Source organism: Mesorhizobium sp. M0478, assembly GCF_040321305.1.
Lineage (GTDB): Bacteria > Pseudomonadota > Alphaproteobacteria > Rhizobiales > Rhizobiaceae > Mesorhizobium.
The window spans coordinates 812,683-867,400 of the sequence record NZ_JAMYRH010000001.1 but is presented as its reverse complement, the minus strand read 5'-3'; the positions used below and the strand labels follow the sequence as shown (position 1 = coordinate 867,400).

57 protein-coding genes (2 of these 57 running past the window's edge) are annotated in these 54,718 nt (G+C 63.1%); 28 read left to right on the top strand and 29 right to left on the bottom strand.

Annotation, left to right across the window (positions count from 1 at the left end; all coding sequences use genetic code 11):
* The 4 genes from ffh to NKI64_RS04240 form a co-directional block, all read right to left on the bottom strand.
* Positions 1 to 1,148 carry the 5' portion of a signal recognition particle protein gene (ffh, locus tag NKI64_RS04255; protein ID WP_023706766.1) on the bottom strand. 439 nt of this gene lie to the left of the window's left edge, so 1,148 of the gene's 1,587 nt are visible here — the first part of the coding sequence; its start codon is at positions 1,146 to 1,148; the stop codon falls past the left edge of the window.
* A 383-nt stretch (positions 1,149 to 1,531) separates the two neighbouring features.
* Complete coding sequence (locus NKI64_RS04250) at positions 1,532 to 2,482, bottom strand: CPBP family intramembrane glutamic endopeptidase (RefSeq protein ID WP_023738027.1); 951 nt, start codon at positions 2,480 to 2,482, stop codon at positions 1,532 to 1,534.
* A 147-nt stretch (positions 2,483 to 2,629) separates the two neighbouring features.
* The gene (locus tag NKI64_RS04245) at positions 2,630 to 3,229 is read right to left on the bottom strand and encodes a DUF1236 domain-containing protein (RefSeq protein ID WP_352666589.1); all 600 of its coding nucleotides are present in this window, start codon (positions 3,227 to 3,229) and stop codon (positions 2,630 to 2,632) included.
* A 62-nt stretch (positions 3,230 to 3,291) separates the two neighbouring features.
* On the bottom strand, positions 3,292 to 4,389 hold the full coding sequence (locus tag NKI64_RS04240; protein ID WP_352666588.1) for a zinc-binding metallopeptidase family protein: 1,098 nt from the start codon (positions 4,387 to 4,389) through the stop codon (positions 3,292 to 3,294).
* A gap of 294 nt (positions 4,390 to 4,683) precedes the next feature.
* Between NKI64_RS04240 and NKI64_RS04235 the strand changes: the two genes are divergently transcribed.
* Positions 4,684 to 5,481: a lytic murein transglycosylase gene (locus NKI64_RS04235; RefSeq protein ID WP_023671711.1), complete on the top strand. Its 798-nt coding sequence runs from the start codon at positions 4,684 to 4,686 to the stop codon at positions 5,479 to 5,481.
* A 100-nt stretch (positions 5,482 to 5,581) separates the two neighbouring features.
* On the opposite strand, the gene NKI64_RS04230 is transcribed toward NKI64_RS04235, so the two are convergent.
* The 3 genes from NKI64_RS04230 to NKI64_RS04220 form a co-directional block, all read right to left on the bottom strand.
* Entirely contained in the window at positions 5,582 to 5,890 is a 309-nt protein-coding gene (locus NKI64_RS04230; protein ID WP_023726018.1) for a hypothetical protein, read from the bottom strand.
* A gap of 185 nt (positions 5,891 to 6,075) precedes the next feature.
* Positions 6,076 to 6,498 (bottom strand): hypothetical protein, encoded by a 423-nt coding sequence (locus NKI64_RS04225; protein WP_023710248.1) that lies wholly within the window; start codon positions 6,496 to 6,498, stop codon positions 6,076 to 6,078.
* Positions 6,499 to 6,638: 140 nt separating this feature from the next.
* Positions 6,639 to 7,871, bottom strand: coding sequence for an argininosuccinate synthase (locus NKI64_RS04220; protein ID WP_023698861.1), 1,233 nt, complete (start codon positions 7,869 to 7,871; stop codon positions 6,639 to 6,641).
* A 189-nt stretch (positions 7,872 to 8,060) separates the two neighbouring features.
* Between NKI64_RS04220 and NKI64_RS04215 the strand changes: the two genes are divergently transcribed.
* Positions 8,061 to 8,702 carry a LysE family translocator gene (locus tag NKI64_RS04215; protein WP_352666585.1) on the top strand — a complete coding sequence of 214 codons (642 nt, stop codon included), beginning with the start codon at positions 8,061 to 8,063 and terminating at the stop codon, positions 8,700 to 8,702.
* Here NKI64_RS04215 and NKI64_RS04210 read toward each other — a convergent pair.
* The 5 genes from NKI64_RS04210 to NKI64_RS04190 all read right to left on the bottom strand — a co-directional run bounded on the left by NKI64_RS04210 (position 8,674) and on the right by NKI64_RS04190 (position 12,076).
* A complete protein-coding gene (locus tag NKI64_RS04210; RefSeq protein ID WP_352666583.1) occupies positions 8,674 to 9,141 on the bottom strand; it encodes a hypothetical protein in 468 nt (155 codons plus the stop codon). The genes NKI64_RS04215 and NKI64_RS04210 overlap by 29 nt on opposite strands.
* The gene (gene rlmN, locus NKI64_RS04205; protein ID WP_352666581.1) at positions 9,138 to 10,370 is read right to left on the bottom strand and encodes a dual-specificity RNA methyltransferase RlmN; all 1,233 of its coding nucleotides are present in this window, start codon (positions 10,368 to 10,370) and stop codon (positions 9,138 to 9,140) included. The genes NKI64_RS04210 and rlmN overlap by 4 nt, the downstream gene beginning before the upstream one ends.
* A 109-nt stretch (positions 10,371 to 10,479) precedes the next feature.
* The gene (locus tag NKI64_RS04200; protein WP_023671718.1) at positions 10,480 to 10,983 is read right to left on the bottom strand and encodes an invasion associated locus B family protein; all 504 of its coding nucleotides are present in this window, start codon (positions 10,981 to 10,983) and stop codon (positions 10,480 to 10,482) included.
* A 314-nt stretch (positions 10,984 to 11,297) separates the two neighbouring features.
* Positions 11,298 to 11,660 (bottom strand): YkvA family protein, encoded by a 363-nt coding sequence (locus tag NKI64_RS04195; protein ID WP_023687669.1) that lies wholly within the window; start codon positions 11,658 to 11,660, stop codon positions 11,298 to 11,300.
* A gap of 119 nt (positions 11,661 to 11,779) precedes the next feature.
* Positions 11,780 to 12,076 carry a 4a-hydroxytetrahydrobiopterin dehydratase gene (locus tag NKI64_RS04190; RefSeq protein WP_023706758.1) on the bottom strand — a complete coding sequence of 99 codons (297 nt, stop codon included), beginning with the start codon at positions 12,074 to 12,076 and terminating at the stop codon, positions 11,780 to 11,782.
* 104 nt (positions 12,077 to 12,180) lie between these two features.
* On the opposite strand from NKI64_RS04190, the gene NKI64_RS04185 reads away from it, so the two are divergent.
* Positions 12,181 to 12,708, top strand: coding sequence for a low molecular weight protein-tyrosine-phosphatase (locus tag NKI64_RS04185; RefSeq protein ID WP_023671721.1), 528 nt, complete (start codon positions 12,181 to 12,183; stop codon positions 12,706 to 12,708).
* Here the strand turns inward: NKI64_RS04185 and thpR are convergent.
* Together thpR and NKI64_RS04175 are read right to left on the bottom strand one after the other, a co-directional pair.
* Positions 12,612 to 13,208, bottom strand: coding sequence for an RNA 2',3'-cyclic phosphodiesterase (gene thpR, locus NKI64_RS04180; protein WP_023671722.1), 597 nt, complete (start codon positions 13,206 to 13,208; stop codon positions 12,612 to 12,614). The genes NKI64_RS04185 and thpR overlap by 97 nt on opposite strands.
* A gap of 273 nt (positions 13,209 to 13,481) precedes the next feature.
* The gene (locus NKI64_RS04175) at positions 13,482 to 14,144 is read right to left on the bottom strand and encodes an arylesterase (RefSeq protein WP_488505155.1); all 663 of its coding nucleotides are present in this window, start codon (positions 14,142 to 14,144) and stop codon (positions 13,482 to 13,484) included.
* An 86-nt stretch (positions 14,145 to 14,230) separates the two neighbouring features.
* On the opposite strand from NKI64_RS04175, the gene NKI64_RS04170 reads away from it, so the two are divergent.
* The 4 genes from NKI64_RS04170 (at position 14,231) to NKI64_RS04155 (ending at position 19,169) form a co-directional block, all read left to right on the top strand.
* Positions 14,231 to 14,932 (top strand): ABC transporter ATP-binding protein, encoded by a 702-nt coding sequence (locus NKI64_RS04170; protein ID WP_352666579.1) that lies wholly within the window; start codon positions 14,231 to 14,233, stop codon positions 14,930 to 14,932.
* Positions 14,932 to 17,481, top strand: coding sequence for an ABC transporter permease (locus tag NKI64_RS04165; protein ID WP_352666577.1), 2,550 nt, complete (start codon positions 14,932 to 14,934; stop codon positions 17,479 to 17,481). The genes NKI64_RS04170 and NKI64_RS04165 overlap by 1 nt, the downstream gene beginning before the upstream one ends.
* 239 nt (positions 17,482 to 17,720) lie before the next feature.
* A complete protein-coding gene (locus NKI64_RS04160; protein ID WP_023742100.1) occupies positions 17,721 to 18,461 on the top strand; it encodes a Bax inhibitor-1/YccA family protein in 741 nt (246 codons plus the stop codon).
* 117 nt (positions 18,462 to 18,578) lie between these two features.
* Entirely contained in the window at positions 18,579 to 19,169 is a 591-nt protein-coding gene (locus NKI64_RS04155) for a GNAT family N-acetyltransferase (protein ID WP_352666574.1), read from the top strand.
* Between the two features lie 110 nt (positions 19,170 to 19,279).
* Here the strand turns inward: NKI64_RS04155 and NKI64_RS04150 are convergent, their stop codons facing one another.
* The 3 genes from NKI64_RS04150 to acnA form a co-directional block, all read right to left on the bottom strand.
* The gene (locus tag NKI64_RS04150) at positions 19,280 to 19,666 is read right to left on the bottom strand and encodes a DUF2794 domain-containing protein (protein WP_023683844.1); all 387 of its coding nucleotides are present in this window, start codon (positions 19,664 to 19,666) and stop codon (positions 19,280 to 19,282) included.
* A 584-nt stretch (positions 19,667 to 20,250) separates the two neighbouring features.
* Positions 20,251 to 21,030, bottom strand: coding sequence for a DUF1223 domain-containing protein (locus tag NKI64_RS04145; RefSeq protein WP_023671730.1), 780 nt, complete (start codon positions 21,028 to 21,030; stop codon positions 20,251 to 20,253).
* A 376-nt stretch (positions 21,031 to 21,406) separates the two neighbouring features.
* Positions 21,407 to 24,097, bottom strand: coding sequence for an aconitate hydratase AcnA (gene acnA / locus NKI64_RS04140; RefSeq protein WP_352666572.1), 2,691 nt, complete (start codon positions 24,095 to 24,097; stop codon positions 21,407 to 21,409).
* Positions 24,098 to 24,382: 285 nt separating this feature from the next.
* Between acnA and ccmA the strand changes: the two genes are divergently transcribed.
* The 4 genes from ccmA (at position 24,383) to NKI64_RS04120 (ending at position 26,775) form a co-directional block, all read left to right on the top strand.
* Positions 24,383 to 24,988 carry a heme ABC exporter ATP-binding protein CcmA gene (gene ccmA / locus NKI64_RS04135; protein WP_023671732.1) on the top strand — a complete coding sequence of 202 codons (606 nt, stop codon included), beginning with the start codon at positions 24,383 to 24,385 and terminating at the stop codon, positions 24,986 to 24,988.
* A 229-nt stretch (positions 24,989 to 25,217) separates the two neighbouring features.
* Complete coding sequence (gene ccmB / locus NKI64_RS04130) at positions 25,218 to 25,883, top strand: heme exporter protein CcmB (RefSeq protein WP_023698868.1); 666 nt, start codon at positions 25,218 to 25,220, stop codon at positions 25,881 to 25,883.
* Between the two features lie 122 nt (positions 25,884 to 26,005).
* Complete coding sequence (ccmD, locus tag NKI64_RS04125) at positions 26,006 to 26,197, top strand: heme exporter protein CcmD (protein WP_023671735.1); 192 nt, start codon at positions 26,006 to 26,008, stop codon at positions 26,195 to 26,197.
* Positions 26,194 to 26,775, top strand: coding sequence for a DsbE family thiol:disulfide interchange protein (locus tag NKI64_RS04120; RefSeq protein ID WP_023671736.1), 582 nt, complete (start codon positions 26,194 to 26,196; stop codon positions 26,773 to 26,775). Before ccmD ends, NKI64_RS04120 begins: the two co-directional genes overlap by 4 nt.
* A 185-nt stretch (positions 26,776 to 26,960) precedes the next feature.
* Here the strand turns inward: NKI64_RS04120 and NKI64_RS04115 are convergent, their stop codons facing one another.
* The gene (locus NKI64_RS04115) at positions 26,961 to 27,128 is read right to left on the bottom strand and encodes a hypothetical protein (protein WP_023671737.1); all 168 of its coding nucleotides are present in this window, start codon (positions 27,126 to 27,128) and stop codon (positions 26,961 to 26,963) included.
* Between the two features lie 286 nt (positions 27,129 to 27,414).
* Between NKI64_RS04115 and NKI64_RS04110 the strand changes: the two genes are divergently transcribed.
* Both NKI64_RS04110 and NKI64_RS04105 read left to right on the top strand, forming a co-directional pair.
* Positions 27,415 to 28,335, top strand: coding sequence for an SMP-30/gluconolactonase/LRE family protein (locus tag NKI64_RS04110; RefSeq protein WP_023671738.1), 921 nt, complete (start codon positions 27,415 to 27,417; stop codon positions 28,333 to 28,335).
* Between the two features lie 164 nt (positions 28,336 to 28,499).
* Positions 28,500 to 28,706: a tautomerase family protein gene (locus NKI64_RS04105; protein ID WP_023683852.1), complete on the top strand. Its 207-nt coding sequence runs from the start codon at positions 28,500 to 28,502 to the stop codon at positions 28,704 to 28,706.
* Positions 28,707 to 28,789: 83 nt separating this feature from the next.
* On the opposite strand, the gene NKI64_RS04100 is transcribed toward NKI64_RS04105, so the two are convergent.
* The 8 genes from NKI64_RS04100 to NKI64_RS04065 form a co-directional block, all read right to left on the bottom strand.
* Entirely contained in the window at positions 28,790 to 29,338 is a 549-nt protein-coding gene (locus NKI64_RS04100) for an NADPH-dependent FMN reductase (protein WP_352666569.1), read from the bottom strand.
* 59 nt (positions 29,339 to 29,397) lie between these two features.
* A complete protein-coding gene (locus NKI64_RS04095) occupies positions 29,398 to 30,018 on the bottom strand; it encodes a pyridoxamine 5'-phosphate oxidase family protein (RefSeq protein WP_023683854.1) in 621 nt (206 codons plus the stop codon).
* A gap of 60 nt (positions 30,019 to 30,078) precedes the next feature.
* Positions 30,079 to 30,750 carry a septation protein A gene (locus tag NKI64_RS04090; RefSeq protein ID WP_023687683.1) on the bottom strand — a complete coding sequence of 224 codons (672 nt, stop codon included), beginning with the start codon at positions 30,748 to 30,750 and terminating at the stop codon, positions 30,079 to 30,081.
* Between the two features lie 61 nt (positions 30,751 to 30,811).
* Positions 30,812 to 32,803 (bottom strand): signal recognition particle-docking protein FtsY, encoded by a 1,992-nt coding sequence (ftsY, locus tag NKI64_RS04085; RefSeq protein WP_352666567.1) that lies wholly within the window; start codon positions 32,801 to 32,803, stop codon positions 30,812 to 30,814.
* Positions 32,804 to 32,815: 12 nt separating this feature from the next.
* Complete coding sequence (mtaB, locus tag NKI64_RS04080) at positions 32,816 to 34,135, bottom strand: tRNA (N(6)-L-threonylcarbamoyladenosine(37)-C(2))-methylthiotransferase MtaB (RefSeq protein WP_352666565.1); 1,320 nt, start codon at positions 34,133 to 34,135, stop codon at positions 32,816 to 32,818.
* Entirely contained in the window at positions 34,135 to 35,019 is an 885-nt protein-coding gene (gene dapF, locus NKI64_RS04075) for a diaminopimelate epimerase (RefSeq protein ID WP_023694521.1), read from the bottom strand. Before dapF ends, mtaB begins: the two co-directional genes overlap by 1 nt.
* Before the next feature lie 73 nt (positions 35,020 to 35,092).
* A complete protein-coding gene (locus NKI64_RS04070; RefSeq protein WP_023671746.1) occupies positions 35,093 to 35,254 on the bottom strand; it encodes a DUF1328 family protein in 162 nt (53 codons plus the stop codon).
* Positions 35,255 to 35,352: 98 nt separating this feature from the next.
* A complete protein-coding gene (locus NKI64_RS04065) occupies positions 35,353 to 35,976 on the bottom strand; it encodes a hypothetical protein (protein ID WP_352666563.1) in 624 nt (207 codons plus the stop codon).
* Between the two features lie 378 nt (positions 35,977 to 36,354).
* Between NKI64_RS04065 and NKI64_RS04060 the strand changes: the two genes are divergently transcribed.
* Together NKI64_RS04060 and zapE are read left to right on the top strand one after the other, a co-directional pair.
* A complete protein-coding gene (locus tag NKI64_RS04060) occupies positions 36,355 to 36,894 on the top strand; it encodes a protease inhibitor Inh/omp19 family protein (RefSeq protein WP_023687689.1) in 540 nt (179 codons plus the stop codon).
* A gap of 184 nt (positions 36,895 to 37,078) precedes the next feature.
* On the top strand, positions 37,079 to 38,263 hold the full coding sequence (gene zapE, locus NKI64_RS04055) for a cell division protein ZapE (RefSeq protein ID WP_023821958.1): 1,185 nt from the start codon (positions 37,079 to 37,081) through the stop codon (positions 38,261 to 38,263).
* 266 nt (positions 38,264 to 38,529) lie between these two features.
* On the opposite strand, the gene NKI64_RS04050 is transcribed toward zapE, so the two are convergent.
* Entirely contained in the window at positions 38,530 to 38,898 is a 369-nt protein-coding gene (locus NKI64_RS04050) for a GNAT family N-acetyltransferase (RefSeq protein ID WP_352666560.1), read from the bottom strand.
* Positions 38,899 to 39,132: 234 nt separating this feature from the next.
* On the opposite strand from NKI64_RS04050, the gene mdh reads away from it, so the two are divergent.
* The 11 genes from mdh to lpdA all read left to right on the top strand — a co-directional run bounded on the left by mdh (position 39,133) and on the right by lpdA (position 51,000).
* Positions 39,133 to 40,101, top strand: coding sequence for a malate dehydrogenase (gene mdh / locus NKI64_RS04045; protein WP_352666558.1), 969 nt, complete (start codon positions 39,133 to 39,135; stop codon positions 40,099 to 40,101).
* Positions 40,102 to 40,120: 19 nt separating this feature from the next.
* The gene (gene sucC, locus NKI64_RS04040; RefSeq protein ID WP_023726041.1) at positions 40,121 to 41,314 is read left to right on the top strand and encodes an ADP-forming succinate--CoA ligase subunit beta; all 1,194 of its coding nucleotides are present in this window, start codon (positions 40,121 to 40,123) and stop codon (positions 41,312 to 41,314) included.
* A gap of 6 nt (positions 41,315 to 41,320) precedes the next feature.
* On the top strand, positions 41,321 to 41,692 hold the full coding sequence (locus NKI64_RS04035; RefSeq protein ID WP_023706740.1) for a cupin domain-containing protein: 372 nt from the start codon (positions 41,321 to 41,323) through the stop codon (positions 41,690 to 41,692).
* Positions 41,693 to 41,695: 3 nt separating this feature from the next.
* Positions 41,696 to 42,187, top strand: coding sequence for a DUF1579 family protein (locus NKI64_RS04030; protein WP_023699238.1), 492 nt, complete (start codon positions 41,696 to 41,698; stop codon positions 42,185 to 42,187).
* Between the two features lie 12 nt (positions 42,188 to 42,199).
* Positions 42,200 to 43,105, top strand: coding sequence for a succinate--CoA ligase subunit alpha (gene sucD, locus NKI64_RS04025; RefSeq protein WP_023699237.1), 906 nt, complete (start codon positions 42,200 to 42,202; stop codon positions 43,103 to 43,105).
* Positions 43,106 to 43,233: 128 nt separating this feature from the next.
* The gene (locus NKI64_RS04020) at positions 43,234 to 46,221 is read left to right on the top strand and encodes a 2-oxoglutarate dehydrogenase E1 component (RefSeq protein WP_352666555.1); all 2,988 of its coding nucleotides are present in this window, start codon (positions 43,234 to 43,236) and stop codon (positions 46,219 to 46,221) included.
* Between the two features lie 47 nt (positions 46,222 to 46,268).
* Positions 46,269 to 47,561, top strand: a complete 1,293-nt coding sequence (gene odhB, locus NKI64_RS04015; RefSeq protein WP_352500504.1) for a 2-oxoglutarate dehydrogenase complex dihydrolipoyllysine-residue succinyltransferase — start codon at positions 46,269 to 46,271, stop codon at positions 47,559 to 47,561.
* A 16-nt stretch (positions 47,562 to 47,577) separates the two neighbouring features.
* On the top strand, positions 47,578 to 48,315 hold the full coding sequence (locus NKI64_RS04010; protein WP_031195599.1) for a DUF4241 domain-containing protein: 738 nt from the start codon (positions 47,578 to 47,580) through the stop codon (positions 48,313 to 48,315).
* Positions 48,312 to 48,818 (top strand): hypothetical protein, encoded by a 507-nt coding sequence (locus NKI64_RS04005; protein ID WP_352666553.1) that lies wholly within the window; start codon positions 48,312 to 48,314, stop codon positions 48,816 to 48,818. The genes NKI64_RS04010 and NKI64_RS04005 overlap by 4 nt, the downstream gene beginning before the upstream one ends.
* Positions 48,815 to 49,570: an SDR family oxidoreductase gene (locus NKI64_RS04000; RefSeq protein WP_023826883.1), complete on the top strand. Its 756-nt coding sequence runs from the start codon at positions 48,815 to 48,817 to the stop codon at positions 49,568 to 49,570. Before NKI64_RS04005 ends, NKI64_RS04000 begins: the two co-directional genes overlap by 4 nt.
* A gap of 23 nt (positions 49,571 to 49,593) precedes the next feature.
* Complete coding sequence (lpdA, locus tag NKI64_RS03995; protein ID WP_352666551.1) at positions 49,594 to 51,000, top strand: dihydrolipoyl dehydrogenase; 1,407 nt, start codon at positions 49,594 to 49,596, stop codon at positions 50,998 to 51,000.
* Between the two features lie 848 nt (positions 51,001 to 51,848).
* Here lpdA and NKI64_RS03990 read toward each other — a convergent pair.
* Positions 51,849 to 52,913, bottom strand: a complete 1,065-nt coding sequence (locus tag NKI64_RS03990; protein WP_352666550.1) for a TraB/GumN family protein — start codon at positions 52,911 to 52,913, stop codon at positions 51,849 to 51,851.
* 73 nt (positions 52,914 to 52,986) lie between these two features.
* Positions 52,987 to 53,925 carry a tyrosine recombinase XerC gene (locus tag NKI64_RS03985; RefSeq protein ID WP_023670529.1) on the bottom strand — a complete coding sequence of 313 codons (939 nt, stop codon included), beginning with the start codon at positions 53,923 to 53,925 and terminating at the stop codon, positions 52,987 to 52,989.
* Between the two features lie 118 nt (positions 53,926 to 54,043).
* Here NKI64_RS03985 and rimM point away from each other — a divergent pair, with 118 nt between their 5' ends.
* Together rimM and trmD are read left to right on the top strand one after the other, a co-directional pair.
* A complete protein-coding gene (gene rimM / locus NKI64_RS03980; RefSeq protein ID WP_023814767.1) occupies positions 54,044 to 54,643 on the top strand; it encodes a ribosome maturation factor RimM in 600 nt (199 codons plus the stop codon).
* Positions 54,640 to 54,718, top strand: the 5' end (the start) of a protein-coding gene (trmD, locus tag NKI64_RS03975) for a tRNA (guanosine(37)-N1)-methyltransferase TrmD (RefSeq protein WP_023670527.1). It continues 620 nt past the right edge of the window; 79 of the gene's 699 nt are visible here — the first part of the coding sequence; its start codon is at positions 54,640 to 54,642; the stop codon falls past the right edge of the window. Before rimM ends, trmD begins: the two co-directional genes overlap by 4 nt.

Genomic DNA, 54,718 nt, shown 5'->3' with positions numbered 1-54,718 from the left:
ATCGACGAGATGATGGCGAGCTGGCGGCCGAACATCTTGTCGTCGAGGCCGGCGGCGGCCATCTGGTCCTTCATTTTGCCCATGCCGGGCATCATGCCCATGATGCCGCCCATGCCGCCCATTTTCGACATTTGCTGAAGCTGGCCGGCAAGGTCGTTCAGGTCGAACTTGCCCGACTGCATCTTCTTGGCCATCGCCGCCGCCTGCTCGGCGTCGATGTGTTCGGCGGCCTTTTCGACCAGCGAGACGATGTCGCCCATGCCGAGGATGCGGTCTGCAATACGCTTGGGGTGGAATTCCTCCAGCCCGTCCATCTTTTCGCCGGTGCCGATCAGCTTGATCGGCTTGCCGGTGACGGCGCGCATCGAAAGCGCGGCACCGCCACGGCCGTCGCCGTCCATGCGAGTCAGCACCAGGCCGGTGATGCCGACGCGCTCATCGAAGCTTTTGGCAAGGTTGACGGCGTCCTGGCCGGTCAGCGAATCCGCGACCAGCAGGATTTCGTGCGGGCTCGACATCTTCTTGATGTCGGCCATCTCCACCATCAGCGGCTCATCGATATGGGTGCGGCCGGCGGTGTCGAGGATGACGACGTCATGACCGCCGAGCTTGGCTGCCTGGACGGCGCGCCTGGCGATGTCGACCGGGTTCTGGCCGGCAATGACAGGCAGCGTCGCGACTTTGACCTGCTCGCCGAGCTGGCGCAGCTGCTCTTGTGCCGCGGGCCGCCGCGTGTCGAGCGAGGCCATCAGAACCTTCTTGTTCTGGCGCTCGGTCAGGCGCTTGGCGATCTTGGCGGAGGTCGTCGTCTTGCCGGAGCCCTGCAGGCCGACCATCATGATGACGACCGGCGCCGGCGCATTGAGGTCGATGGCGACGCCCTCGGCGCCGAGCATGTCGACCAACTCGTCATGGACGATCTTGACGACCATCTGTCCGGGCTTGATCGACTTGACGACAGCCGCGCCGACGGCCTTCTCGCGCACCTTGTCGGTGAAGGAACGCACCACTTCCAGCGCAACGTCGGCTTCGAGCAGCGCACGGCGCACCTCGCGCAACGCCGCCGAGACATCAGCCTCCGACAGCGCGCCGCGGCCTGTCAGGCCGTTCAGGATGGAGCCAAGGCGCTCCTGAAGTGATTCAAACATTGGTCAACCCGCCGCGCGAGAGCGCCTTGGATTCATGGTGATCCCTGTCGGGCCGATGGCCCTCCACGCCTCTTGTGCGCTCCTGCAGCGATTCAAACATTCCGTTTCCTTTTTCTCAGGCACCCCGATGGTGCCCGAGAGGTAGTGCGTTCGCGCCGCTCATCCAAGCAAAGCTCAAAACCAAAAAGCACCCGGGGGCGCTCAGCGCTGCCGGGTGTTGGCCTCCAGGATCTGTTTACAGCACCCACCTCAAAAGGTTTTGGCGTCCTGGTCGGCTTGCTCGGAGGGATACTCGTCGCGGATTTCGGGGCTGTAGACAGGAAATCGGCCGAAGAGTCAAGACAAGGGCGGCTTCCCGGTCTCTGGATCGGTCCCTGTTTAGTTCACCCTGCATCCCGAGGGTCGGCCGTAACCTTCAGCGGCGAGCGCGGGTGCAGAAGCAGCAGGATCGTCAGCAAGGTGCAGACGATACCGATGGCGGCGATGATGACGGCATCCGTCGTCGTCCAGTCCGGACCTTCCAGCGGCTTGGCGTTGAACAGGGCGAAGGAATTGTAGTTCTCCTGATGCGAGATCAGCAGGAAGCCGGTGAGATTGTTGCCGAGATGGGCGCCGAAGGCGGCGCCGAGATTGCCGGTGACATAAACCACCAGCGTCAACAGCAAGGCGAAGGCGGCGATCGAGGCCAGCACGCAGGCGTTGATGGCGGGGCTCGAGCCCGGGCTCCAATGCAAGGAGGTGAACAGCAAAGCGGGCAATAGCGCCCACACGTAAGGGCTCTCGAAGCGCTTGGCCAGGCCGCGCAGCAGATAGCCGCGAAACAGCATCTCCTCGGACGAGGTCTGCAGCAGGGTCAGCGCCACGATCGGGAGCAGGAACAGCAGCCAGGTCGACAGGTTGATCGTGCCGCGGGCGATTTCGGGCTGTAGCCAGTAGAGCAGGATTTCGGAAAGCGCCGATGTGATCAGCACCGCAACTAGGCCCTTGAGGAAGCCCGACAAGGACACGCGGCGACTGGCGCCGAAAAGCGCCGAGAGCGGCTCGCCATGGACGAAACGCATGGCAAGCCAGAGGCCGAGCCAGATGCCGGTAAACGAGGTGAGTGCGGTGAGTATGCCGATGGGCGAGGCCAGAAAGCCCTGAAGCGGCCCGCGCGGATCGTCCGGCAATACATGCCAGACGATCGCGACATAGGTGCCGCCAAGCACCACAACCAGGGTGATCGCCACCCAGAACAGGACGACGACCGCCGTTCCAATTATCAGCCGCGGCAGGTTCGTCTTTTCGGTGGCCGTGTTGCTATAGCGCTCGAAGGCGGCTGGATCTGATATCACGCGAGTTCCTCTGCCGAACGCATCGGGTCGCATGATCTAGGGGATCGCCGGCTCTCGCGCAATTGCTGCTGTTCAGCGACCCTTTTGCCGCCCTCAGCCTCCGCAGGAGGGCGGCACGAGTTCACTTGTCATTCTTTCCAGGCAAAATCAGCGCACGACGTACATGATGCGCCGTGTCTGCGGGTCGACCAGCGCCTGCTGGCCATTCACATAGACGTAGCGGTAGCGGTAGTCGGGGATTTCGCGCAGTTCGACCGTGTCGGGCAAGGTGGCACCGGTCACCACCTCGCCCTCGAGATAGACAGGATCGAGCCGGTGCGTGCTGACATAGGTGCCGACTTCCGCCGGTGGCCTGTCGATGGCGTCGACGGGGCCGTCGTCGGACAGAATCGCACCGGTATAGGCATCGGGATAATCATCCTGCGGCGGTGTAACCACGGTGATGGCGGCGTCGGCGGGGCGGCGTGTCAGAACGACCCGGTTGCCGCCGAAATCGGCCGTGACATAGTCGGAATAGACCCAGCCCTGGCCTCCGGCTTCGGCAATGGTGCACCATTTGCTGTTTTCGATGCAGCCATTGAGCGTCGCCGACTGGCCGGCGGCGAGCACGCCGATCACAGGATATTGCGGGCCGGGGCCGGCGCGCACATTAAGATCGGTGACGGCCGAGACGGCGGTATCGGCGAGTGCCACACCCGACATCGCGACAAGCGCCCCGGCGACGGCCGGAAACAATATGCGTCTCATGGTTTCTCTCCCTTTCATGGTCCCTCGCGACACCAAACGAAACCAGAACGCATGCGTTCCGGCTAAAATACCGACGCCAGCTCACGATTTGTTCCGGTTTCTTTCGGCAAACCGGTCAAAAGCTCATGCACGAAGCTGAGTTTCTGCGCCGTCACGTCCGAAATGACGAAGGGATAAAGGTCGGGCAGGCCCATGCAGCGGTTGATCGAGTTGGAGGCTTCCGAGAGTACCAGCCAGCGGGCGAGAATCTTTTCGAACGGCTCGGGCACGGCGTCAGGTTCCGCGGGCGCCGCCTGCAACCGGCCGCCGGTGTCGCCTTGCGGCAGCACATTGGTCTCCATCGTCTCAAGCTGGCCGAGTGGAAAATTCAGCGCGTGCACCATCTCCAGCGTGTCGGTGATGTGGAGATGGTGCGCCCAGGTCTCGGCCCAGTCTTCCCATGGATGCGACGTCGCATAGGCGGAGATATGGTTCTGCTGCCAGTCGGGCGCAGCGCCATTGGCGTAATAGGCCTTCAGCGCCTGCTCGTAGTCGGGGCGTTCGTCGCCGAACAGCGCCCGGAAGGCATCGAGCCGTTGCGGCTCGTCGCGGATCAGCCGGTCCCAGTAGTAATGGCCAAGCTCATGACGGAAATGACCGAGCAGCGTGCGGTAATTTTCGCCCATCTCGACGCGACGCCGCTCGCGCTCGGCCGAGTCCGCCTCGGCGACGTTGAGCGTGATCAGGCCGTTGTCGTGGCCGGTAAGGATGCGTTCGCCGCCGGGACCGCCGCCGATCGGATCGGCAATGAAGTCGAAGGCGAGGCCGATTTCGTCGCCGTGCCTGTGCTTGGGCGCGACCGGAAGGCCGAAGGCGAGCAGCGAATAGACGGCGCGCTTCTTGGCCGCCTCGACGCGAATCCAGCGGCGGCGGTTGCCGTCGACGGAGAGGTCGGGGATCAGCTGGTTCAGCAAGCAGGCGCGGCAGTAGGTATGGCCCGGTTCGGCCATCCAGTTGCAGGCGCATTCATCCGCATTGGTGCAGTGGAAGATGCCGTCGACGTCAGACAAGGCAAAGCGCGCATGCTCGGGATCGTAAAGCACGAGACTCCCGCAATTCAGGCACTGCGCATTCTCGAAGTAGAGGCGGTGGCCGCAATGCGGGCAGTCGAACAGTTTCATGTCGATCTCGATGCGTCAGGCGTTGGCGTATGGCGTCAGAGGAGGAATATGGTGCGGAGCGGCGCCTCGCCCAAACGCCCGCCACGGGCCGCCGTTCCATGCCCCCGTCACCTCTTTTTACCCGAGCAGCGAATTCGCCTGCCCGGCGCCCGGGCTTTTCGGCCACAATAAGCACTTGATCGTAAGCAAATTCCGCTGCATTGGCCAGGGTAGCGCCGGGGGTACGGTGACAATGGCGCGTTTCGCTGGCAAGTTCGCAACCGGGACGTGATTCAGGCAATCAGGAGAAAAAGCATGGCATTGCTTGCCAAGGGAAAGATTATTGCTGCCGCGGTGGTCGCGGTACTTGCGCTGGCGACGGGCGCGCAGGCGGCGGCCAGCTGCGGCAAGACCGGCGCGGGCTTCGAAGCGTGGAAGCAGGACTTTGCCGCGCAGGCCAGGTCCGAAGGTGTCGGCGGGAAGGGTCTGGCTGCTCTGGCCGGTGCCAGCTACGCGACAAAGACAATCTCCGTCGACCGCGCCATCCACAAGGCGTTCAGCGGTTCGGTGGACGCCTTCATGAAGCGCCGTGGCGGAGCTGCGATCATTTCCAGGGGCCGTGCGCTGAAGAAGTCGAATGCGGCGATGTTCGACAGGATCGAGAGCAATTACGGCGTGTCGCCGGGCGTGTTGCTGGCCATCTGGGGCATGGAAACCGGCTTCGGAGCCTCCCTGGGCAACCAGAACACGGTCTCCGCCATTCTGACGCTTGCCTATGATTGCCGTCGCCCGGGGTTCTTTTACCCGCATGCCATTGCGGCGCTGAAGCTGGTCGATCGCGGCGCGCTGAGCGCCTCGTCGGTTGGGGCTGCGCATGGCGAGATCGGCCATACGCAGTTCCTGCCCGGCAATGTCCTGAAGTATGGCGTCGGCAACGGAAATCTGCGCGACAAGGCGACGGCCTTGGCTTCGACCGCCAACTTCCTCAAGGCTCATGGCTGGCGGGCGGGTGCGAGCGCGAGTGCGAATATGGGGGCCATCGCCGGCTGGAATTCCGCCAGCGTCTACCAGCAGGCCATCGCCCAGATCGCCGACGCGATCGACGGCGGCTGACAGAAATATCCAGATCGAAGAACGGAAAGCCCGGCCATGCGCCGGGCTTTTCTGCAAGGACTGGAGCTTTTGGCGGTCAAACCGTTCAGCAGCCAAGCGGCTACCCGCCTTTTATGACCTTCCAGATGTCCGTGGACTGGTCGAACTGGAGGCGGTTTATGTCGGAGAAGGTCAGCCGGCCGGTCTTCATGGCATCGACAAGGCGGCGGCACAGCAGTGGCGGCATGCGCTCCAGGGAAACGTCCATAAAAGCGGCGATCTCGTGTTTGGCCGATATATTCGATATGGCCACCTTGCTGACGCAGCGATCGAATGCCGCCTCGGGATCCTGACTCACTTGCTCCTGCCCAGTCTGGCAACCGGCCAGCATGACGACCATTGCAGGCAGGGCCACAAACCACGGCTTCATTGTCAGCTGCCCCCATCGATTGTGAGGAGGCTAGATAAGGGCCCGAAAAGATCAAGCAGGAAAAGCACTGAGTTCTTTGCCGCCGCTCTATTTCTTTGTTTTTACGCAGTTACGGACAAAGTCGGGCATGCTCTTTCTCGAATTGCTCGATCGTTGGCGCAAATGCCGGCTGAGCGCCTGGGCTCTCAATAATGTGCGTAGCCGCTCAACGGGCACTTCTGGGAAATAGGAACCTCGAAGGCGCCTTCAGTACCTTTGCAGCTCCGGAATTTGGAGTTGCGCAGCACCGGCGCGGCCCTGGCAGCCGCCTTTGACTTGCCCTTGATGACCAGCCATATCTCGGTCGGCAGGTCTAGCTGCACTCTGTTCAAATCGGAGTAGCTGATCCGCCCGCTGCGTACTCCTTCGGTGATGCGCTGGCAGAACAGGGCCGGCATGCGCTCCTGCGAGACGCCCATGAAAGAGGCGATTTCGTGCTTGAACGTGATGCTCCATAGATGGACGGCGGAGATGCACCCGTCCTGCTCGCGTTTTGCGGCCGCCTGCGAGGACTGGCATCCGGTAAAGACGATGGCCGCCGCAAGCATGAGAAAAATGGCGTTTTTCACGATCAGAATCCCTCCGTCCCGAGAAGGAATTTAGATGAGGCTTTTAAAAGGTCAAACGGAAACCATGTCAGCCAGCTTGGTCTCTTATATTAGAGGTACCAAATAAAAACCCTGCGTGACCGCCGGGTTTTCCTGGAATACTAGTTTGGTTCACCCTTGCGGCTCCTTGCCGCCAGCGTCCTCAGCCGCAGCGCATTGAGGCGGATGAAGCCGGCGGCGTCCTTCTGGTCGTAGGCGCCGCGGTCATCCTCGAAGGTGACCAGCGCGTCGGAATAGAGCGTCTTCTTGGATTTGCGGCCGGTGACCATGACATTGCCCTTGTAGAGTTTCAGGCGCACCGTGCCTTCGACGTCTTCCTGGCTCTTGTCGATCATCGCCTGGAGCATCAGCCGCTCGGGCGAGAACCAGAAGCCGTTGTAGATCAGCTCGGCGTAGCGCGGCATGAACTCGTCCTTGAGGTGGCCGGCGCCGCGGTCGAGCGTGATCGATTCGATGGCGCGGTGGGCGACGATCAGGATGGTGCCGCCGGGGGTCTCGTAGACGCCGCGCGATTTCATGCCGACGAAGCGGTTCTCGACCAGGTCTAACCGGCCGATGCCATTGTCGCGGCCAAGATCGTTAAGCGCCGTCAGCATGGCGGCCGGCGACAGCTTCTTGCCGTTCAGTGCAATCGGATCGCCCTTCAAAAATTCGATCTCGATCTCGGTGACCTTGTCCGGCGCCTCCATCGGCGAGACGGTGCGCTGATGGACGAATTCCGGCGGCTCGCTCCACGGGTCTTCCAGCACCTTGCCCTCGGAAGAGGAGTGCAGAAGGTTGGCGTCGACCGAGAACGGCGCCTCCCCCCGCTTGTCCTTGGCCACCGGGATCTGGTGCTGCTCGGCGAAGTTGATCAGGTCGGTGCGCGACTTGAACGACCAGTCGCGCCACGGCGCGATGACCTTGATGTCGGGATTCAGCGCATAGGCCGACAGCTCGAAACGCACCTGGTCGTTGCCCTTGCCGGTGGCGCCGTGCGCAATGGCATCGGCGCCGACCTCCTGGGCGATCTCGACCAGGTGCTTGGAAATCAACGGGCGGGCGATCGAGGTGCCGAGCAGGTAGGTGCCTTCATAGACGGCGTTGGCGCGAAACATCGGGAAGACGAAGTCGGCGACGAATTCCTCGCGGACATCGACGACGCGGATATCCTTGATGCCCATCATCTCGGCCTTCTTGCGCGCGGGCTCCAGCTCGCCGCCCTGGCCGAGATCGGCGGTGAAGGTGACGACTTCGGCGCCGAGCTCGGTCTGCAGCCATTTCAGGATGATGGAGGTGTCGAGACCGCCGGAATAGGCGAGCACGACCTTCTTGACGTCTTTTGTCTTGGGCATTGCTGGGGACATTTTGGCGGTTCCGCGCGATGAGTTTCGCGGGCGAGGTATCACGGCATTTCCGGCCAGCGCAAGGGATGAACGGGCTCCGGCTGCCGCAGCCACTGGACCAGATGCCACGCCAGTCAGTTGCTGGCGTGAGCGGGGAGGCTGCGTTATAGACCGACGATCATTCGCCAGGGGCCACCCATGTCCTTCATTCCCGACACCACGACGCTGATCCAGTTCGCCATCGCCACCATGATCCTGGCGATCACGCCGGGGCCGGATATGACGCTGTTCGTCTCGCGCACGCTGAGCCAGGGCCGCGCCACCGGCTTTGCCTCGATGGCGGGTGCTCTGTGCGGAACGCTGGTCCACACCACTTTGGTGGTGGTCGGCGTCTCGGCGCTGATCGTCGCCTCGCCGATGGCCTTCTTCGTGCTGAAGGTCCTTGGCGCCGCCTATCTCGTCTTCCTCGCCTGGCAAGCGATCGTCAAAGGCTCGGCGTTCTCGCCGGAGAAGAAGAGCGGCCCGCAGATTTCGCTGTTTCGCAGCTGGCTGGCCGGGCTCGGTGTCAACCTGCTCAACCCGAAGATCATCCTGTTCTTCATGACCTTCCTGCCGCAGTTCGTCTCCGCGCATGACCCCAACGCGCCGGGAAAATTGTTCTTCCTCGGCGTCATGTTCATCGTGCTGTCGATCCCGGTGACGGCGCCGATGGTGTTTGCGGCGGAAAAGTTTTCGGCGGCGATGAAGGCCAGCCCGCGGGTGACGCGGGTGGTAGACTATCTCTTTGCCGGTGTGTTTTCGGCCTTCGCGCTCAAGATCCTGACCGCTCAGGCGAAGTAGCGGCCTGCCACCAGCTTCCGGCCCAGCGGCCGGCGCTTAGCCAGTAGAAGATGCCGCCGACCATGCCGCAGCCGATCACCGCGGCGATGGCGCGCGGTTCGGTGACGTCGAAATCCACGTTCTGATGAACGAAGCCGAGGAAGGCCGCGGCCACGACGCCGCCCGCGAGTGCATAGAACAGCCAGTCGCGGCGGCTGAGGACCTCGGAGATCAGGATTGCGACCACCGCCGGTATGAAAGCGAAATAGGCGACAAACAGCGCCACGAACGGAATCGAAAAATGGAGCGCCGTGGCCATCATCGGGTGCGCATCGTCCGGCTTATAACCGACGGAAGCCAGGAACAGCACGTTGAGAAAGGCGCTCGCCGCCAATGAGGCGACGACATAGCCGAACAGGATGACAGCGAAACGGAGGATATAGGCGAAGAGGCGGCTCACGCCTCGCCGTGCCCTGCAATCATCATGGCTTCCAGCGCCAGGCGGTCGACCTTGCGCATGCGTTCGGAGTCGGATTTGAGCTGGCCGCAGGCGGCCAGGATGTCGCGGCCGCGCGGCGTGCGGATCGGCGAGGCATAGCCGGCATTGTTGATGTAGTCGGCAAACTTCTCGATCGTCTCCCAGTCCGAGCACTGATAGTTGGTGCCCGGCCACGGGTTGAACGGGATCAGATTGATCTTGGCTGGAATGCCTTTGAGCAGCTTGATCAGCCCCTTGGCGTCCTCGATGGAATCGTTGACGTCCTTCAGCATCACATATTCGAAGGTGATGCGCTTGGCGTTGGACAGGCCGGGATAGGCGCGGCAGGCCTCGATCAGTTCCTTCAGCGGATACTTCTTGTTGATCGGCACAAGCAGGTCGCGCAAATCGTCATTGGTGGCGTGCAGCGAAATCGCCAGCATGACCCCGATCTCCTCGCCGGTGCGGAAGATCTCGGGGACCACGCCGGAGGTAGAGAGCGTGATGCGGCGCTTCGACAGCGACAGTCCGTCACCGTCGGAGGCAATCAGCAGCGCCTTCTTCACCGCCTCGAAATTGTAGAGCGGCTCGCCCATGCCCATCATGACGACGTTGGAGACTTTTCTGCCCTCGGCAGGGACGATGGCGCCGTCGGGTGTGTCGCGGTCGGGGAAATCGCCGAGCCGGTCGCGGGCGGTGAGCAATTGCGCCAGGATCTCTTCCGCCGTCAAATTGCGCACCAGCTTCTGCGTGCCGGTGTGGCAGAACGAGCAGGTCAGCGTGCAGCCGACCTGCGATGAGATGCATAGCGTGCCGCGGCCTTCCTCGGGGATGTAGACGGTCTCGATCTCGACGGGACGGCCGGCGCCGCGCGGCGGAAAGCGGAACAGCCATTTGCGCGTGCCGTCGGAGGAAATCTGCTCCTCGACGATTTCGGGCCGGGCGACGGTAAAATGCTTGTCGAGTTCGGCGCGCAGATCCTTGGAGATGTTGAACATGCCGGCAAAATCGGAGACGCCGCGCACATACATCCAGTGCCAGAGCTGTTGGGCGCGCATTTTCGCCTGGCGCTCGGGCACGATGCCGGCACTGATGAGGGCCTCGCCGAGCTCGGTCCGGGTCAGGCCGATCAGCGACGGCTTCTCGGGCGTGGCGCGAGTGCGCAACGCGTCGCGTGCGCCCTCATTGGTGAGATCGAAGGAAAGGGTCATATCAGCGCCAATATAAGCGAATTGCGGCCGATTTCATCCATCGTGCCGAAAGAAGCGCGGCGCATAGCACAGGTTGCGGCGAGAGTCATGCGGCGGGAACCGCGCTAGCCTACTTGCACTTGGCGATCGACGTCAGCGCGGCCGAGATGCCTTTCAGCGAAAACACATAGGTCGTCGGATTGCCGCGGCCAGACTTCGCCGAGACCTTCATGTCGGTGCCAGTCTTCATGGCGGCGATCAGCACAGGCTCTTCGGCGGCGTTCTCGACCCAGGCCGACTTGCCGCGGGTGAACATCGAGAACGTCTTCTTGTCGATGGTGACGGTGGCCTTGGAGCCTTCCTGGAATGTGTAGCCGGCGATGAATTGCGGCTCATAGGACACTTGCTGGCCCGGGCGCTGGCTGACGAAGAAGAACATGTCGCCGTGATCGAGCGTCGGCGGCTGCTTGTCGGTCGGCACGGTGAGCACATAGCAGACCTTGCCGCCCTGCGCCTGGTAGCTGTAGGTGCCCCAGGCATTGTGCTGGCCGATCTTGGTCGCCTGCTGCGCCAGCGCCGGCGCGGCAAAGGCCACCAGGACCAGGCTCGAGACTAGTGCAATCAATCCGCGCATCGCTTTTCCCGTATTCCAAATGGTGCGGGGCAGGCCGGCTTGGCGTCCTGCCCGTCGCTTCATTTTGATTTAATCTGGGTTACCAAACGGTGAATTTCCCTTGGAAAAGGACATTCACCCATGGAAACCACCGCCATTTCCGCGCCGCTTCTTGAAAAAACGGCTTTCGCAATGTCCCTGCGGCGACTTGGAGGCCACGAAAGCGGCAAGAGTTTGACTTTTCGAACGGCCGCAGCGGAACCCGAAGCCAAGCCGCTATCGTCCTGTTTGAGCGGAGGATTTCTTCTGAACCCAGTTGCCAACGCGACGCCGATTCAGCTCTTGTCGGCGATCGCCTCCTTGGCGGCCTTGCGGTGCGCAGGGGTGATATGGGCGCTTACCGCGGAGATCGCGGCGGTCAGCACGGCGATGTCGTCGGTGAAGCCGAGGCCGAAGACGAAATCGGGTATGACATCGACCGGCAGCACGAAATAGCCAAGCGCTGCCAGCAATATGCCCTTGGCACGCAAAGGCGTCTTCCTGTCGAGCGCGCAATAATAGCCGGCGACGACCTCTTCCATGAACGGAATCTGCCGGGCGGCCTTCTTGGCCGTGCGCCAGAATTTGGCGCGCACTTCACTCTCGTCGCCGAGCTTGCTGCCGAAGCCGAAGAAATCAAAACCGGGCTGCTGCGCCATCAATCCTCTCCTTGCCGGCCGTCGCGCTACGCGTTGCGCGCGGCCGCCACGGAAAATGTGGTGAAAGTCCCGGTCCACTGCAAGAGGATGGCGCCGATTTGGCGTTGCCGCCCCAGCGTTCAGCCGCCTGCATACCCATTCATCTTCTTGGCCAGCGCGATGTCGAGCGCGGTGACACCGCCGGCATCATGGGTGTTGAGCGTCACGTCGACAGTCTTGTAGACGTTCGACCAGTCGGGATGATGGTCCATCTTCTCGGCGGCCAGCGCGACGCGGGTCATGAAGGCGAAGGCTTCGGAAAAATTCTTAAAGACAAAGCTGCGCTTGATGGAGGCGCCATCGGCTGCCTGCGACCAGCCAGGCAGTTCGGCCAGTGCGGCGGCGATGGCGTCCTTGCTGAGTTTCTCTCTCTTCATGATGATTTCCCGTGCTATCCCAGATATCGACCCTCACCATAATGCAAGTCCCCCAAAAGTCCTTTGCGTTTTGGGCTTCCAAATGCACGAACGGCGCATATCGAATGAGCGTAAAGCCGATAAATTCCATACTCTTCGTCTGCCTCGGCAACATCTGCCGTTCACCCCTGGCCGAAGGCGTGTTTCGCGCCGTGCTGGCGGAGCGCGGCCGCGACATGGTGCTGGACGATATCGTGCTGGACTCTGCGGCGACCGGCGGCTGGAACCTCGGCGAAGCGCCCGACCCGCGCTCGATCGCGATTGCGGCCCGCCACGGCATCGACATATCAGGGCAGCGGGCACGCAAGGTCAGGCCGGGGGATTTTTCGCGCTTCGACCTGATCCTCGGCATGGATCGGCAGAATGTCCGCGACCTCAAGGCGTTGGCGCCGGCCGGTGCGCGCGAACGTATTCATCTCTTGGCAGAGTTTGCGCAGGGCAAAACCCGCGACGTGCCGGATCCCTATTATGACGGGGCCGAAGCGTTCGCTTCGGTCTACCGCATGATCCGCGAAGCGTCGGAGGCGCTGGCGACGAGATTGGTGGCGCGGGCGTCGACGCCGGAGAGCGGCCACGCCTCCTCGACAATGTAGGGACCGCCGCCGACCGAATCGCGCGACGACATCAGCACGAAGCGGCCGACGCGAAACGGTAGCGTCGCAAAATTGCCGCGCGCCGACAGGTACTGGGCGACGTCGAGCGGGCTCGAATTGCGCAAGCGTGCCAGCGTAACATGCGGGGTGAACTTGCGCGGGTCGGCGGGCAGGCCGAGCCGCTGGCAGATGCGGTCGATTTCGCTCTGCAGCGCCGAAAGGTCGGGCGAGGCGAAGACGCCGGCCCAGACGGCGTGCGGCTTCTTCTGGCCGAAAGCGCCAACTCCGGACAGGGTGAGCGAGAAGGATGGGCGGTGCACCCGGTCGAGCGCGTTGGCGATTTCGTCGGCGATATGGCCTTCGACGTCGCCGATGAAGCGCAGCGTCAGATGGTAGTTTTCGACATCGATCCAGCGGGCTCCGGGCAGGCCGCCCCTGAGCAGGGACAGCGAAAGAGCGGCGTCACGGGGTATTTCGAGGGCGGTGAAAAGACGCGGCATGGTGAGCCTCCCTTCCTCGAATCGAACTGTGCCCCTAGCGAATCATCGATAGTCAAACGGGGCAAGTGGTTTGTTGGTTGCAGGCATTTTTACGAACAGGCGCCTCCAAGCGATGAATAAGCACTATTGCCGTGCCGCTTCGGCGCTTGCATTACCCAGATGCTGCATATGCTCTTGGAGCGCAGCATGAATGACTCGGGTCATCGGCAGCCCGGTCTTTTGTTTCAAAGTTCGCGCGAGGCGAACGCCGCGCTATTCTCGTCTGGCCGGCGTTCAACCGCCACCCTGAACTGCCGCAACAGCCTTCTCCACGGCGGGCAGGATGCGCTCGACCATCACTGCGACGCCCTTCGGATTGGGATGCAGGCCGTCCTCCAACTGCAGGCCGGACTGTCCGGCGACGCCATCGAGAAAAAACGGATAGAGCGGCACATCGTATTTCGCGGCCAGCTTTGGATAGATCGCATCGAAGGCGTTCTGGTAGTCGGCGCCGAGATTGGGAGCGGCGCGCATGCCGGCCAAAAGCACCGCGATCTTGCGCGCTTTCAGCTTCGCCAGCATGTCGTCCAGGTTCTTTTCCGTAATGCTAGGCGAGACGCCGCGCAGCATGTCGTTGGCGCCGAGTTCGAGGATAACCAGCCTTGTCCCATCCGGCACCGACCAGTCAAGCCGCGCCAAGCCGCCGCTCGAGGTGTCGCCTGAAACGCCGGCGTTGGCTACTGTGACGTCATGGCCTTTGGCGCGCAGCGCAGCTTGCAATTTGTCGGTAAAGCCATCGCCAGGCCCGAGGCCGAAACCGGCCATCAGGCTGTCGCCGAAGCCGACGATGGTGAACGTCTCGGCGCGCACGGACGAAATGGCGCCGCAAAGGGTGACGAAAAGGACGAGCCCTGCGGCATTCAAGCGTTTGAAAGATATCTTGCGTTTGAAAGACATGTGGCAGGCCCCATATACCCGAGGAATTCTTCCGGCGACGGCTTCCGGCAAGCAGAGCCTTCATCCTGATATAGGACGCTTTAATTGTGACAGAAGCCGTCATCGCGCTGAAAGACATATCCCTGACCCTGGGCCAAGGGGCTTCGTCCGTGCATGTGCTGAAAGGCGTCAGCCTTGACGTGACGCGCGGCGAGGCGACCGGCATTGTCGGCCCTTCGGGGTCCGGCAAGTCGACCTTGCTGATGGTGCTTGCCGGGCTGGAGCAGGTCGATTCGGGGACGGTGCGGATCGCCGGCGAATTGCTGAACGGCAAAAGCGAGGACGAGATCGCATCGTTTCGGGGCCGAAACATCGGCATCGTCTTCCAGTCGTTCCATCTCATTCCCAACATGACGGCGCTCGAAAATGTCGCGGTGCCGCTGGAACTGGCCGGCCATGCCGATCCGTTCGGTGTCGCGGCGCGCGAGCTGGCAGCGGTGGGCTTGAGCGACCGCGTCATCCACTATCCGGGCGAGCTGTCCGGCGGCGAACAGCAGCGCGTGGCGATCGCCCGCGCGCTGGCGCCGTCGCCGCGCATTCTCATCGCCGACGAGCCGACCGGCAATCTCGACCAGGCGACGGGGCGGCAGGTTGCCGACCTTTTGTTCGCCAAGGCGGCCGAGCGCGGCATGACCTTGGTGCTGGTCACGCACGATCCGGCCCTTGCGGCGCGCTGCTCGCGCCAGGTGTCGATGCGCTCGGGCCGGATCGAGGATGCGCCGGTAGCGCAGGTCAAGGTGCCGGCCTGATGCCACTGTCGCAGACGCTGAAGCTCGCGTTCCGCTTCTCGCTGCGCGAGATGCGCGGCGGGTTGTCGGGTTTCCTGATCTTCCTTGCCTGCATTGCGCTCGGCGTCGCTGCAATCGGCGGGGTCAATTCGGTGGCGCAGGCGATCACCGCAGGCGTTGCAGACCAGGGCCAGACGCTGCTTGGCGGCGACTTGCGCTTCCAGCTCAACCAGCGCGATGCGACGCCAGCCGAAAGCACCTTCCTCGACCGCCTCGGCACTGTGTCGCATAGCGCCAATATGCGCTCGATGGCGCGGCTGGATGACGGCTCCGACCAGGCGTTGGTTGAGGCCAAGGCCGTCGACGACGCCTATCCGCTCTATGGCGCGCTCGAGACCGCGCCGCAGCTTGGCAGAGAGGATTTGTTCGGCGAGAAATCAGGCGTCTTTGGCGCCGCCGCGCCCGACCTGTTGTTCGACCGGCTGAATGTGGAGATCGGTGACCGGCTGAAGGTCGGCAGCGCGACATTCGAATTGCGGGCCAGGCTGGTGAGCGAACCGGATGCGGTGTCGGACGGTTTCGGCTTCGCGCCGCGGCTGATGGTTTCGATGCAAGGGCTCGCCGCCTCTGGTCTGATCCAGCCAGGCAGCCTGGTCGAGAATGCCTACAAGGTTCGGCTGCCGGCCGGCGCCAGCGAGGCCGATCTCAAGGCCATCCAGGATCGGGCGGCGAGCGATTTCCCCGAAGCCGGCTGGTCGATCCGCACCCGCTCGAACGCCGCGCCGGCGCTGTCCTCCAACATCGAGCGCTTCTCGCAATTCCTGACGCTGGTCGGGCTGACGGCGCTGGTCGTCGGTGGCGTCGGCGTTGCCAATGCGGTGCGCGCCTATCTCGACGGCAAGCGCGGCGTCATCGCCACCTTCAAGAGCCTTGGCGCCTCGGGCGGCTTCGTCTTCACCGTCTATCTCGTGCAAATCCTGATGATCGCCGGCCTCGGCATCGCGCTTGGCCTCATCCTCGGCGCCGCCATGCCGTTTGCGGCGAGTGCGGCGCTTCAGTCGGTCATTCCGGTGCCGGCTAAAGGCGGCTTCTATCCCGGTGCGCTGGCTCTTGCCGCGCTGTTCGGGCTGCTGGTGACGCTTGCCTTCGCGCTGTTGCCGCTCGGCCGCGCCCGCGATGTGCCGGCGACCGCGCTGTTTCGCGAAATGGGTTTTGAGGGCCGCGGCTTTCCACGCCTGCCCTATCTTGCCACGGCGGTCGGCATCGCGCTCGCTTTGGCGGCGCTCGCCATCCTGTTTTCCGGCGACCGGCGCATCGCCTTGATCTTCGTCGGCGCGACGGTCTTTGCCTTTCTGGTGTTGCGCCTGGTCGGTGCGTTGGTGCAGTGGGTGGCGCGCAAAAGCCCGCGTGTGCGCTCGGTCGCGCTCAGGCTCGCCATCGGCAACATCCACCGGCCCGGCGCGCTGACGCCGTCCGTCGTGCTGTCGCTGGGCCTCGGGCTGACGCTTTTGGTGACGCTGGCGCTGATCGACGGCAATCTCAGGCAGCAGATCTCCGGCAGTCTGCCGGAACGGGCACCGAATTTCTTCTTCGTCGACATCCAGAATAGCGAGGTCGATGCCTTCTCGACACTGATCGGCAAAGAGGCGCCGAAGGGAACGCTGGTCAAGGTGCCGATGCTGCGCGGCCGGGTGATGGCGCTGAACGGCGTTAGTGTCGACAAGGCCAATGTGCCATGGGAAGGCGCCTGGGTGCTGCGCGGCGATCGCGGCCTGACCTACCACGCCAAACAGCCGGCCAATGCGACATTGACAGAGGGCAGCTGGTGGCCGGAGAACTACAGCGGCGAACCGCTGGTCTCGTTCTCCAACGATGAAGGCAAGGCGCTCGGCCTGAAGCTCGGCGATACCGTCACCGTCAATGTGCTCGGACGCAATGTGACGGCCAGGATCGCCAATTTCCGAGAGGTGCAATGGGAGACGATGGGCATCAACTTCGTCATGGTGTTCTCGCCTAATACTTTTGCAGGCGCGCCCCATGGCTGGCTGGCGACGCTGACCGAAAAGGATGCCACGGCAGCAGAGGATGCCCGCCTGCTTAACGCCGTCACCCGCGCCCTCCCGGCGGTGACGACAGTTCGGGTCAAGGACGCGCTCGATGTCGTCAACCGGCTGGTCGGCCAGCTCGGCACGGCGATCCGGGCGGCGGCCGGCGTGGCGCTGATCGCTTCGGTGCTGGTGCTGGCCGGCGCGCTCGCCGCGGGAAATCGCGCCCGCATCCACGATGCCGTGGTGCTGAAGACGCTGGGCGCCACGAGGCGCACGCTGATCGCGGCGTTTTCGCTGGAATACATGCTGATCGGCCTGGCCACCGCGGTGTTTGCGTTGGCTGCCGGCGGCATCGCCGCCTGGTACATCGTTGCCCGCATCATGACGTTGCCGTCGCATTTCATGCCGGAGGTGGCAGTGGCGACCTTGGTGTTTGCGCTGGTGATCACGGTCGGCATCGGCCTTGCCGGCACCTGGCGGGTGCTCGGGCACAAGGCGGCGCCGGTGCTGCGCAACCTCTAGGCCCCAAACGGCAAGGTTGGCCGAATCTGCCGTTTCCGATTAAATCTTGGTAATGTGCAGTCATGGAAGCCCAAGAAAACCGGCTTCCGGAGATTCACCAAGCGTTGCAGCCCGTTACGGTCTTGTTCTTGACGTCAAGAACCATCATATTTCGCCACAGGCATGCTGGAGCCCCGCCAGCGGCGCCCAGGTCCGAAAGGGCCTGACACCGTACGGGGCAGAAGCAACAGAGGATTCCAATGGCTGAGCCCATTCGCAACTACCAGACTTCGGCCGTGCCGGGCGCGCGCGCCGACATCGACCAAGGCCTGCGCACTTACATGCTCAAGGTCTACAATTTGATGGGGCTTGGCCTCCTCATCACCGGCGTCGCCGCCTGGGGCGCTTTCCAGCTCGCCGTCACCGGCGACGGACAGCTGACCGCTTTCGGCACGCTGATCTATGCCAGCGCCTTCCGCTGGGTGGTCATCCTGGCTCCGCTCGCCGCCGTCTTCTTCCTGTCGTTCAGGATCCAGTCGATGAGCGTGGCCGCGGCGCAAACCACCTTCTGGGTCTATTCGGGCCTGGTCGGCCTGTCGCTGTCGACCATCTTCCTGGTCTACACCGGCGCCTCGATCACTCAGACCTTCTTTGCCACGGCGGCCGCCTTCGGCGCGCTGTCGCTCTACGGCTACACGACCAAGCGCGACCTTTCGGCGTTCGGCTCGTTCCTGGTCATGGGCGTGGTCGGCCTGGTGATCGCCATGCTGATCAACATCTTCCTGCAGTCGTCGGCGCTCGGCTTCGCCATCTCGGCGCTCGGCGTGCTGATCTTCGCCGGGCTCACCGCCTATGACACGCAGACCATCAAGGAAATGTACTACGAAGGCGATCAGGCCGACGTTGCCGGCCGCAAGGCGATCATGGGCGCGTTGAGGCTATATCTCGACTTCATCAACCTGTTCATGTTCCTGCTGCAGTTCATGGGCGATCGCCGCTAGGCGGTCTTCCCATCAGGCAACTGGACCAGCTGATATCAAGAGGGCGGCCAACGGCCGCCCTTTTCTTTTGTGCCGGCCTTTGCTGTCATGGAGGCAGATGAATCGTCTGCATAAATCATGAGCACTATTTCCATCCGCGCGGCCTTGGAAGGCGACCTCGGCCGAATCACCGAGATCTACGGCGATGCCGTGACGCATGGCACCGCGAGCTATGAGCTGGAGCCGCCCAGCCGCACTGAGATGGGTGGGCGCTTCGACAGCCTGACGGCGGGGGGCTTTCCCTATCTGGTGGCGGAACGAGATGGCGCGCTGCTCGGCTACGCCTATGCCGGCGCGTTCCGGCCGCGCCCGGCCTACCGCTTCATCGTAGAGGATTCCGTCTATGTCGCGCCTGATGCGAAGGGCCAGGGCGTCGGGCTGCTGCTGATGCAGGCGCTGATTGAAGCCTGCCGTATGGCGGGCTTTCGCCAGATCGTCGCGGTGATCGGCGACGGCCATGCAGACAGCGCCTCGGTGCGGCTGCATGAAAAGCTCGGCTTTCGCCATTCCGGTCGCCTGGAAGGCTCCGGCTACAAGCATGGGCGCTGGCTTGACACGGTGTTCATGCAGCTGTCGCTGAATGGCGGCGTAGCGGTTCCGCCCGATCCGCATTCGCTGCCCGAGCGGAAGTTTCGTGAGAGCCTGAGGAGGGGAATTGAGGAGAACTGAAGAGAACTGAAGAATTGAGGATCCGAATAGCTGAGAACAAACCCGGCGGTATTTCGACCGTTACATCCTCTTTTTTCAATTCTTCAGCTCTTCAATTCCCCAATTTTCAATTAGGCCTGGACAATCTTCAGCTTAGCATCGAAGACGTTGAGCACGCGACCGAGTTCCTGGCCGCGCTTGAGGATTCGGCCGCCGGCGGCGATGACGGCGAAGGCGCCTTGCCGGCGTGCCAGTTTCGGATCCTTGACGATCTGGAACAGCGGCACTTCGCTGGCCCGGCGGAAGACTGAAAACACAGCCCGATCAGACAGATGATCGATGGCATAGTCGCGCCATTCGTTGGCGGCGACCATGCGTCCGTACAGCCTCAGGATCTCGTCGAGTTCACGCCGGTCGAAACGGACCGGCTGGTCGAGGCGTTCGCGTCGCGCCTCGTGCAGCGGGATCAATATTGCGGATGCGTCCCCATCCTCCGTCCCACCGCTGCGATCGGTCATCCCGCGATCCCTTTGAAAATGAATCTCGCTTGCAGAAGTTGGCGTGTTCGCCGTGGAATTGCAAGGCCCGGCTAACCATCCCGGGACCGCGCTGTTTTCGCAACGTCCAGTCACTTTTATAAAACGCGGTGTTTGAATTGGTGATGCCTCGCCACATTTCCGCCTTTTTTTATCCGCGCTCATGCCCCAATGTCCGACGAATTTACCGGCGTTGCCTGAGACGGTTCGGTCCGGCACCGGCTCGTAAACCCCAAGCCCCCCGCCCACGGGTCTGCGTCGGATCGAACCAACCTCGGACTTTCCTCAGGGAGAGACCGGGTGCGACGATCCCAAAACCTAAATGACCGACGTCAGAAGCAAGCTGACGTCGGTTTTTTTTGTTTTTGGCTGCTTGAGAATTTGCCGGAGGCTGCGGTGCCCAGTTTGCGGGCGCATCCCCTCACCCGGATTGCCAGCCGAATTGCGAACAGCAATTCGGGCCAATCCGACCTCCCCCGATCGGAGAGGAGTTCGCGCCAGCGCTGATTCAGCCTCTTCTCCCCTCGGGGAGAAGGTGGCCGAGAGCGGCCGGATGAGGGGGCCTCTTAAGGCTTGTGAATAAACGCAGCGCCCAGAATAGGCCCCGGCAGGCCGTCCTTGCCGACCGACTGCAGCAGCACGGCGCAGCCGCCTTTCTTGGCGATCTCGGTCATCGGCAATTCGTAGCGCTGCGCCTTGCCGTGCCACATGCCGGCGGTCTGGATGCCGGTGACGGCGTTCCAGTAGGTCATGCTGCGGCCGGTGTTCTCGCCCTTGGCGATGGTCACCGTCTGCGGTGGTTCGAAATAGACGATGACGACATGGGCGTCGCTCGGGCCGCTACCGGCGTCGCCGGCATCGATCATGACGCGATCGCTGGTGCGGCTGACCTTGACGCTGACCCGCATGCCTTCACCGGATTTCTCCATGCGGGCAAGCGCGCCGTCGACCTCCTTGCGGCTGGCGCCGTTGACATGGCTGCGACCATTGATGACGGCTTGCGGCGTGTAGACGGAGCGGGTGCCGAAGGCGCGCATATAGTCATATTGCCGGTCGGTATTGTCCTTGCTGCTCAGCGTGTCCTGCCAGCCGAGATAGTCCCAGTAATTGACGTGGTAGGCGAGCGCGACGACGTTGTCCTTGGCCGCCAGCTCGGCAAAGAAAGCGTCCGCCGGCGGGCAGGAATTGCAGCCCTGGCTGGTGAACAGCTCGACCACGCCCAAGGGCCTGTCAATCTGCGGTTTGTCGGTCTGGGTCGTTCCCGATTCCTCGGCGAACCCGGTCCCGGCAAGCGCCGAGAAGGCCAGCGCAAAAGCCGCAAGCCGCAGAGGTTGTCGAGGTGCCATGATCGTTCCGATTCCCGCCGGTGACGCCGGCCTTGTTCTGGTTGCCCAGATTTGTGGCAGAAGCGACAGTCAACGGGAAGTCACGTTGCGGTGAAATTTTTGCTGCCGCAACCATGGGTATGGCATCACAGGGGGAGCACTTCACCGCCCGGTTCGATCGGGAGCATGGCATCAGGAGCGTGGGGCAGATCTTGCTGAGCCCAGCCGGTTTTTACTCCTGTCGTACAGGGCGGGGCTTCGATCGGGTCGGGCAATGCTTTGGAAGACTGGGAGTAGGGAGTAGGGAGTAGGGAGTAGGGAGTAGGGAGTAGGGAGTAGGGAGTAGGGGATGTCGTTCCCCGCTACCGCCCAATCCCTACTGCCTAAGCCCTGGCCGCTACGCGGCCAGATCGCGCAGCACGTATTGCAAAATGCCGCCATTCTTGAAGTAGTCGAGTTCGTCCAGCGTATCGATGCGGCAGATGATCGGCACGTTCTTCACGGTGCCGTCGCCATAGGTCACCTTGGCGATCATCGTCTGGCGTGGCTTGATGGTGCTTATGCCGTCGATCTCGACCAGCTCGTCACCCTTGAGGTTGAGCGAGGCCCATGAGGTGCCTTCCTCGAAGACGAAGGGGATGACGCCCATGCCGACTAGGTTGGAGCGATGGATGCGCTCGAAGGACTGGGCGATGACGGCACGGACACCGAGGAGATACGTTCCTTTAGCTGCCCAGTCGCGCGAGGAGCCGTTGCCGTATTCGACGCCGGCGAAGATGACCAGCGGCACGCCTTCCTTTTTGTATCTCATCGCCGCGTCGTAGATCGATTCCTCTTCCTTCGACGGGTAGTGGATGGTGTAGCCGCCCTCGCGGCCGTTCTCGCCCAGCATGTGGTTGCGGATGCGGATGTTGGCGAAGGTGCCGCGCATCATCACCTCATGGTTGCCGCGCCTTGTGCCGTACTGGTTGAAGTCGGCAACGCCGACGCCATGGTCGGTGAGGTATTTGCCGGCCGGGGAAGCGGCCTTGATCGAACCCGCCGGTGAGATGTGATCGGTGGTGATCTTGTCGCCGAACAGGCCGAGCACGCGCGCGCCCTTGATGTCGCCGATCTTGCCGAAACCGGAGGTCATGCCGGCGAAATAAGGCGGGTTCTGCACATAGGTCGAGTTGTCGTCCCAGGCATAGGTCTGGCCTTCCGGCGCCTTGACGTTCTGCCAGTATTCGTCGCCCTTGAAGACGTCGGCATATTTGCGGGCGAATAGCTCACGTGTGACGTTCTTCTCGATGAACTCCTGGATCTCGGCCGAACTCGGCCAGATATCCCTGAGATAGACCGGCTTGCCGTCGCGGCCTTCGCCGAGTGGCTCGGTGGTCAGGTCCTTGGTGACGGTGCCGGCCAAAGCATGGGCTACCACCAGCGGCGGCGACGCCAGATAGTTCGCCTGCACGTCAGGTGAAACACGGCCTTCGAAGTTGCGGTTGCCGGAGAGCACTGCGGCGGCGATCAGGCCCTTATCGTTGATGGTCTTGGAGATCGGCGCCGGCAGCGGGCCGGAATTGCCGATGCAGGTGGTGCAGCCGAAACCAACCAGGTTGAAGCCGATCTGGTCGAGCTCCTTCTGCAGGCCGGACTTTTCCAGATATTCGGCGACCACCTGGCTGCCCGGCGCCAGCGAGGTCTTCACCCACGGCTTCTGCTTGAGGCCGAGCCGGTTGGCGTTGCGCGCCAAAAGGCCGGCGCCGATCAGCACACTCGGATTCGAGGTGTTGGTGCAGGACGTGATGGCGGCAATGACGACATCGCCATGACCGAGATCATGGTCGGTGCCTTCGACGGCATAGCGCTTGTGGATTTCGGCAGCCTTCTTGTACTCGGTTTCCATCGCCTTTGCGAAGCCGGCCGGAATGCCTTCGAGCGGAACGCGGCCTTCGGGGCGCTTGGGACCTGCCATCGACGGCACGACGCTGTCGAGCTCGAGTTCGAGCAGGTCAGTGAAGACAGGGTCGGCCGAGCCGGCGTCACGCCACATGCCTTGCGCCTTGGAATAGGCCTCGACCAGGGCGATGCGGCTTTCCTCGCGGCCCGACATTGTGAGGTAGCGGATGGTCTCGCCGTCGACCGGGAAGAAGCCGCAGGTGGCGCCATACTCGGGCGCCATATTGCCGATGGTGGCGCGGTCGGCCAGCGTCATGTTGGACAGGCCCGGGCCGAAGAACTCGACGAACTTGCCGACGACGCCCTTCTTGCGCAGCATCTGGGTGACGGTCAGTACGAGGTCGGTGGCGGTGATGCCCTCCCTGAGCTTGCCGGTAAGGCGGAAGCCGATGACTTCGGGCAACAGCATGGAAACCGGCTGGCCGAGCATCGCCGCCTCGGCCTCGATACCGCCGACGCCCCAGCCGAGCACGCCAAGGCCGTTGATCATAGTGGTGTGCGAATCGGTGCCGACGCAGGTGTCGGGATAGGCGGTCGTTCCGCCGTCTTCCGTGTTGGTCCAGACGACCTGACCGAGATATTCGAGGTTGACCTGATGGCAGATGCCGGTGCCGGGCGGCACGACGCGAAAATTGCGGAACGCCTGCTGGCCCCATTTCAGGAATTTATAGCGCTCTTCGTTGCGCTCATATTCGAGCTCGACATTCCTGGCAAAGGCCAGTGGCGTGCCGAATTCGTCGACGATGACGGAGTGGTCGATGACGAGGTCGACCGGCACCAGCGGATTGATCTTCTGCGGATCGCCGCCGAGCGCCTTGAGGCCGTCGCGCATGGCGGCCAAGTCGACCACCGCCGGGACGCCGGTGAAATCCTGCATCAGGACACGCGCGGGGCGATAGGCGATCTCGACGCCGGCGGTGCCCTTGTCGGTCAGCCAGCCGGCAACAGCCTGGATAGAGTCCTTGGTGACGGAGCGGCCGTCTTCATTGCGCAAAAGGTTTTCCAGCAGCACCTTCATCGAATAAGGCAGCTGGGCAATGCCGGTGAGGCCGTTCCTCTCGGCCTCGACCAGATTGTAATAGACATAGTCCGCGCCACCCACGGTGAGGGTGCGGCGGCAATTGAAACTGTCGAGGGATTTTGACACGTGCGGTCCGTCCTTGTCTGTTCAGCCTGAAAGGGAACGGACGCCGATGGGCATGCAATCACGCGCAAAGGTGCGGGTACGGCCATTTCCGCTGTCCGTTCCCAGCCAACCCGAGCCGTTCAAGGCGGCGCGTGCGCTGGTTCGGCGCAAATTCTGTTCCCGTGCCGACCGCTGGCACGGATGTCCCGCATATAGAGAATTTTCTGGAATAGTTCTAGACAGTTGCGGAGCAAATTTGTGCGATGCGGCAGCTATCGCGCGGTAAAGTTTTCGGGACGGGCAGGCATGCGGCTGATTGCCGAAAATCTGGGCGGCGAACGCGGCGGCGAGACGGTCTTTTCCGGCATCGGTTTTGCGCTCGACAAGGGCCAGGTGCTGGTCGTCACCGGGCCGAACGGCTCGGGCAAATCGACGCTGCTCAGGGTCATCGCCGGGCTGCTGCCGAAGGCGCAAGGCGATGTGCGCATCGAGGGCGGCGAGAGGTTTCCGACGATCGCTTCGGCGGTCCACTATCTCGGCCACCTCAATGCAATGAAGACGGCGCTCAGCGTGGCGGAGGATCTGCGCTTCTGGCGCGATTTCAACGGCGATGGGCAGTTGGGTGTCGGAGAGGCGCTGGAGACGGTTGGTCTCGGCGGCATCGGCCATCTGCCTTTCGGCTATCTGTCGACCGGGCAAAGGCGGCGCGCGGCGATTGCGAAATTGCTGGTCAGTCATAAGCCGCTGTGGCTGCTGGATGAGCCGACGGCTGGGCTGGACAAGGCTTCGGAGGCGCGGTTTGCGGGGCTGATGACGAGGCATTGCGCGGAGGGCGGGATTATTGTCGCGGCGACGCACTTGCCGCTGGGATTGGATGGGGCGAAGGAATTGAGGATGGGAGCAACAGGGTGATGTCGGCATTCCCGCCCACCCCCCTCTGCCCTGCCGGGCATCTCCCCCGCAGGGGGGGAGATCAGATGTCATGCCGGCTTTCGCCAATCACCGGCATTGAAAAAGAGGCGTCAGCAACGGAGCTGCCAATCTCCCCCCTTGCGGGGGAGATGTCCGGGAGGACAGAGGGGGGTGTGAAGGAACGCCACCTTCGGCAAGATGGCGATCAAACGGCAGGCGCGGCTTGGCAATGCTAGCCCTCTTCCTGCGCGACATCCGCCTCTCCATCCGGGCCGGCGGCGGAGCGCTCACCAGCGTCATCTTCTTCCTCGCCGTCATCGCCACCATCCCCTTCGGTGTCGGACCGGACCTGAAGCTGCTCGCCCGCATCGGTCCGGCGATCCTTTGGATCGGCGCTCTGCTCGCCTGCCTGCTCGGCCTCGACCGGCTGTTTCAGGCCGATCGCGAAGACGGGTCGCTCGATCTTCTGGTGCTGGGCAATGACCGCCACATGCTGGCGTTGACGGTGCTGGTGAAGTGCCTGGCGCATTGGGCGGGCAGCGTTCTGCCGCTGGTGGTTGCGGCACCTCTGCTGAGCCTGTTCATGAACATGGAGCCGCTCAGCATCGGCGCCACCGCGCTCACGCTGCTGGTCGGCACGCCGGCGATCACTTTCATCGGCGCGGTCGGGGCGGCGGTGGCGGTGGCGCTGCCGCGTGGCGGTCTGCTGATCTCGGTGCTGGTGCTGCCGCTGACCATCCCGGTGCTGATCTTCGGGGTGTCGGCGAGCTACGGCGCGGTGGCCGATCCTGATCCGTTCCTGCAGCCCTTCCTCATTCTTGCCGCGCTGACGCTGTTTCTTGCCGTGCTGGGTCCGGTGGCGGCAGCACTGGCGCTGCGGCATGGAACGGATTGATATGACCGCTGCGGCGCGACGATCAATTGCGAATCCCCAGCCGCAAAGCTAAGAAAGCCGCAAAGCCATGGGAAGGCCATGATCGAGCACGACGAAGTGACGGTGGAAGGGGAGCGAAGCGCATGAGTGCACACGCACTCTATGTCGCGGCCGCCTATGGCATCACGGTGATCGTGCTGGCCGGGCTGATCGGCTGGATCCTGCTCGACCAGCGGACCCGCAAGCGCGAACTGGCAGACCTCGAAGCGGCCGGCGTGCGGCGTCGCTCGGACAAAGCCGGTACTGGGGCCAGCACTGGGGCCAGCAAGCCATGAGCACGGAAAGCGAAACGACGGCGTCGCCGCGCCGCCGCCTGATCGTGCTGTTGCCGCTGCTGGTTTTTCTCGGCCTCGCCGGATTGTTCCTGTCGCAGCTTTTGTCGGGACGCGATGAGGCGGCAGTGCCGTCGGCGCTGATCGGCCTGCCGGCGCCGCAGACCAACCTGCCGGCGCTGGAAGGTTCAAACCTGCCCGGGCTGGATTCGAAAGCCTTCGCCGGCAAGGTAACGCTGGTCAACGTCTTTGCATCGTGGTGCGCGCCGTGCCGGGAAGAGCATCCGGTGCTCTTGCAGCTGTCGCAGGACAAGCGCTTCGTCATGGCCGCGCTAAACTACAAGGACCAAGCGCAAAACGCGCGCCGGTTCCTTGGTGATCTCGGCAATCCGTTCCAGGCGATAGGTGTCGACGAGGCCGGCCGCACGGCCATCGACTGGGGCGTCTACGGCGTGCCGGAAACCTTCGTCATCGGCAAGGACGGCAAGATTGCCTACAAGCATGTCGGGCCGCTGACAGGGGAGTCGGCGAGGGATGTTCTGTTGCCGCAGATTGAAAAGGCGCTCGCGGCACCGAGCTGACGTTGGCGCCATGCCCCCTCATCGGGCCGCTACGCGCCCCCTCCTCCCCGTGGGGGAGAAGAGGGAAGCATCGGCACAGGCTAGCTCCTCTCCCCGGGGGGAGAGGTCGGATTGCCCGAATTGCTCATGCAATTCGGTTTGGCAATCCGGGTGAGGGGGCGGTGCCCCGCTGAGGTCTGAAATGCTCAGCCGTAGATCTGCCTGTGGACCTGGTAGAGCATTTCCGAGCGGTCGGCGCGCAGGTCGGCCAGATCGCGGCTCGTCAGGTTTTCGATTTCCGCGACGAGGCGGTTATAGTGGCGGCGCTTGGCCATCGAGGTGCGCGCGCGGGAGAAGAGGTTGTCAAAAGCCATAGCAAGGGTCCTTTCGTGCCGCATATCAGCGGTGAATTTGTTCCTCCCTTGGTCGTTCGCACCATGACATAGGAATGGTGCGATGCAAAAAGAAGATGTTGCAATGCACCATTGCACAGGGCGCATAGCGGGTTAATACAGCGCTCCAGCACCATAAACGGCCGGACAGGCTGGCGGGCCATGCCGGCCGGGCACCTTTTGTCTTACAAATTGCGCCTGCGCCACCTTGCCATCGCGCCCGCAGGCTGGCTTGATCCGCGCGTCACGTGATGCCCGGAGGAAATGCATGGCGACCGCAGACTATTACGAAATTCTGGATCCGCGTTTCGCGCGGCTGTTCAACGGCAACGCCCAGGTGGAAAAGCTGTTTACCGGATGTCAGTGGGCGGAAGGGCCGGCCTGGTTCGCCGCCGGCCGCTATGTCGTCTGGTCCGACATCCCCAACAACCGCATGCTGCGCTATGACGAGACCGACGGCAATGTCAGCGTCTTCCGTCAGCCCTCCGGCAATTCCAACGGCAACACCGTCGACCGCCAGGGCCGACTGGTGACGTGCGAGCATTCCGGCCGCCGCGTCAGCCGCACCGAGCATGACGGTTCCGTCACCACCATCGCGGCCGAATGGAAAGGCAAGCGGCTGAATTCGCCCAATGACGCGGTCGTGAAATCCGACGGCTCGATCTGGTTCACCGATCCGAGCTACGGCATCGACACCGACTATGAGGGCGACAAGGCCGAAAGCGAGATCGGCGCTTGCAATGTCTACCGGGTCGATCCGGATACGGGCGAGGTCGAGGCCGTCATCACCGACATGGTCCGGCCGAACGGGCTTGCCTTTTCACTGGATGAAAGCCAGCTCTATGTCGTCGACACCGGCCGCACCCATGGCGCGCAGAACCCCGCGCATATGCGGGTCTTCAACGTCGGCAAGCACGGCAAGAAGGTCTCGGGCGGGAAGGTGTTCGCTGACTGCACGGCCGGTCTATTCGACGGCTTCCGGCTCGACGAGGCCGGCCGCATCTGGACCAGTGCCGCCGACGGCATCCATTGCTACGATCCCGACGGCACGCTGATCGGCAAGGTCAAGGTGCCGGAAGTGACCGCCAATTGCGTGTTCGGCGGCAACAAGCTGAACTGCCTCTACATCGCCGGCACCACGTCGCTCTACATGGTGCGGCTGATGGTGAACGGGGCGAAGACGTATTGAGGCTGCTGGAAACGCTTCTCTGGCGGCCCTTGATGGCGTTTCTGCGCCTGCCGGCGGCGCCTGTAGCGCTGCGGCCGCGGAACCACCGCCAAGCGGTTCGCCGGAGCGGATTTCGAAGCCGCCCAGCGGCGGCGGTATCAGACACAATTCAAGGGGAGGACGTCATGCCATTCGTCAACATCCGCATCGTCAAGGAAGTGATCGCCGCTGATCCCGCTGGCAAGAAGGCCGACATTGCCAAAAAGGTCACGGCGGCGATCATGGACGCCACCGGGCTTAGCAATGACGACGTCTGGGTGGTGTTCGAAGAGGTCAACGCGCGCGACTGGTATGTCGGTGTGACCGATGTCGAGACGTTGCGGAAGGGGTAGCACAGCGGCACGTTGGGGTGCGCCGCACCCTTTCGTTCGTCATCCTAGGGTCTGCGCCGCGTCGCTTCGCTCCTTGCTCCGCCCTAGGATGACGAGGCAACGTTTGCGCGTATAAAACTCGCGAAAACCTGCACCGCTTCGCGCATGGCCCGCAGGTTCTCGTCCTCTCCCAGGATCGCTTCTATCTCCGGCGGTTTCTTGCCGAGCAAGGCAATCTCCAGAACCGCATTCTCACAAAGCGCGAACGACATGGTGCGCATGATCTCGGCCAGCGCGGCGCGGGCATAGAGCGAGCGCGCGGAGGCGTGGGCCAGCATGGCGGGCTTGCCGACTGCGGCGTCGCGCGAGACCAGCCAGTCGAGAGCGTTTTTCATGCCGCCGGGCACGCCATGGGCATATTCGGGGCAGGAGACGATGATGCCATCGGCGCTGGTGACGGCCCCGATCAGCCGCATGGCCTCGGCCGGTGTGCGCTCGCCTTCGTCATCCGGGTTGAAGATCGGCAGCAGGCCGAGCCCGTCATAGACAGTTACGCGGCAATCCGAAGGCGCGTTCGCGGACAGCGCCGCCAGCAGCGCCGAATTGGTCGAGGCGGCGCGCAGGCTGCCGGAGATGGCGAGGAGTTCGATCACGGGGAAACAGGGCTAGGGAAAACCGGCAAAGGACCGCAATGGCGAATCGTACCCGAAATCTACCACAGGGTCTTGCTGTAGGCTTCGTCCAGCGAGCGGTCGAAATCGTCGGCAGTTTCGGCATGCGCCATCTGATCGGACAGGATCTGACCGAGCGTCGGCAACGTCGCGCGGTCGTGCCAGCTGTCCGGCTTCCACAATTCGGAGCGCATGAAGGCCTTGGCGCAGTGCATGTAAGCGGCCTTGACGCTCACCACGACGACGCTTTGCGGTTGCTTGCCGTCGACGGTGAGGCGCTCGCGCAAACCGGCATCGACGGTTATGCGGGCGTCGCCATTGATGCGCAGCGTCTCGTTCATGCCGGGGATGAGAAAAAGCAGCCCGACCGAAGGGTTGAGCAGGATGTTTTCCAGCGTGTCCAGCCGGTTGTTGCCGGGCCGGTCGGGAATGGCGATGGTCCTGTCGTCGAGGACAAGGGCAAAGCCCGGTCTGTCGCCTTTCGGCGTCACGTCGGCATTGCCGGCGCCGTCGGAAGAACCGATCAGCACGAAAGGGCTCTTGCCGATGAAAGAGCGGCAGTGGCCGTCGAGCGCCCTGAGTTCCTTGCGCATCGAGGTGTCGGTCGGCCGCGGGGTCTTGTAGATCGTCCTCAGTTCATCGCGCGTGGTGACGAATTCCATGGCCGTCTCCGTTTATTCTGACGCAATTCCGGACGGCTTCACACTTTTCCTGGAATTGCTCTACTTGCCGGCTTCTTCCACCTTCTCGGCCTTATCCTCGATCGAATGGTGCAGGATCAGCGGCATCTGGCTGAAGGTGAACAACAGGGTGATCGGCATGATGCCCCAGACCTTGAAGGTAACCCAGAAGTCGGTGGAAAAATTCCGCCACACCACTTCATTGGCAAGAGCCAGGAACAGGAAGAACAGGCCCCAGCGGAAAGTCAGCTTGCGCCAGCCTTCGGCATCGAGGCGAAAGGCCGAATCGAAGACATAGCCGAGCAGCGATCGGCCGAAATACAGACCGCCGAGCAGCACGCCGCCGAACAGGGTGTTGACGATGGTCGGCTTCATCTTGATGAACACGTCGTCCTGCAGATAGAGCGTCAGCGCGCCGAAGATGAAGACGACGACGCCCGAGACCATCGGCATGATCGGCAAGGTGCGCAGCAGCAGCCAGGAGGCGATCAGCGCGATCGCCGTCGCCGCCATGAAAAGGCCGGTGGCGACGAAGATCGGCCCGCCGAATTCGGCCAGGACAGGAAATTTCTGCACCAGCCAGGCGCCGCGTGCATTGGCGAAGAAGAACACCATCAGCGGCCCGAGTTCCAGCACCAGCTTGAGCAGCGGATTGACGCTTTCTTTCTTCTTTCGCGGGTCGGACGGGTCGCGTTCGAGGATGGGTGGGTTCATGACTTCCTTCTGACGCATGATCTTGTCCAAAAAGCCGTCAGCTCTTCGGGATCATTGCCTGTTACGCTACGCCGGCGATCGCCCTGGCGAATTCGCCGGCCGAGAATGGTTCGAGGTCGTCGACCTGTTCGCCGACGCCGATGAAGTAGACCGGCAGTTTGTGCTTTGCCGCGATCGCGACCAGAATACCGCCGCGCGCCGTGCCGTCCAGCTTGGTCATCACCAGGCCGTTGACGCCGGCGACATTGCGGAAGATCTCGACCTGATTGAGCGCATTCTGGCCGGTGGTGGCGTCGACCGTCTGCAGCACGGTATGCGGCGCTTCCGGATCGAGCTTGCCCAGCACGCGCACGATCTTTTCCAGCTCCGCCATCAGTTCGGTCTTGTTTTGCAGCCGGCCGGCGGTGTCGATGATCAGTACGTCGGAGCCGGCCTCCTTGGCGCGTTCGAAAGCGTCGTAGGCAAGGCCGGCGGCATCCGCGCCGATCTTCGAGGCGATGACCGGAGACTTCGTCCTCTCGCCCCAGATCTTCAGCTGCTCGATGGCTGCAGCGCGAAAGGTATCGCCGGCGGCCAGCATCACCGACAGGCCACCATCGGTCAGTTTGGCGGCGAGCTTGCCGATGGTCGTGGTCTTGCCGGTGCCGTTGACGCCGACCACCAGAATGACATGCGGCTTGTGCGACAGGTCGAGCTCCAGCGGCATGGCGACATGGGCCAGCACCTTCTCCACCTCGGCCGCCATGATGGTGCGGACATCCGCGTCGGAGACATCCTTGCCGTAGCGGCTGGCAGCGAGGGCATCGGTGACGCGCAAGGCTGTTTCCATGCCCAGATCGGCACGGATCAGCACGTCCTCCAGATCCTGCAGCGTCTCCTCGTCGAGCTTGCGCTTGGTGAAGACGCCGGCGATGTTGCCGGTGAGTTCTTTCGAGGAGCGGGCAAGCCCGTCGCGCATGCGCTGGAACCAGGAGCGTCGCGGCGCCGGTTCGGGCGCCTTTTGCGGCTCGGCTTTCTGCTCGACCTTTTTGGTGACGGTGACTTTGCCGACTGACGGTGTCGGCTGTGGTGTCGGCGGAAAACCCGGTTCAGGCATGGGCGCAACCCCCGCCGTGGCAGCCCGGACTTCGACCGGCGCGGGTGTGGCTTCGACCGGAGTGCGCTTTACCTCCCCCTCGATGGGGGAGGTCCCAAGCGAAGCTTGGGGGTGGGGGTGATTTGCGCTGGCGTCAGCGCTGTCACCCCACCGCGCCGCTTCGCGTCGACCCTCCCCATCGAGGGGAGGGTGGGTCGCCTCGTCCTTCTCCCCGTGGCTATACGGGGAGAAGGTGCCGGCAGGCGGATGAGGGGCGGCGCTGACCTCTGAGGTAGGCTGTGCGGGCGGCGCGGACGGTTGCGGCACTTCGATCGGGGCGGCCGGTTCTGCTGGAGTATCGGCAGGCGTCGGCACTTCGACGGGAGCCGGCTCCAGCTGCGGTTCCGGACGCGATGGTTCGATCTCCGGCTCGGCCGGCGCTGGCGGCACTTCTTGGGGCTGCGGCTCGGGAGCCGGCTCCGGAACGGCTGGCGGCGCAGGAACTTCTTCCGGTGCAGGCGGCTCGGGTATCTCCGGCTCAGGCTGCGGTTCTTCTACCGGCGCGGGCTCCGGCAACGGTTCCGGCTCGGATGGGACGACCGGTTCCGGCGCGGGCGGGATGGTCGGCGCGGGTTCGGGCTTCGGTTCTTCTGGCGCCGACTGCGGCGCAGGCTTTACCTCCCCCTCGATGGGGGAGGTCCCAAGCGAAGCTTGGGGGTGGGGGTGAGTGGCGCCGGCGTCGGCGCTCTCACCCCTCCCCGCCACTTCGTGGCGACCCTCCCCATCGAGGGGAGGGTGGGGCGTCGGCGGCTCGGGCTCCTCGCGCTTCAAGAACTCCGGAACGACCTGCTCGGCCGCCGGCTTCAGCGCCTCAAGCGCATCCCATTTGATCGGCGGCAGGGGAGCGGTTTCGTCGATGCGCTCCTCGACGACTTCCTTCTTGCCGAACGAAAATATGTTCTTGAAAAAACCGGCCATGCTTCAATCGTCTCAGGCGGCGCGGGCAGTGAGGGGCGAGGCTATCAGGCGCGCGCCGTCATGGCCGGTGATATCTGCCTCGACGATCTCGCCCGGCGCGCCGGTGCCTAGCGCGGCAAGCGTGAACCCTTCGGTGCGGCCAAGGCCGTCCCGCTCGACCAGGATCGACTGGCGCGTTCCCGGGAGTGACGACAAATGGCGGCGATACGCAGTCTCACCAGCGGCGCGCAGCTGGGCCGCGCGCTGCTTGACCAGTTCGCGGCGGACCTGCGGCATGCGCGCGGCGGGCGTGCCTTCGCGCGGCGAAAACGGGAAGACATGCAGGTGCGTCAGCCCACATTCCTCGACGATCTTTATCGAATTCTGAAACATTTCCTCGGTCTCGGTCGGGAAGCCGGCGATGATGTCGGCGCCGAAGACGATTTCGGGGCGCAGCTTGCGCACATCCTCGCAGAAGCGGATCGACTGGTCGCGCAAATGCCTGCGCTTCATGCGCTTCAGGATCATGTCGTCACCCGATTGCAGCGACAGATGCAGATGCGGCATCAGCCTGGGTTCGGTGGCGATGGCGTCGAGCAGATCATCATCCGCCTCAATCGAATCGATTGAGGACAGCCGCAGCCGCTTCACGTCGGGCACCTGCTTCAGGATGGTCTTCACCAGCTTTCCCAGCTTGGGCGCACCCGACAGGTCGGCGCCGAAGCTGGTCATGTCGACGCCGGTCAGCACGATCTCGGCATAGCCGTTGCCGGCCAGACGCTTGACCTGCTCGACCACGGCGCCCATCGGCACCGACCGTGAATTGCCGCGCCCATATGGGATGATGCAGAAGGTGCAGCGGTGGTCGCAGCCGTTCTGCACCTGCACGAAAGCGCGCGCCCGGCCCTCGATGGCGTCGACCATATGGCCGGCGGTCTCGCGCACCGAGAAAATGTCGTTGACGCGCGCCTTCTCGCTGTCGTTGACGCCGAAATCCGGCAGCGCGCGGTAGGAGTTGGCCTTCAGCTTCTCTTCGTTGCCAAGCACGAGGTCGACCTCGTCCATGGCGGCAAAATTCTGCGGTTCGGTTTGCGCGGCGCAGCCGGTGACGATGATGCGCGCCGCCGGATTTTCGCGGCGGGCCTTTCTGATCGACTGCCTGGCCTGGCGCACCGCTTCGGCGGTGACGGCGCAGGTGTTGAAGATAATGGCGCCGCCTTTGAGCGCGCCGAGGCCGGCACTTTCGGCCTCGCGGCGCATCACTTGGGATTCATAGGTGTTGAGACGGCAGCCAAAGGTGACGACGTCTATGCCTTGGGAGTTGGGGCCCTTGGTATCGGCAAGTGCAGACATCAGGCCGCGCTTTCGGTGTCGCGGGCCCAGGTGCCGGTCGACGGATCGAAATTGCCGGAAAACTCCCATTCGGCAGCGCCGGTCAGGATGACGTGGTCGTCGTCGCGCCATTCCACATGCAGCGAGCCGCCGCCGGGCGTCATCAGCGTAACGCTGCGGCCGGTGCGCCGGGTGCGGGCAGCGGCGACGACGGAAGCGCAAGCGGCCGAGCCGCAAGCCTTGGTCAGGCCGGCGCCGCGCTCCCAGGTGCGGATGATCATCGTCTCCGGCGACGTTACCTGGGCGATGGTGATGTTGGCGCGCTCGGGGAAGATCGGATGGTTTTCGAGCAGCGGGCCGAAACGCTCGAGTTCGTAGGACCAGACATCGTTGTCGACCCAGAAGATAGCGTGAGGGTTGCCCATCGAGAGAGCCGAAGGCGAATGCAGCACCGGCGCGTCGATGGGGCCGATCTGCAACTCGATCATGCGGGTGTCGCGGAATTCCTCGGCCAGCGGAATGTCCTGCCAGCCAAAGCGCGGAGTGCCCATGTCGACCGAGATGGTGCCGTCGGCATGTTCGACGGCGTTGAGGATGCCGGCGCGGGTCTCGAAGGTGAAAGTCTTCTGGCCGGTTTCGGCGGCCAGCGCCTGGACGACACAGCGCATGCCGTTGCCGCAGGCCTGCGCGCCCGAGCCGTCGGAATTCAAGATGTCGATGTAAAAGGCGGTGCCCGGCGTGCGCGAATCGTGGATCGCCATGATCTGGTCGAACCTGGTCGCCGCATCGGCGTTCAGCGCGACAGCCGACGCCGCCGTGACCCTATCGGCACGGCCACGCATGTCGGCGACGATGATTTCGTTGCCGATGCCGTTCATCTTGGCGAAGGGGGCAGTGCCTGCCATGATCTGAGGTAATTCCTGTACGTTTCGCCGCTATATGGCGGAAACGGGCGGGAATTACCAGTGTGGGCTGCGTCTAGGTTACCGCGAAAACGCCGAGTACGATCAGCAGGAAGATGACGAGAACGATGCCGATCAGCAGGCGCGCGCCGGTGGCGGCGGCACCGGCCAGCGCCGGCATGCCGAGCAGGCTGGCGGCGGCAGCAACGATCAGAAGAATGATGATCCATTTGATCATGGACAATGCCTCGCAAATTGACTGGCCTGCAGCCGGCTTAAGAACGCATCTGCGGCGCTCTGGTTCCGTTGCCGCGAGGCTCTTTCCGACTGGGCGCGCTATTCGGCAATCTCGAAGTCGGTCGTGAAAGGCGCCGTCTTTGGCGAGTTCTCGTCGTGCATTAGGAAATCCGCGCGGTATTTGCCCGGGGGAACGCCATCCAGGGAGACGTTTAATTTGAAGAACATCTCTCGGTTATGCGAGCGCGAGGCGAGCTGGACCCGACCAAGCTTTTCGACGGTTCCCAGCTTCTCGCCCGACTGGGAAAGCACGGTAAGGTCAACGTAAAGCGCGATCTGGTTGTTGCCGAGCCCATCCGAGCCGTAGCCGTAACCGACCGGCTCCATATAAAGCACAATCTCTTCGCCCGGCTTGTAGACATGGTTCGGGCGCTCGGCGTAGGCGCCGAACCCGCTGGCCGACATGATATGCTTCACATTTTGCACGCCAAGCGGCATCGCTTGCCACAGAGCGTCCTCGGCGCTGCGGAATTTGTCCAGCGCGCCGGCGCCATCACCCGCCTGCAGTGCCTTTTCGGCTTCAGCGGCGCGATCGGTGATTTCACCCGCGAAAGCGGCCGGCGTCGAAATTACCAGCGCGATCAAAACTGCCAAGATTGATTTCATCTGTTCCCCCTGTTGCGATAGACCATCGGCTAAAACGGCAGTGCCGTAAACGGCCAAATGCAGACTCCAGCCGCGCTCGATCTCGGGAACGTCCCAAACCTCGCCCGGACGCAAGGCGCGAAACCGCTCACGCGCCAGGCCTTGCGCCTCAAGCGCTTCAGTCAGTTTTGCGCCGGCAGTTGCGCTCGACCGCCGATGCGCCGACCTGCTGCGGGCTCCGGTGCCGCTTTCGCAACCAATGTACCGGTTGGAACCGCGCTAGAGCGAAGACATGCCTTTTGTCCGCCAGCCATTTTGCGACAAATTTACAACAATTCGTGGTGCAAACCCTATTTTAACCATATCGGGTTGAAATTTCGCCACCTTCTCCATCTTGGTGAGGGGTGAGATTGTGCGGACGGCTTCCCCCCCCAGCCGGATCCGACGGAGGTTTGAATGATTTTTTCGAGAAGCGGGCTGATGGCCGTATCGCTGGCAGCGCTCGTTGCGAGCGGCTGTTCGACCTCGCGTTTTTCATCGATGGATGACCAGCAGCCCGCCCCGCTGCAGCCCGCGCCCGCCGGCACGGTGAGCGGAAGCCAACTGCCGCCCCCGGCAGCGCCGGGCACCACCGACCCATCGCAATTCCCGACCGCGCCGGCAGGCGCGCAGGTCGCCTCGCTGCCGCCGGACGGATCGGCGCCGGCCGGAGCCTCCGACCTTACCGCTGCGAGCGTTGCCGGCGTCTGGAACGCCAGCGTGTCCGGACAGAGCTGCAAGGTGGCGACGCCGCAGACCAAATTCGGCGCCGGCTTCCGCGCCGGGCCGCTGCATTGCCCGCCGCCCATCGACGGCATCAAATCGTGGAACGTCGCCGGCAAGCAGCTGACGCTCTATGACGAGAATGGCGGCACGCTGGCGCGGCTCTATTCCTCGGGCGGTTCGAAATTCGACGGCCAGACTACCAACGGCTTGCCGATATCGCTTACAAGGTAGGCAGGGTATGCTGATATTCAGGTGAGGCCGGCCTGCGAACGGCGGCTTCCTGCGCTTCCGGTGCGTACTTAAGTACGCTCCGCTCCGGTTCTCAGGAGCCACCATTCTCGGCTCGGCCTGACCTGAACCGCAACACACCCTGATCTTTCCTGGAGCAATCCGCTCAAAGTAAGTGACGTGACCGATGCATCTGCGTGACGGCCTCCAGACCCATGCGACCGTCAGGCAGCGCTACGACCATCTGGTCGCAACCGGCGCCATCGAGCGCGATCCTGCGCAGGAGCGCATCGCCGCCGCGCTCGACCGGCTGACCGACGAGATCTCGGTCAAGCGGCTGGCGCACAAGTCGAGCGCGCTCGGCTGGCTGTTTGCCCGCAAGCGCGAGACGCGCGAGGTCGTCAAGGGCCTCTACATTCATGGCGGCGTCGGTCGCGGCAAGACCATGCTGATGGATATGTTCTTCGAGCTGTTGCCGGTCAGGCGCAAGCGCCGCGTTCATTTCAACGACTTCATGGCCGATGTGCAGGACCGCATCCAGAAGCACCGGCAGGCGCGCAAGAACGGCGACGTCAAGGAGGACGACCCGATCCCGCCGGTCGCGCTTCAGCTTGCCGAACAGGCCTGGGTGCTGTGCTTCGATGAGTTTTCGGTCACCGACATTGCCGATGCGATGGTCCTGTCGCGGCTGTTTTCGGCGCTGTTCGCCAATGGCGTGGTTCTGGTCGCCACCTCGAATGTCGCGCCGCAGGACCTTTATCGCGACGGGCTGAACCGCCAGCTCTTCCTGCCCTTCATCAGCATTCTCGAGCGCCACGCCCATGTGCTGACGCTTGATGCCGACAAGGACTACAGGCTGGAAAAGCTCGCCCGCACGCCTGTCTATGTCACGCCGGCGGATGCCGAAGCCGATCGTATGCTCGACGAAGCCTGGCAGGCGATGACGCACGGGGCGGCAACGGCCGAGACCGCGCTGACGCTCAAGGGGCGGCAGGTGAGAATACCGGCTGCTTCCGGCAATGCGGCGCGGTTTTCCTTCGCCGATCTCTGCGAAAAGCCGCTCGGCGCGCGCGATTTTCTGGCGATTGCCGGCCGCTTCTCGACCGTCTTCATCGATCACGTGCCGGTGCTGGGCGAAGGCAAGCGCAACGAGGCCAAGCGCTTCATCCTCCTGATAGACACGCTCTACGATCATCACACGCGGCTGGTGGTAAGCGCCGATGCCTCGCCCCCTGAGCTCTATACGGCCAGGCGCGGCAACGAGGTGTTCGAATTCGAGCGCACGGCCTCGCGGCTGATCGAAATGCAGAGCCGGGATTGGCTGGAGGACTGGGCGGAACGGCAAAAGGCGAAGGCGGAAGTGCAGGTCTGAGGGTTCGAAGAGGTAATATGTAGTGATCCTTCGCGCCCCCCTCTGTCCTGCCGGACATCTCCCCCACACGGGGGGAGATTGGCGGTTTCGGCGCTCCGCTCATTCCTGCGGCCATTGGAGATTGGCGAAAGGTCGCGTGACGTCCGATCTCCCCCCTCGTGGGGGAGATGCCTGGCAAGGCAGAGGGGGCGCTGTCCCGCCGACGCCTAAAGCTCGTACACATACATCACAAACGACTCCGCCTGCCCATGCTCCTCCTTGCGTTTTCATAAAGCCCGCGCGATGGAACATTGTCCGGCTCGGTTCCAACACAGGCTTCGCCGCAACCTTTGCTCGCGGCCGAGCGCGAACATCGCGTCGAGCATTTTTCGCGCGATGCCTTGGCGCTGGTAGGCGGGTGAGACGCCGACTTCGTCGATGTAGAGTCCGTTGACCTTGTCGGGATGGCGGTGGATGATTGTGAGGCATTGGTCGACGACGCCGTCGGCCAATGCCACGATCATGAGATGACCTGATGATGAGGCGAGGTAGGCAGCAAGCCTGTCTGCCCGGACCGGCTCGTCGAACACGTCCTCGGCGATGCGCTTCACAAGGGCGTCATCGCCTGGATATAGTCTTCTGATTTCCACGCTCATTGTGTAAAATCTCCCAAGCTGGCCTACAAACTTTGACGTTTACGTAAGTCCCAATGTTTCTAACCGATTGAAATCATTCACTCGAAAATAATCCATTGAATATATTTTCCACCGGGGCTACTGGATGCGGCGAAATCTAGCTGAGACCATAGCATTCCGGCCTCTTCCTCGACGCCGTCAACAGATCGCCAGGGATTTTGGGCGTCGTCACAGACAAAGGGAAAATTTCCTCACATGGCACGCAACAAGATAGCGCTCATCGGCTCCGGCATGATCGGCGGCACGCTCGCTCACATGATCGGCCTCAAGGACCTCGGCGACGTGGTGCTGTTCGATATTGCCGAGGGCATCCCGCAAGGCAAGGGGCTCGATATCGCGCAGTCTTCGCCGGTCGATGGTTTTGACTCCCGGCTGACCGGCGTCAATGATTATGCCGGGATCGAGGGCGCCGATGTCTGCATCGTCACTGCCGGCGTGCCGCGCAAGCCGGGTATGAGCCGCGACGATCTGCTCGGCATCAACCTCAAGGTCATGGAACAGGTCGGCGCCGGGCTGAAGAAATATGCACCCAAGGCCTTCGTCATCTGCATCACCAACCCGCTCGACGCCATGGTCTGGGCGCTGCAGAAGTTTTCGGGCCTGCCCAAGACCCATGTCGTCGGCATGGCCGGCGTGCTCGACAGCGCGCGCTTCCGCTATTTCCTAGCCGAGGAATTCAAGGTCTCGGTCGAGGACGTTACCGCCTTCGTGCTTGGCGGCCACGGCGATACCATGGTGCCGATGATCCGCTATTCCACGGTGTCGGGCATTCCGCTGCCCGACCTGATCAAGATGGGTTGGACCTCGAAGGAAAAGCTCGACCAGATCGTGCAGCGTACCCGCGATGGCGGCGCCGAGATCGTCGGCCTCTTGAAGACCGGCTCGGCCTACTATGCGCCGGCCGCCTCCGCCATCGCGATGGCGGAATCCTATCTCAAGGACAAGAAGCGTGTGCTGCCTTGTGCGGCGCATCTCTCGGGTCAGTATGGCGTCAAGGGCACCTATGTAGGCGTTCCCGTGGTCATCGGCGCCGGCGGCGTCGAGCGCATCATCGAGATCGACCTCAACAAGGCCGAGCAGAAGATGTTCGACGCTTCGGTGGCGACGGTGCAGGGCCTGACCGAGGCCTGCGTCAAGATCGCCCCGCATCTCGCCTCGAAATAATCCTCCGGAGACCATCCAGATGAACATCCATGAATATCAAGGCAAGGCGCTGCTGAAGAGCTTTGGCGCGCCGGTGGCCGAAGGCGTGCCGGTGTTCAAGGCAAGCGAAGCGGAAGCCGCGGCACAAGCGCTTCCCGGTCCGCTCTATGTGGTGAAGAGCCAAATCCATGCCGGCGGCCGCGGCAAGGGGAAGTTCAAGGAACTGTCGCCCGACGCAAAGGGCGGCGTGCGGCTGGCTAAGTCGGTTGCCGAAGTCGTTGCCAACGCCAATGAGATGCTCGGCCACACGCTGGTGACCAAGCAGACCGGCCCCGCCGGCAAGCAGGTCAACCGCCTCTATATCGAGGACGGCGCCGACATCGATCGCGAGCTTTATCTGTCGATCCTGGTCGACCGCTCGGTCGGCCGCATCGCTTTCGTCGTCTCGACCGAGGGCGGCATGGACATTGAAGGCGTCGCCCACGACACACCGGAAAAGATCATCACCCGCGCCATCGATCCGCTGGCCGGCGTGACGACCATCGACGTCGACATATTGGTGGAAGCGCTGGGCCTCACCGGCGATGCCGCCAAGGATGCCGGCACGCTGTTCCCGATCCTCTACAAGGCCTTTGTCGAGAAGGACATGAGCCTGCTCGAGGTCAACCCGCTGATCGTGATGAAAAATGGCCGCCTGCGCGTGCTGGACGCCAAGGTGTCGTTCGACAACAACGCGCTGTTTCGCCACCCCGAACTGATGGAATTGCGCGACACCACCGAAGAGGACGAGAAGGAGATCGAGGCGTCGAAATACGACCTCGCCTATGTCGCGCTCGACGGCAATATCGGCTGCATGGTCAATGGCGCCGGCCTCGCCATGGCGACTATGGACATCATCAAGCTCTACGGCGCCGAGCCCGCCAACTTCCTCGATGTCGGCGGCGGCGCGTCGAAGGAGAAGGTGACGGCGGCGTTCAAGATCATCACCAAGGATCCGGCCGTCAAAGGCATACTGATCAACATCTTCGGCGGCATCATGAAGTGCGACATCATCGCCGAGGGCGTCATTGCCGCAGTCAAGGAAGTCGGCCTGGAAGTGCCGCTGGTGGTGCGTCTTGAAGGCACCAATGCCGAGCTCGGCAAGAAGATCATCAACGACAGCGGCCTCAACGTCGTGTCGGCCGACGATCTCGACGACGCAGCCAAGAAGATCGTGGCGGCGGTGAAGGGCTGAAGGCGAATGCCTCCGCGCAAGATAAACCTGGTCGAGGCGGCGGATCGAACGATCACCAAGGTCTTCGATCCGCATATTGCCGGCGACGTCAATGACAGCCAGGCCAAGGTCGCCAAGTTCGGCGAGACCTTCGACTGGCATGCGCACGAGCATGAGGACGAGGCTTTTCTCGTGCTGCGGGGCAAGATCGCCATCGATTTTCGCGACGGCCCGGTCGAGCTCGGCGAGGGCGATTTCATTGTCGTGCCGAAGGGCGTCGAGCACCGGCCGCGGTCGCTGACCGCCGAGCCGGTGGTGCTGATGTTCGAGCCGGCAACGACGCTCAACACCGGCAACGCCAAGAGCGACCTCACCGTCTCCGACCTGAAGCGGCTCTGACCCATGAACGCGTTCTCCTTGCTCTCGGCCGATCACCAGCGCCTGCAGGCGCTGGTCGGCGCGTGGCGCGGCGAGGAAGAGGTGGCGGAAACACAATGGGCCGATGGTGGACCGGCGACGTCGGAGGTGCTGGGGGAGGCACAGTTCGGCGGCCTGTTCGTGGTGCAGCGCTATCGCCAGCGCCGCGACGGCACGGTCTCGTTCGGCTCGCACTCAGTGTTCGGATTCGATCAGCAAAACAGCCTCGTCACCATGCACCAGTTCGATTCCATGGGCTTTGTGCCGGCCTCGCCGGCCACAGGCGCATGGAACGGCAGCGAGCTCACTCTTGATCGGTCGTCGCCGCGCGGTTCCGCGCGGGTCACATATATTTTCGACAATGCCGATGCCTACCGCATGCGATTGCATTTCAAACCTGCCGGCAGCGACAGCTGGCAAGACATGGTGAGCGGCGTCTACCGGCGCGTCTCGCCTTCCTCGATCAACGGTTTTTAGAAAAGGGCTCCGATGTCCATTCTCATCGACAAGAACACCAAGGTGCTGGTGCAGGGCCTGACCGGCAAGACCGGCACGTTCCACACCGAACAGGCGCTGGCCTATCACGGCACCAGGATGGTGGGCGGTATCCATCCAAAGAAGGGTGGCGAGACCTGGACCGGCGCCAAGGGCGAAAACCTGCCGATCTTCGCCTCGGTCGCCGAGGGCAAGGAAAAGACCGGCGCCAACGCCTCGGTCGTCTATGTGCCGCCGGCGGGCGCCGCCGAAGCCATCCTCGAAGCCATCGAAGCCGAGATCCCGCTGATCGTCTGCATCACCGAAGGCATTCCGGTGATGGACATGGTCAGGGTCAAGGCGCGGCTCGACCGCTCGACCTCGCGGCTGATCGGCCCGAACTGCCCTGGTGTGCTCACCCCCGACGAATGCAAGATCGGCATCATGCCCGGCAACATCTTCCGCAAAGGCTCGGTCGGCGTTGTTTCGCGCTCGGGAACGCTTACCTATGAGGCAGTGTTCCAGACCACAAATGTCGGCCTCGGCCAGACGACCGCCGTCGGTATCGGCGGCGACCCCGTCAAAGGCACCGAGTTCATCGACGTGCTCGAGATGTTCCTCGCCGACGACGAGACCAAGTCGATCATCATGATCGGCGAGATCGGCGGTTCGGCCGAGGAAGACGCCGCGCAGTTCCTCAAGGACGAGGCCAAACGCGGCCGCAAAAAGCCGATGGCGGGCTTCATCGCCGGGCGCACCGCGCCGGCCGGTCGCACCATGGGCCATGCGGGCGCGGTCATCTCCGGCGGCAAGGGCGGCGCGGAAGACAAGATCGCGGCGATGGAATCGGCCGGCATTAAAGTATCGCCATCGCCGGCGCGTCTGGGCACGACGCTGGTCGAGGCGATCAAGGCCAAGTGAGTAGCGAGTAGTGAATAGCGAATAGGGAAAAGAGAGTAACGGCGCGACCCGGGAAAAATCCCTACTCGCTATTCGCTACTCACTATTCGCTTTTGAAAAGGAGACGGAGCCAGGCTCCGCGGACAAAAATGGCAAGACAAGATCAGGCCAACGACCAATTTTCGCTCACCTCTTTCCTCTATGGCGGCAATGCCGACTATATCGACGCGCTGTACGCGTCCTATGAGGATGATCCAGAGTCGGTAAACCCCGAATGGCAGGATTTTTTCGCCGGGCTGAAGGACGACGCCGGCGATGTGCGCAAGAACGCCAAGGGCGCTTCCTGGGCAAAGCCCTCCTGGCCGCTGCAGGCCAATGGCGAACTGGTGTCGGCGCTCGACGGCAATTGGGGCATCGTCGAGAAGCATCTGGAAAAGAAGGTCAAGGACAAGGCGGTCACCAATGGCGTCGTGCTGTCGGATGCCGACGTGCATCAGGCGACGCGCGATTCGGTGCGCGCCATCATGATGATCCGCGCCTTCCGCATGCGCGGCCATCTGCATGCCAATCTCGACCCGCTCGGCATCGCCAAGCCGCTTGAGGACTATAACGAGCTGTCCCCGGAGAATTACGGTTTCACCGCAGCCGACTACGACCGGCCGATCTTCCTCGACAATGTGCTCGGCCTCGAATTCGGCACCATCCGGCAGATGCTGGAGATCCTGACCCGCACCTATTGCTCGACGCTCGGTGTCGAGTTCATGCACATTTCCGACCCCGAGGAGAAGGCCTGGATCCAGGCGCGCATCGAGGGTGCCGACAAGGAGATTTCCTTCACCGCTACGGGAAAAAAAGCGATCCTGCAGAAGCTGGTCGAGGCCGAAGGCTTCGAGCAGTTCATCGATGTCAAGTACAAGGGTACCAAGCGCTTCGGCCTCGATGGCAGCGAAGGCCTGATCCCGGCGCTGGAGCAGATCATCAAGCGCGGCGGCCAGCTCGGCATGAAGGAGATCGTGCTCGGCATGGCGCATCGCGGCCGGCTGAACGTGCTGTCCCAGGTGATGGCCAAACCGCATCGCGCCATCTTCCACGAATTCAAGGGCGGCTCGGCCGCTCCTGACGAGGTCGAGGGCTCGGGCGACGTCAAGTACCATCTCGGCGCCTCGTCGGACCGCGAATTCGACGGCAACAAGGTGCATCTGTCGCTGACCGCCAATCCTTCGCATCTGGAAATCGTCGATCCGGTTGTGATGGGCAAGGCGCGCGCCAAGCAGGACTATCTGTTCGGCCGCAGCCGCGAGGAGATCGTGCCGCTGGAAGAGCGCGCCAAGGTGCTGCCGCTGCTTCTGCATGGCGACGCCGCCTTTGCTGGCCAGGGCGTAATCGCGGAAATTCTCGGCCTGTCGGGCCTGCGCGGCCACCGCGTCGCCGGCACGCTGCATTTCATCATCAACAACCAGATCGGCTTCACCACCAATCCGCGCTTCTCGCGCTCGTCGCCCTATCCGTCCGACGTCGCCAAGATGATCGAGGCGCCGATCTTCCACGTCAATGGCGACGACCCGGAAGCGGTGGTGCATGCCACCAAGGTGGCGATCGAATTTCGCATGAAGTTCCACAAGCCGGTGGTGGTGGACATGTTCTGCTATCGCCGCTTCGGCCACAATGAGGGCGACGAACCGGCCTTCACGCAGCCGATCATGTACGCCAACATCCGCAACCACAAGACGACGGTGCAGATCTATGGCGACCGGCTGATCGCCGAGGGCCATATCAGCCAGGCCGAACTCGACAAGATGAAGGCCGACTGGCGCGCCCATCTGGAGTCCGAATGGGAAGTCGGCCAGCACTACAAGCCCAACAAGGCCGACTGGCTGGACGGCGCCTGGTCTGGTTTGCGCACCGCCGACAACCAGGACGAACAGCGCCGCGGCAAGACCGCCGTGCCGGTCAAGGTGCTGAAGGACATCGGCAAGAAACTGACCGAGGTGCCGAAAGGTTTCGAGGCGCACAAGACCATCATCCGCTTCCTCGAAAACCGCCGCCAGGCGATCGACTCCGGCGAAGGCATCGACTGGTCGACGGCCGAGGCGCTGGCCTTCGGCGCCATCCTGCTCGACGGCAATCCGATCCGGCTCTCCGGCCAGGATTCAGAACGCGGCACCTTCTCGCAGCGCCATTCCGTGCTCTACGACCAGCGCGACGAGACCCGCTACATCCCGCTCAACAATCTCTCGGCCGCACAGGCCGGCTACGAAGTCATCAACTCGATGCTGTCGGAAGAGGCGGTGCTCGGCTTCGAGTATGGCTACAGCCTGGCCGAGCCTAAGGCGCTGACGCTCTGGGAAGCGCAGTTCGGCGATTTCGCCAACGGCGCCCAGGTGGTGTTCGACCAGTTCATCTCGTCGGGCGAGCGCAAGTGGCTCAGAATGTCAGGCCTGGTCTGCCTGCTGCCGCATGGCTATGAGGGCCAGGGTCCAGAGCATTCTTCGGCCCGGCTCGAGCGCTTTCTGCAGCTTTGCGCCGAAGACAATATGCAAGTCGCCAACTGCACCACGCCGGCCAACTACTTCCACATATTGCGCCGGCAGCTGAAGCGCGACTTCCGCAAGCCGCTGATCCTGATGACGCCGAAGTCGCTGCTGCGCCACAAGCGGGCAGTGTCGACGCTGCCGGAGATTTCGGGCGAAAGCTCGTTCCATCGGCTGTTGTGGGACGATGCCCAGCTGTTGCAAAACCAGGCGATCAAGCTCACCAAGGATTCCAAAATCCGCCGCGTCGTGCTGTGCTCGGGCAAAGTCTATTACGACCTGTACGAGGAACGCGAGAAGCGCGGCATCAACGACATCTATCTCTTGCGCGTCGAACAGCTCTACCCGTTCCCGGCCAAGGCGCTGATCACCGAGCTGTCGCGCTTCCGCAATGCGGAGATGGTGTGGTGCCAGGAGGAACCCAAGAATATGGGCGCCTGGTCGTTCATCGATCCGTATCTGGAATGGGTGCTGGCTCATATCGACGCCAAGCATCAGCGGGTGCGCTATACCGGACGTCCGGCGGCGGCATCGCCGGCGACCGGTCTGATGTCGAAGCATTTGGCGCAGCTCGCTGCCCTGGTCGAAGACGCGCTCGGCGAATAGAACAAACCCGGCGAATAGAACAGACAGAGAAGAAACGGACAGGCACAATGGCTACCGAAATCCGCGTTCCCACTCTCGGCGAATCCGTCACCGAGGCGACCATCGGCAAGTGGTTCAAGAGGGTCGGCGATGCCATTGCCGTCGACGAGCCGCTGGTCGAGCTCGAAACCGACAAGGTGACGGTGGAGGTGCCTGCCGCCGCCGCCGGCACGCTGGGCGAGATCACCGCCAAGGAAGGCGAGACCGTTGGCGTCGGCGCGTTGCTGGGTTCGATCTCGGCAGGCGTCGCCACGGCCGCCCCGGCGTCCAAGCAGGAGACCAAGCCGCAAGCGGTGTCGCAGGCTTCGAGCCCGGACGCAGCGCACACGACCAGGCAGGCTGCGGCTGAGACCGCCAAGATAGCCGGCGATGCCGGGCCGGTCGAGCCGCGCACCATGCCGCCGGCGCCAGCTGCCGCAAAGCTGATCGCCGAGAACAATCTGTCGGTCGACCAGGTTTCTGGCTCGGGCAAGCGCGGCCAGGTGCTGAAGGGCGACGTGCTCGACGCGATTTCCAAGGGCGCGCCGTCGCAGCCGGCCGAAATTCCGAAGGCCGCACCGGCTCCGGTCGCTGTGCGTGCGCCGTCTTCGGGCGACGATGCGTCGCGCGAGGAGCGCGTGCGCATGACCAAGCTGCGCCAGACCATTGCGCGCCGGCTGAAGGAAGCGCAGTCGACCGCCGCCATGCTGACCACCTTCAACGAGGTCGACATGTCGGCGGTGATGGCGCTCAGGACCAAGTACAAGGACATCTTCGAGAAGAAGCATGGCGTGAAGCTCGGCTTCATGGGCTTCTTCACCAAGGCGGTTACGCACGCATTGAAGGAAATCCCCTCGGTCAATGCCGAGATCGACGGCACCGACATCATCTTCAAGAACTATGCCCATATCGGCGTTGCCGTCGGCACCGAAAAGGGTCTCGTCGTGCCGGTGGTGCGCAATGCCGACCAAATGTCGATTGCCGAGATCGAGAAGGATATCGGCCGGCTGGGCATCGCCGCGCGGGACGGCAAGCTGTCGGTCGCCGACATGCAGGGTGGTACGTTCACGATTTCCAACGGTGGCGTCTACGGTTCGCTGATGTCGACGCCGATCCTCAATGCGCCGCAGTCGGGCATTCTTGGCATGCACAAGATCCAGGACCGGCCCGTCGTGGTCGGCGGCCAGATCGTGATTCGGCCGATGATGTACCTGGCGCTCAGCTACGATCACCGTATCGTCGACGGCAAGGAAGCCGTGACCTTCCTGGTCCGCGTCAAGGATAGCCTGGAGGATCCCGAACGGCTGGTGCTTGATTTGTGATCGGAGCTGATCCGTCATGAGCGGCTGGCTGGCGCGGTTTGGGTTCAAGCTGGGTCGAGTAGCGGGTAGCGTATTGAGGCGTTCCCGGCCGGCGGCTTCCGCCGCCATCTCTCCGCCGGCGACATCGACTGAATGGGATTCGGCGCCGGCGAGCAGCAATCTCGGTGTCTTCGCTCTCAGCGAAGCCGAAATGGCGGAGCGGAAGATCATCGTCACCGCGATCGGTGAGCTTGAGCTACCGACCGGCGAAATCATCGCTTGCGATCCACTGATTACCGGGCTGGAACGGCCTGTGTTTAGCCGTAAGGTCAGGCCGGGATGCTATCCAGTCACGTTGCTTGAGGCGCAAGGCCGTGTTGCTGCAGCGGTATTGCGGTTTGGCACTGGCTTGCCGGTGCGGTGGGAGTTGGCTGCCTTCGTCCGCGACGTCGGCACATCGTCCTGGAAGTCTGGATTTATTGTCGATGATAATGTTGCTTCGTTCATGGACAAGTCGGTTCTGACGCTGATGTCCGACCAGGAGGAACTCGACAGCTATCTTGCTGACGTTGCATGCTCGTTCGACAAGTTCCGCATGGATAATCCGGTTGATGGAAATCCGCTTAATATAGCCATGTTCGACACTGGCTTCGGTGATGGGAACTATTATTCCTTCTGGGGACTGGATGCGGCCGGCGAGCCGCTGGTCTTGATGACCGATTTCGAGGTGCTCGAAAACGCCGACGGCCGCGAGAGCAGCCAGAGCAATTCATGACAAACATCGCTTCGCCAATGATCGGATTTATGGCCGGGCTGGCTGTTCTCGCAGCGGGTTACGAGGCGCATGCCGCCTGCCCGCTGGCGCTTGCTGTCTATGGCGATGCCGAAAGCGAGGCCGGCATTGATTTCCGGCCGACGATGGATGCGGTCACCGTCACCAACTCGTTCAAGATGGTGCTCGACAAGGGCATCGTGCTCGACGGCATTGTGATGTGGACCTCCGGTGTTTCGCGACCGCAAGGGTCGCTGATGTACAAATGCCCGACCGGCGACGTCACCGGTGACGAGCTTGCCGCCTGCACGGTCTGGCATGGCGTCATCTACAGCGCCGACGATAAGGGCAACATCGCGCTCCTGGCGGCGGAAGGCACGGACGCGCCGCAGAGCCTGATCTTCCCCGATCTGGGTCCATCGTTGCAGATGTCGTCCGCCTTTGGCTCCATCGGTTTTTCGAAACTGCCGTGGGATGTGTTTTTGCTGAAAGGTTGCCAGGAATGAGCGCGGCGAAGAAAGTTCTTCTGGTCACCGGCGGCGGCCGCGGCATTGGTGCGGCCACTTGCCGGCTTGCGGCGAAGGCCGGCTACCGCGTCGCGGTCAACTATGCCGCAAACGAGGCCGCGGCCCAGGCGCTGGTCGCCGAGATCGAGGCCGGTGGCGGTGAAGCGATAGCGGTCAAGGGCGATGTCGGCGTCGAGGCTGACATCGTCGCCGTGTTCGAAGCCGTCGATAGCGCCTATGGCCGGCTCGACGCCCTGGTCAACAATGCCGGAATCGTCGACGTCAAGGCGCGTGTCGACGAGATGAGCCTGGCGCGGCTGGAGCGCATGATGCGCATCAATGTCATCGGCTCGTTTCTGTGCGCCCGCGAAGCGGTGCGGCGCATGTCGAGCAAGCATGGCGGCCAGGGCGGCGCCATCGTCAACATCTCGTCGGCTGCGTCGCTACACGGCTCGCCCGGCGAATATGTCGACTATGCCGCGTCCAAGGCGGCGATCGACACCTTCACGCTCGGACTGGCGCGCGAAGTCGCGACCGAAGGCGTGCGGGTCAATGCGATACGGCCGGGCATCATCGACACCGAGATCCACGCTTCGGGCGGCCAGCCGGACCGGGTCGAGCGGTTCCGCGACATGCTGCCGATGAAACGAGCCGGCACGGCGGATGAAGTCGCGCATGCCGTTCTCTATCTTTTGTCGGATGAAGCGTCCTACACGACGGGCGCAATCCTGAATGTAAGCGGCGGCCGCTGAGCCCCAAGCTAAGGGAAACGAACATGGCTTATGATGTCGTTATCATCGGGTCGGGACCGGGCGGCTATGTCTGTGCCATCAAGGCGGCACAGCTCGGGCTCAAGGTCGCGGTGGTCGAGAAGAACGCCACTTTCGGCGGCACCTGCCTGAACATCGGCTGCATCCCATCCAAGGCGCTGCTTTATGCCTCGGAGATGTTCGCCGAGGCCGGCCATTCCTTCGATGCGCTGGGCGTCGAGATACCGGCGCCGAAACTCAATCTGAAGAAGATGATGGCGCACAAGGACGCGACCGTTTCGGCCAACGTCAATGGCGTCGCCTTCCTGTTCAAGAAGAACAAGATCGACTCGTTTCGCGGCACCGGGAAGGTGGCCGCGGCCGGCAAGGTGTCGGTGTCGGCTGAGGATGGCAAGGTCGAGGAGATCGAGACGAAAAACATCGTTATCGCCACGGGCTCCGATGTCGCCGGCATTCCCGGCGTCAAGGTCGACATCGACGAGAAGGTGATCGTATCGTCGACCGGCGCGCTGTCGCTGGAGAAAGTGCCGGGACATCTGGTGGTGGTCGGCGGTGGGGTCATCGGTCTGGAGCTCGGCTCGGTCTGGGCACGGCTCGGCGCCAAGGTCACCGTGGTCGAATTCCTCGACACCATCCTGGGCGGCATGGACGGCGAGGTCTCCAAGCAGTTCCAGCGCCTGCTTTCCAAGCAGGGTTTCGAGTTCAAGCTCGGCGCCAAGGTGACAGGGGTGACCAAGGCCAAAAAGGGCGCCGCCGTTACCTTCGAGCCGGTCAAGGGTGGTGCGGCCGAGACCATCGAGGCCGACGCGGTGCTGATCTCGACCGGACGCCGGGCCTATTCCGACAGCCTCGGGTTGAAAGAAGCCGGCGTCGAGGTCGACGAGCGCGGCCGGGTCAAGACCGACGGGCATCTCAGGACCAACGTGGCCGGCATCTACGCCATTGGCGACGTCATCGCCGGGCCGATGCTGGCGCACAAGGCCGAGGATGAAGGCGTGGCGGTGGCCGAGACCATTGCCGGCCAGGCCGGCCACGTGAATTACGACGTCATTCCGAGCGTCGTCTACACCAGCCCGGAAATCGCTTCGGTCGGCAAGACAGAGGAAGAGCTGAGGAAGGCCGGCATCGACTACAAGATGGGCAAATTCCCGTTCACCGCCAACGGCCGCGCGCGCGCCATGCTGCACACGGACGGCTTCGTGAAGATCCTCGCCGACAAAGCCAGCGACCGCGTGCTCGGCGTCCACATTGTCGGCTTCGGCGCAGGCGAGATGATCCATGAGGCGGCGGTGCTGATGGAGTTCGGCGGCTCTTCCGAAGACCTCGCCCGCACCTGCCACGCGCATCCGACAATGTCGGAAGCGGTGAAGGAAGCAGCGCTGGCGACGTTCTTCAAGCCGATCCATATTTAAGGAAACGCTGGAGGGACAGCACCCCCCTCTGGCCTGCCGGCCATCTCCCCCTCAAGGGGGGAGATTGGACTTCACCGCCGCGTCGCGAGCTTTCAAGTTTCTCACGTTTCTAACCTGGCGCTGTTCGTGAACTGCCGATCTCCCCTCTCGAGGGGGAGATGTCCGGCAGGACAGAGGGGGCGGTGAAGAATCGCGACGCTCGCCGATAGGTGCCCCAAACAAAACGGCCCGCTTTTCAGCGGGCCGTTCTTGGCTGGAATCAAGATGCCAGATCAGTTGGCCAGATTACGGGCTCGGCGCCGGAGCAGGCGCGGGTGCCGGAGCTGGCGCAGGAGCCGGTGCGGGCGCAGGGGCTGGTGCGGGAGCCGGTTCGGCGGGCTTCATCGGCTCAGCCGGTGCAGGTGCGGGCGCCGGTGTGCTGGCTGCCGGCGGCTCTGCGGGCGCAGGATGTTCGCCGCTTCTGCCGAAAACATAGTACGCGACAATCGCAAGGATGACGACGACCAGCGCAATCAGCCAGCCGCTGCCACCACCCGACCTGGGCGCTGGATCGTTAGGGTTCGCCATAAAAGTGTCCTCCGTGGATGAAAAGCATCAATCAACACCCCTCAACGCGCAACCGTTGAACGGGTTCATACTAGGCCTTCAAATTGACGAACGCAGGAAAATTCTGATTCGCAACCGCTTGTTGGCCTGTATTTCCCCCGCAAAATCAATCACGAACGAGGTAGAACGAGCTTAGCTGGCCTTTTCCGCCAAAAATAGGGCCAACCGCCTCCGCTTTGCGAATCAGTTGCGCACCGCACAGAGCCGGGCTTACGTGATTCGGTATTCAAGACGGGCGCTGCTCAGTCGACGGCGGTGACGGTATAGCCGGCCTTGCGAAAATCCTCGACCAGGCCTTCGGGGCCGGGAAGATGCATGGCGCCGACGGCCATGAAGGCATTGCCCTTGGCCAGGATCGGTGCGGCATGGTCGGCCATGACCTTGTTGCGGCCGGTGATCATCGTCCGGTCGAATTCGGCGTAACCTGCGTCGTCGTCTTCGTCGGGCGAGATCGAACGCAACAGCGGCCAGAAGGTGCCGGTGTCGCCGCGCTGGTAAAGCACGATCATGGTTTCGTTGATGTCGTTTATCTTGTCGCCGAGCTTCAGGGTCTCGACCAGCCCCTTGATGTGGAACGCAAGCGGCAGCGAGGCCATGGCGCGCAGCTGGCTGGCTGCGGTCTCCAACCCTTCCACCGGCTTGCCATTAGCCTTGGCGTCCTGCGCCAGCTTGACGTCGAGAACCGGTGCGCCGCCTGCCTGACGGGCGACCTCACAGACCGGCAGCGCGACCATGGCCGACAGCAGCCACGGCTTCATCTTGGAGACGCTCGCCGGCGGAATGCCGCGCGCATCGAGCCCTTTGTTCACCACCGCCGCATCCTCCGGCGACAACAGCGACGACAACGTCGTGTTGTCGGTGAACATCATCAGCTCGGGTTCCTTGAGCATGGCCTCCATCATCTTCTGCTTGTCGAGCACGTCGGTGGTCTCGATGATGATGGTGCCGGCAGCGCCATAGGCTTTCCTGGCTGCCGGCGGCAGAGTGGTCACGCGCGGGTCGGTCATGTGCATGGTGCCGAACAGGAAGGATGGCTTTTCGCCTGATTTCTCCAGCTTCCACAACAGGCCCTTGCCGTTCAGCGTCGCTGCTGCTTCCGTCTCGATCCTGGAATAGGTGGCGGGGTCTTCCTTCTGCAGGGCCGACAGCAGATCGGCGCCGGCGCAGGCCGGGGCTTCGGCATGCGCCCTGCCCATGGCAAGCAGCAGCACGATGAGGAAAGACAGGAAAAACAGGGCGTTGAGCGCGACGAGCAGCTTCAGCGACACAAGGGCGGCGCGGTCGGCGATGGCAAGGGCGCGTTTCATGGTGCGGTTCTAGGACTGAAAAGCGGCGAAACGGTTAACCGGCGTGGGGAAATTGTCCTGGACTTATACAGTGTCACGCGCGGGGATGGGCAGATTCGTAGATCTCGAGCAGCCTTGCCGTGTCGACGCCGGTATAGACCTGCGTCGTCGACAGGCTGGCGTGGCCGAGCAGTTCCTGGATGGTGCGCAGGTCGCCGCCGCGCCCGAGCAGATGGGTGGCGAAGGAATGGCGCAACGCGTGCGGCGTCGCGGTGTCGGGCAGGTTCAACGCCGAGCGCAGCCTGGCCATGTCGCGCTGGACGATGGCCGGGTTGAGCGGCCCGCCGCGGGCGCCGCGAAATAGCAGGCCCTTGGGATCGAGATGGTAGGGACACAGTTTTCGGTATTCGGCGATTGCCCTGAGCGCCACCGGCAGCACCGGCACCAGCCGTGTCTTGCCACCCTTGCCGGTGACGCGCAGCACGGTGTCGGCTTCCGATGCCAGGTCGGCGGCGCTGAGGCCCAGCGCTTCGGAAATGCGCAGGCCCGATCCATAAAGCAGCGTCAGCACGGCGGCGTTGCGGGCGGCGATCCAGGGCTCTTCAGCCAGCTGGCCTTCCACCGACACGACATGTTTGGCATCGCTGGCGGTCAGCGGCTTGGGCAGCGATTTCGGCTGGCGCGGCGCGCGCAAAGCTGCTGCACCCGCGGCGTTGGCGAGGCCGCGCCGTTCGAGGAAACGCAGCAGCGAACGGATGCCGGCAAGACCCCGGCCGAGCGTGCGGGCGCCAGCGCCAGCGTTGCGCCGCGCGGCAAGAAAGCCGCGCAGATCGGCCGGGCGTAAGGTTGCGATGTCGGAAATGCCGGGCGAGCCGCCGCAATGTCCGGTCAGGAAATGCAGGAACTGGCGCGTGTCGCGCTCGTAGGCCTCGACAGTCGCCGGTGACAGCCGACGCTCGCGCGCCAGCATCTTCAGCCAGCTTTCGCGCGCTGCCTGGAGGTCGGGTTTTGCCGGGATGAGAAATTCCTGCATGCCGCCATTGTCAGGCAGCCGGGTTAGGAAGCGGTGAAGAACCTGTCATTGAAATGGCCACGGGCGATCATTGAAATGACGCCGGTAGGGCGTTAGAGCAGGGCAAAGGATATCAGCCATGTCGAAGCCCCAGAACCCCGTGCAAATGGCCGTGATCGGCGCCGCCCACGGCATCAAGGGCGAATTGCGGGTGAAAACCTTCACCGGCGAGCCGCTGGCGCTGGCGGATTATGGCCCGCTCTATGCCAAGGACGGCCGCGCCTTCCAGATCATCGACATAAGGCCGGCAAACACTGTCGTCGTGGTGCGTTTCAAGGGCATTGCCGACCGCAACGCCGCCGAGGCGCTGGCCGGCACGGAGCTGTTCGTCGACCGCTCGATGCTGCCGGACGATGGCGAAGAGGACGAGTTCTACCACGCCGATCTCGTCGGGCTGGAAGTCCGCGACGACACGGATGCGGTTGTCGGCAAGGTGGTCGCGGTACACAATTTCGGCGGCGGCGACATTCTCGATGTCACGCTTGGCGGGCGCAAAGGCGTGCTGATCCCGTTCACGCAGGCCGCCGTGCCGCAGGTGGTGGTTGCCGAAGGTTTTGTCCGTGTCGATCCGGCGGCGGCCGGGCTGGTCGAGGACGAGGATGGCGAGGCGCCGCGCGAAGAAGACTTCGACGCGAAGGGCCGGCCGCGCGGGCCACGCGACGCCGGGGGCAACCGGTGACGTTCAAGGCTTCGGTGCTGACGCTCTATCCCGAGATGTTTCCGGGCGGGCTAGGCCTGTCGCTGGCCGGACGGG

Excerpts from the sequence above, each read along its gene's own strand:
- lpdA (WP_352666551.1), top strand. The coding sequence starts at position 49,594 with ATGGCTTATGATGTCGTTATCATCGGGTCGGGACCGGGCGGCTATGTC.
- NKI64_RS04215 (WP_352666585.1), top strand. The coding sequence starts at position 8,061 with ATGTCCTTCATTCCCGACACCACGACGCTGATCCAGTTCGCCATCGCC.
- NKI64_RS04160 (WP_023742100.1), top strand. The coding sequence starts at position 17,721 with ATGGCTGAGCCCATTCGCAACTACCAGACTTCGGCCGTGCCGGGCGCG.
- NKI64_RS04115 (WP_023671737.1), bottom strand. The coding sequence starts at position 27,128 with ATGGCTTTTGACAACCTCTTCTCCCGCGCGCGCACCTCGATGGCCAAG.
- ccmB (WP_023698868.1), top strand. The coding sequence starts at position 25,218 with ATGCTAGCCCTCTTCCTGCGCGACATCCGCCTCTCCATCCGGGCCGGC.
- ccmD (WP_023671735.1), top strand. The coding sequence starts at position 26,006 with ATGAGTGCACACGCACTCTATGTCGCGGCCGCCTATGGCATCACGGTG.
- NKI64_RS04105 (WP_023683852.1), top strand. The coding sequence starts at position 28,500 with ATGCCATTCGTCAACATCCGCATCGTCAAGGAAGTGATCGCCGCTGAT.
- NKI64_RS04190 (WP_023706758.1), bottom strand. The coding sequence starts at position 12,076 with ATGAAGAGAGAGAAACTCAGCAAGGACGCCATCGCCGCCGCACTGGCC.
- ccmA (WP_023671732.1), top strand. The coding sequence starts at position 24,383 with ATGCGGCTGATTGCCGAAAATCTGGGCGGCGAACGCGGCGGCGAGACG.
- NKI64_RS04155 (WP_352666574.1), top strand. The coding sequence starts at position 18,579 with ATGAGCACTATTTCCATCCGCGCGGCCTTGGAAGGCGACCTCGGCCGA.
- mdh (WP_352666558.1), top strand. The coding sequence starts at position 39,133 with ATGGCACGCAACAAGATAGCGCTCATCGGCTCCGGCATGATCGGCGGC.
- NKI64_RS04070 (WP_023671746.1), bottom strand. The coding sequence starts at position 35,254 with ATGATCAAATGGATCATCATTCTTCTGATCGTTGCTGCCGCCGCCAGC.
- rimM (WP_023814767.1), top strand. The coding sequence starts at position 54,044 with ATGTCGAAGCCCCAGAACCCCGTGCAAATGGCCGTGATCGGCGCCGCC.
- NKI64_RS04185 (WP_023671721.1), top strand. The coding sequence starts at position 12,181 with ATGAGCGTAAAGCCGATAAATTCCATACTCTTCGTCTGCCTCGGCAAC.
- sucC (WP_023726041.1), top strand. The coding sequence starts at position 40,121 with ATGAACATCCATGAATATCAAGGCAAGGCGCTGCTGAAGAGCTTTGGC.
- thpR (WP_023671722.1), bottom strand. The coding sequence starts at position 13,208 with ATGCCGCGTCTTTTCACCGCCCTCGAAATACCCCGTGACGCCGCTCTT.
- NKI64_RS04060 (WP_023687689.1), top strand. The coding sequence starts at position 36,355 with ATGATTTTTTCGAGAAGCGGGCTGATGGCCGTATCGCTGGCAGCGCTC.
- rlmN (WP_352666581.1), bottom strand. The coding sequence starts at position 10,370 with ATGACCCTTTCCTTCGATCTCACCAATGAGGGCGCACGCGACGCGTTG.
- sucD (WP_023699237.1), top strand. The coding sequence starts at position 42,200 with ATGTCCATTCTCATCGACAAGAACACCAAGGTGCTGGTGCAGGGCCTG.
- ftsY (WP_352666567.1), bottom strand. The coding sequence starts at position 32,803 with ATGGCCGGTTTTTTCAAGAACATATTTTCGTTCGGCAAGAAGGAAGTC.
- NKI64_RS04120 (WP_023671736.1), top strand. The coding sequence starts at position 26,194 with ATGAGCACGGAAAGCGAAACGACGGCGTCGCCGCGCCGCCGCCTGATC.
- NKI64_RS03990 (WP_352666550.1), bottom strand. The coding sequence starts at position 52,913 with ATGAAACGCGCCCTTGCCATCGCCGACCGCGCCGCCCTTGTGTCGCTG.
- NKI64_RS04005 (WP_352666553.1), top strand. The coding sequence starts at position 48,312 with ATGACAAACATCGCTTCGCCAATGATCGGATTTATGGCCGGGCTGGCT.
- NKI64_RS04235 (WP_023671711.1), top strand. The coding sequence starts at position 4,684 with ATGGCATTGCTTGCCAAGGGAAAGATTATTGCTGCCGCGGTGGTCGCG.
- NKI64_RS04050 (WP_352666560.1), bottom strand. The coding sequence starts at position 38,898 with ATGAGCGTGGAAATCAGAAGACTATATCCAGGCGATGACGCCCTTGTG.
- NKI64_RS04110 (WP_023671738.1), top strand. The coding sequence starts at position 27,415 with ATGGCGACCGCAGACTATTACGAAATTCTGGATCCGCGTTTCGCGCGG.
- NKI64_RS04220 (WP_023698861.1), bottom strand. The coding sequence starts at position 7,871 with ATGCCCAAGACAAAAGACGTCAAGAAGGTCGTGCTCGCCTATTCCGGC.
- mtaB (WP_352666565.1), bottom strand. The coding sequence starts at position 34,135 with ATGTCTGCACTTGCCGATACCAAGGGCCCCAACTCCCAAGGCATAGAC.
- NKI64_RS04020 (WP_352666555.1), top strand. The coding sequence starts at position 43,234 with ATGGCAAGACAAGATCAGGCCAACGACCAATTTTCGCTCACCTCTTTC.
- NKI64_RS04035 (WP_023706740.1), top strand. The coding sequence starts at position 41,321 with ATGCCTCCGCGCAAGATAAACCTGGTCGAGGCGGCGGATCGAACGATC.
- NKI64_RS03985 (WP_023670529.1), bottom strand. The coding sequence starts at position 53,925 with ATGCAGGAATTTCTCATCCCGGCAAAACCCGACCTCCAGGCAGCGCGC.
- NKI64_RS04090 (WP_023687683.1), bottom strand. The coding sequence starts at position 30,750 with ATGAACCCACCCATCCTCGAACGCGACCCGTCCGACCCGCGAAAGAAG.
- NKI64_RS04165 (WP_352666577.1), top strand. The coding sequence starts at position 14,932 with ATGCCACTGTCGCAGACGCTGAAGCTCGCGTTCCGCTTCTCGCTGCGC.
- NKI64_RS04240 (WP_352666588.1), bottom strand. The coding sequence starts at position 4,389 with ATGAAACTGTTCGACTGCCCGCATTGCGGCCACCGCCTCTACTTCGAG.
- NKI64_RS04175 (WP_488505155.1), bottom strand. The coding sequence starts at position 14,144 with ATGTCTTTCAAACGCAAGATATCTTTCAAACGCTTGAATGCCGCAGGG.
- dapF (WP_023694521.1), bottom strand. The coding sequence starts at position 35,019 with ATGGCAGGCACTGCCCCCTTCGCCAAGATGAACGGCATCGGCAACGAA.
- zapE (WP_023821958.1), top strand. The coding sequence starts at position 37,079 with ATGCATCTGCGTGACGGCCTCCAGACCCATGCGACCGTCAGGCAGCGC.
- NKI64_RS04200 (WP_023671718.1), bottom strand. The coding sequence starts at position 10,983 with ATGCGCGGATTGATTGCACTAGTCTCGAGCCTGGTCCTGGTGGCCTTT.
- NKI64_RS04010 (WP_031195599.1), top strand. The coding sequence starts at position 47,578 with ATGAGCGGCTGGCTGGCGCGGTTTGGGTTCAAGCTGGGTCGAGTAGCG.
- NKI64_RS04000 (WP_023826883.1), top strand. The coding sequence starts at position 48,815 with ATGAGCGCGGCGAAGAAAGTTCTTCTGGTCACCGGCGGCGGCCGCGGC.
- NKI64_RS04030 (WP_023699238.1), top strand. The coding sequence starts at position 41,696 with ATGAACGCGTTCTCCTTGCTCTCGGCCGATCACCAGCGCCTGCAGGCG.
- NKI64_RS04245 (WP_352666589.1), bottom strand. The coding sequence starts at position 3,229 with ATGAGACGCATATTGTTTCCGGCCGTCGCCGGGGCGCTTGTCGCGATG.
- odhB (WP_352500504.1), top strand. The coding sequence starts at position 46,269 with ATGGCTACCGAAATCCGCGTTCCCACTCTCGGCGAATCCGTCACCGAG.
- NKI64_RS04095 (WP_023683854.1), bottom strand. The coding sequence starts at position 30,018 with ATGGAATTCGTCACCACGCGCGATGAACTGAGGACGATCTACAAGACC.
- NKI64_RS04145 (WP_023671730.1), bottom strand. The coding sequence starts at position 21,030 with ATGGCACCTCGACAACCTCTGCGGCTTGCGGCTTTTGCGCTGGCCTTC.
- NKI64_RS04150 (WP_023683844.1), bottom strand. The coding sequence starts at position 19,666 with ATGACCGATCGCAGCGGTGGGACGGAGGATGGGGACGCATCCGCAATA.
- NKI64_RS04230 (WP_023726018.1), bottom strand. The coding sequence starts at position 5,890 with ATGAAGCCGTGGTTTGTGGCCCTGCCTGCAATGGTCGTCATGCTGGCC.
- NKI64_RS04195 (WP_023687669.1), bottom strand. The coding sequence starts at position 11,660 with ATGGCGCAGCAGCCCGGTTTTGATTTCTTCGGCTTCGGCAGCAAGCTC.